The organism is Nocardia acidivorans NBRC 108247, assembly GCF_001625085.1.
In the GTDB taxonomy this organism is placed as follows: Bacteria; Actinomycetota; Actinomycetes; order Mycobacteriales; family Mycobacteriaceae; genus Nocardia; species Nocardia acidivorans.
On record NZ_BDAW01000063.1, the window covers coordinates 1 to 55,914 of the forward strand.

At 67.4% G+C, this 55,914-nt stretch carries 54 protein-coding genes and 1 pseudogene; 35 read left to right on the plus strand and 20 right to left on the minus strand.

Translation table 11 applies throughout. From position 1 onward, the window contains the following. Positions 1-247: 247 nt before the first annotated feature. Positions 248-1,453, minus strand: a complete 1,206-nt coding sequence (locus NA10_RS27555; protein ID WP_067573071.1) for a PucR family transcriptional regulator — start codon at positions 1,451-1,453, stop codon at positions 248-250. 284 nt (positions 1,454-1,737) lie between these two features. Here NA10_RS27555 and NA10_RS27560 point away from each other — a divergent pair, with 284 nt between their 5' ends. Then, positions 1,738-2,382, plus strand: coding sequence for a hypothetical protein (locus NA10_RS27560; protein WP_067573073.1), 645 nt, complete (start codon positions 1,738-1,740; stop codon positions 2,380-2,382). Between the two features lie 65 nt (positions 2,383-2,447). Next, complete coding sequence (locus NA10_RS27565) at positions 2,448-3,101, plus strand: hypothetical protein (protein ID WP_157556773.1); 654 nt, start codon at positions 2,448-2,450, stop codon at positions 3,099-3,101. A 276-nt stretch (positions 3,102-3,377) separates the two neighbouring features. On the opposite strand, the gene NA10_RS27570 is transcribed toward NA10_RS27565, so the two are convergent. The 8 genes from NA10_RS27570 to NA10_RS27605 form a co-directional block, all read right to left on the minus strand. Next, positions 3,378-4,007 carry a TetR/AcrR family transcriptional regulator gene (locus NA10_RS27570; RefSeq protein WP_067573077.1) on the minus strand — a complete coding sequence of 210 codons (630 nt, stop codon included), beginning with the start codon at positions 4,005-4,007 and terminating at the stop codon, positions 3,378-3,380. A gap of 29 nt (positions 4,008-4,036) precedes the next feature. Then, entirely contained in the window at positions 4,037-5,062 is a 1,026-nt protein-coding gene (locus NA10_RS27575) for an agmatine deiminase family protein (protein ID WP_067573079.1), read from the minus strand. Next, positions 5,059-5,982, minus strand: coding sequence for a nitrilase-related carbon-nitrogen hydrolase (locus NA10_RS27580; protein ID WP_245677943.1), 924 nt, complete (start codon positions 5,980-5,982; stop codon positions 5,059-5,061). The genes NA10_RS27575 and NA10_RS27580 overlap by 4 nt, the downstream gene beginning before the upstream one ends. 373 nt (positions 5,983-6,355) lie before the next feature. Then, positions 6,356-7,534: a L,D-transpeptidase gene (locus NA10_RS27585; protein WP_067573083.1), complete on the minus strand. Its 1,179-nt coding sequence runs from the start codon at positions 7,532-7,534 to the stop codon at positions 6,356-6,358. Positions 7,535-7,689: 155 nt separating this feature from the next. Next, entirely contained in the window at positions 7,690-8,616 is a 927-nt protein-coding gene (locus tag NA10_RS27590) for a metallophosphoesterase family protein (protein ID WP_067573085.1), read from the minus strand. Then, positions 8,613-9,098 carry a cupredoxin domain-containing protein gene (locus NA10_RS27595; RefSeq protein WP_084515306.1) on the minus strand — a complete coding sequence of 162 codons (486 nt, stop codon included), beginning with the start codon at positions 9,096-9,098 and terminating at the stop codon, positions 8,613-8,615. The genes NA10_RS27590 and NA10_RS27595 overlap by 4 nt, the downstream gene beginning before the upstream one ends. A 72-nt stretch (positions 9,099-9,170) precedes the next feature. Next, entirely contained in the window at positions 9,171-9,854 is a 684-nt protein-coding gene (locus NA10_RS27600; RefSeq protein ID WP_067573087.1) for a QcrA and Rieske domain-containing protein, read from the minus strand. Next, positions 9,851-10,408 (minus strand): RNA polymerase sigma factor, encoded by a 558-nt coding sequence (locus NA10_RS27605; protein ID WP_067573089.1) that lies wholly within the window; start codon positions 10,406-10,408, stop codon positions 9,851-9,853. The genes NA10_RS27600 and NA10_RS27605 overlap by 4 nt, the downstream gene beginning before the upstream one ends. 425 nt (positions 10,409-10,833) lie before the next feature. On the opposite strand from NA10_RS27605, the gene NA10_RS27610 reads away from it, so the two are divergent. Continuing rightward, positions 10,834-11,769: an LppP/LprE family lipoprotein gene (locus NA10_RS27610; protein ID WP_067573091.1), complete on the plus strand. Its 936-nt coding sequence runs from the start codon at positions 10,834-10,836 to the stop codon at positions 11,767-11,769. 241 nt (positions 11,770-12,010) lie between these two features. On the opposite strand, the gene NA10_RS27615 is transcribed toward NA10_RS27610, so the two are convergent. Together NA10_RS27615 and NA10_RS27620 are read right to left on the minus strand one after the other, a co-directional pair. Further along, positions 12,011-13,177, minus strand: coding sequence for a TDT family transporter (locus NA10_RS27615; protein WP_084515307.1), 1,167 nt, complete (start codon positions 13,175-13,177; stop codon positions 12,011-12,013). A gap of 100 nt (positions 13,178-13,277) precedes the next feature. Then, the gene (locus NA10_RS27620; RefSeq protein ID WP_245677938.1) at positions 13,278-14,726 is read right to left on the minus strand and encodes an ABC1 kinase family protein; all 1,449 of its coding nucleotides are present in this window, start codon (positions 14,724-14,726) and stop codon (positions 13,278-13,280) included. A 115-nt stretch (positions 14,727-14,841) separates the two neighbouring features. Between NA10_RS27620 and NA10_RS27625 the strand changes: the two genes are divergently transcribed. After that, positions 14,842-15,618, plus strand: coding sequence for a GntR family transcriptional regulator (locus NA10_RS27625; RefSeq protein ID WP_067573093.1), 777 nt, complete (start codon positions 14,842-14,844; stop codon positions 15,616-15,618). Between the two features lie 42 nt (positions 15,619-15,660). On the opposite strand, the gene NA10_RS39265 is transcribed toward NA10_RS27625, so the two are convergent. Together NA10_RS39265 and NA10_RS38935 are read right to left on the minus strand one after the other, a co-directional pair. Continuing rightward, on the minus strand, positions 15,661-15,783 hold the full coding sequence (locus NA10_RS39265) for a hypothetical protein (protein WP_281180263.1): 123 nt from the start codon (positions 15,781-15,783) through the stop codon (positions 15,661-15,663). A 2-nt stretch (positions 15,784-15,785) separates the two neighbouring features. Next, complete coding sequence (locus NA10_RS38935; RefSeq protein ID WP_245677939.1) at positions 15,786-16,082, minus strand: SDR family oxidoreductase; 297 nt, start codon at positions 16,080-16,082, stop codon at positions 15,786-15,788. 152 nt (positions 16,083-16,234) lie between these two features. Between NA10_RS38935 and NA10_RS27635 the strand changes: the two genes are divergently transcribed. Then, on the plus strand, positions 16,235-16,621 hold the full coding sequence (locus NA10_RS27635; RefSeq protein WP_067573098.1) for an SDR family NAD(P)-dependent oxidoreductase: 387 nt from the start codon (positions 16,235-16,237) through the stop codon (positions 16,619-16,621). On the opposite strand, the gene NA10_RS27640 is transcribed toward NA10_RS27635, so the two are convergent. Together NA10_RS27640 and NA10_RS27645 are read right to left on the minus strand one after the other, a co-directional pair. Then, positions 16,618-17,214, minus strand: coding sequence for an SRPBCC family protein (locus NA10_RS27640; protein ID WP_067573100.1), 597 nt, complete (start codon positions 17,212-17,214; stop codon positions 16,618-16,620). The two genes, NA10_RS27635 and NA10_RS27640, sit on opposite strands and share 4 nt — an antisense overlap. Positions 17,215-17,218: 4 nt before the next feature. Then, positions 17,219-17,689 (minus strand): phage holin family protein, encoded by a 471-nt coding sequence (locus NA10_RS27645; RefSeq protein ID WP_067573102.1) that lies wholly within the window; start codon positions 17,687-17,689, stop codon positions 17,219-17,221. A gap of 221 nt (positions 17,690-17,910) precedes the next feature. Here NA10_RS27645 and NA10_RS27650 point away from each other — a divergent pair, with 221 nt between their 5' ends. Together NA10_RS27650 and NA10_RS27655 are read left to right on the plus strand one after the other, a co-directional pair. After that, positions 17,911-18,378, plus strand: a complete 468-nt coding sequence (locus NA10_RS27650) for an SDR family NAD(P)-dependent oxidoreductase (protein ID WP_067573104.1) — start codon at positions 17,911-17,913, stop codon at positions 18,376-18,378. 10 nt (positions 18,379-18,388) lie between these two features. Beyond that, positions 18,389-18,658, plus strand: coding sequence for a hypothetical protein (locus NA10_RS27655; protein WP_157556774.1), 270 nt, complete (start codon positions 18,389-18,391; stop codon positions 18,656-18,658). A 44-nt stretch (positions 18,659-18,702) separates the two neighbouring features. Here NA10_RS27655 and NA10_RS27660 read toward each other — a convergent pair whose 3' ends face one another. Then, positions 18,703-19,740 carry a lysylphosphatidylglycerol synthase transmembrane domain-containing protein gene (locus tag NA10_RS27660; protein ID WP_067573107.1) on the minus strand — a complete coding sequence of 346 codons (1,038 nt, stop codon included), beginning with the start codon at positions 19,738-19,740 and terminating at the stop codon, positions 18,703-18,705. Positions 19,741-20,198: 458 nt separating this feature from the next. Between NA10_RS27660 and NA10_RS27665 the strand changes: the two genes are divergently transcribed. From NA10_RS27665 to NA10_RS27685, 5 genes are all read left to right on the plus strand, one after another. Continuing rightward, complete coding sequence (locus NA10_RS27665) at positions 20,199-21,182, plus strand: acyl-ACP desaturase (RefSeq protein ID WP_373862434.1); 984 nt, start codon at positions 20,199-20,201, stop codon at positions 21,180-21,182. 397 nt (positions 21,183-21,579) lie between these two features. Continuing rightward, positions 21,580-21,888, plus strand: a complete 309-nt coding sequence (locus tag NA10_RS27670) for a hypothetical protein (RefSeq protein WP_067573109.1) — start codon at positions 21,580-21,582, stop codon at positions 21,886-21,888. A 205-nt stretch (positions 21,889-22,093) separates the two neighbouring features. Further along, complete coding sequence (locus tag NA10_RS27675) at positions 22,094-23,776, plus strand: alpha/beta hydrolase (protein ID WP_157556776.1); 1,683 nt, start codon at positions 22,094-22,096, stop codon at positions 23,774-23,776. Between the two features lie 162 nt (positions 23,777-23,938). Next, positions 23,939-24,571, plus strand: coding sequence for a hypothetical protein (locus NA10_RS27680; RefSeq protein ID WP_067573113.1), 633 nt, complete (start codon positions 23,939-23,941; stop codon positions 24,569-24,571). Positions 24,572-24,700: 129 nt separating this feature from the next. After that, positions 24,701-25,162 carry a DUF2231 domain-containing protein gene (locus tag NA10_RS27685; protein WP_067573168.1) on the plus strand — a complete coding sequence of 154 codons (462 nt, stop codon included), beginning with the start codon at positions 24,701-24,703 and terminating at the stop codon, positions 25,160-25,162. Between the two features lie 67 nt (positions 25,163-25,229). Here NA10_RS27685 and lexA read toward each other — a convergent pair whose 3' ends face one another. Then, on the minus strand, positions 25,230-25,931 hold the full coding sequence (gene lexA / locus NA10_RS27690; RefSeq protein WP_067573170.1) for a transcriptional repressor LexA: 702 nt from the start codon (positions 25,929-25,931) through the stop codon (positions 25,230-25,232). A gap of 301 nt (positions 25,932-26,232) precedes the next feature. On the opposite strand from lexA, the gene NA10_RS27695 reads away from it, so the two are divergent. The 3 genes from NA10_RS27695 to nrdR all read left to right on the plus strand — a co-directional run bounded on the left by NA10_RS27695 (position 26,233) and on the right by nrdR (position 28,806). After that, positions 26,233-26,640 (plus strand): hypothetical protein, encoded by a 408-nt coding sequence (locus NA10_RS27695; protein WP_157556777.1) that lies wholly within the window; start codon positions 26,233-26,235, stop codon positions 26,638-26,640. 376 nt (positions 26,641-27,016) lie between these two features. Further along, positions 27,017-28,231 (plus strand): hypothetical protein, encoded by a 1,215-nt coding sequence (locus NA10_RS27700; RefSeq protein ID WP_067573119.1) that lies wholly within the window; start codon positions 27,017-27,019, stop codon positions 28,229-28,231. 95 nt (positions 28,232-28,326) lie between these two features. Continuing rightward, positions 28,327-28,806: a transcriptional regulator NrdR gene (gene nrdR, locus NA10_RS27705; protein WP_067573120.1), complete on the plus strand. Its 480-nt coding sequence runs from the start codon at positions 28,327-28,329 to the stop codon at positions 28,804-28,806. A gap of 109 nt (positions 28,807-28,915) precedes the next feature. Here the strand turns inward: nrdR and hrpA are convergent, their stop codons facing one another. Next, entirely contained in the window at positions 28,916-33,292 is a 4,377-nt protein-coding gene (gene hrpA / locus NA10_RS27710; RefSeq protein WP_067573122.1) for an ATP-dependent RNA helicase HrpA, read from the minus strand. Positions 33,293-33,429: 137 nt separating this feature from the next. Here hrpA and NA10_RS27715 point away from each other — a divergent pair, with 137 nt between their 5' ends. Further along, positions 33,430-34,071: a Pr6Pr family membrane protein gene (locus tag NA10_RS27715; protein WP_067573124.1), complete on the plus strand. Its 642-nt coding sequence runs from the start codon at positions 33,430-33,432 to the stop codon at positions 34,069-34,071. Between the two features lies 1 nt (position 34,072). On the opposite strand, the gene NA10_RS27720 is transcribed toward NA10_RS27715, so the two are convergent. Together NA10_RS27720 and NA10_RS27725 are read right to left on the minus strand one after the other, a co-directional pair. Continuing rightward, positions 34,073-34,528 carry a GNAT family N-acetyltransferase gene (locus tag NA10_RS27720; protein ID WP_067573126.1) on the minus strand — a complete coding sequence of 152 codons (456 nt, stop codon included), beginning with the start codon at positions 34,526-34,528 and terminating at the stop codon, positions 34,073-34,075. 57 nt (positions 34,529-34,585) lie between these two features. Beyond that, complete coding sequence (locus tag NA10_RS27725; protein ID WP_067573128.1) at positions 34,586-35,275, minus strand: MerR family transcriptional regulator; 690 nt, start codon at positions 35,273-35,275, stop codon at positions 34,586-34,588. A 257-nt stretch (positions 35,276-35,532) separates the two neighbouring features. Here NA10_RS27725 and NA10_RS27730 point away from each other — a divergent pair, with 257 nt between their 5' ends. The 19 genes and pseudogenes from NA10_RS27730 to NA10_RS27820 all read left to right on the plus strand — a co-directional run. Next, positions 35,533-35,976, plus strand: a complete 444-nt coding sequence (locus NA10_RS27730; protein ID WP_067573130.1) for a hypothetical protein — start codon at positions 35,533-35,535, stop codon at positions 35,974-35,976. Between the two features lie 47 nt (positions 35,977-36,023). Next, entirely contained in the window at positions 36,024-36,920 is an 897-nt protein-coding gene (locus NA10_RS27735) for an ROK family protein (protein WP_067573131.1), read from the plus strand. A 206-nt stretch (positions 36,921-37,126) separates the two neighbouring features. Then, positions 37,127-38,251, plus strand: coding sequence for a GAF domain-containing protein (locus NA10_RS27740; RefSeq protein WP_067573133.1), 1,125 nt, complete (start codon positions 37,127-37,129; stop codon positions 38,249-38,251). 66 nt (positions 38,252-38,317) lie between these two features. Then, positions 38,318-39,331 (plus strand): conjugal transfer protein, encoded by a 1,014-nt coding sequence (locus NA10_RS27745; RefSeq protein WP_245677941.1) that lies wholly within the window; start codon positions 38,318-38,320, stop codon positions 39,329-39,331. 19 nt (positions 39,332-39,350) lie between these two features. After that, complete coding sequence (locus NA10_RS27750) at positions 39,351-39,617, plus strand: hypothetical protein (RefSeq protein ID WP_067573135.1); 267 nt, start codon at positions 39,351-39,353, stop codon at positions 39,615-39,617. Beyond that, a complete protein-coding gene (locus NA10_RS27755; RefSeq protein ID WP_067573137.1) occupies positions 39,614-40,120 on the plus strand; it encodes a hypothetical protein in 507 nt (168 codons plus the stop codon). The genes NA10_RS27750 and NA10_RS27755 overlap by 4 nt, the downstream gene beginning before the upstream one ends. Next, the gene (locus tag NA10_RS27760) at positions 40,120-42,627 is read left to right on the plus strand and encodes an ATP-binding protein (RefSeq protein WP_067573139.1); all 2,508 of its coding nucleotides are present in this window, start codon (positions 40,120-40,122) and stop codon (positions 42,625-42,627) included. Before NA10_RS27755 ends, NA10_RS27760 begins: the two co-directional genes overlap by 1 nt. A gap of 157 nt (positions 42,628-42,784) precedes the next feature. Beyond that, on the plus strand, positions 42,785-45,052 hold the full coding sequence (locus NA10_RS27765) for a hypothetical protein (protein WP_157556778.1): 2,268 nt from the start codon (positions 42,785-42,787) through the stop codon (positions 45,050-45,052). 41 nt (positions 45,053-45,093) lie between these two features. After that, positions 45,094-45,972, plus strand: coding sequence for a hypothetical protein (locus NA10_RS27770; protein WP_067573143.1), 879 nt, complete (start codon positions 45,094-45,096; stop codon positions 45,970-45,972). 386 nt (positions 45,973-46,358) lie between these two features. Beyond that, positions 46,359-47,501 (plus strand): C40 family peptidase, encoded by a 1,143-nt coding sequence (locus tag NA10_RS27775; protein WP_067573145.1) that lies wholly within the window; start codon positions 46,359-46,361, stop codon positions 47,499-47,501. Positions 47,502-47,675: 174 nt separating this feature from the next. Next, positions 47,676-48,950 (plus strand): FxsB family cyclophane-forming radical SAM/SPASM peptide maturase, encoded by a 1,275-nt coding sequence (locus tag NA10_RS27780; protein WP_084515310.1) that lies wholly within the window; start codon positions 47,676-47,678, stop codon positions 48,948-48,950. A gap of 129 nt (positions 48,951-49,079) precedes the next feature. Further along, positions 49,080-49,487, plus strand: coding sequence for a hypothetical protein (locus tag NA10_RS27785; protein ID WP_067573147.1), 408 nt, complete (start codon positions 49,080-49,082; stop codon positions 49,485-49,487). After that, a complete protein-coding gene (locus tag NA10_RS27790) occupies positions 49,484-51,202 on the plus strand; it encodes a hypothetical protein (RefSeq protein ID WP_067573149.1) in 1,719 nt (572 codons plus the stop codon). Before NA10_RS27785 ends, NA10_RS27790 begins: the two co-directional genes overlap by 4 nt. A gap of 28 nt (positions 51,203-51,230) precedes the next feature. Then, entirely contained in the window at positions 51,231-52,745 is a 1,515-nt protein-coding gene (locus tag NA10_RS27795) for a PPE domain-containing protein (protein ID WP_084515311.1), read from the plus strand. Next, positions 52,742-53,083 (plus strand): hypothetical protein, encoded by a 342-nt coding sequence (locus NA10_RS27800; RefSeq protein ID WP_067573153.1) that lies wholly within the window; start codon positions 52,742-52,744, stop codon positions 53,081-53,083. The genes NA10_RS27795 and NA10_RS27800 overlap by 4 nt, the downstream gene beginning before the upstream one ends. Beyond that, complete coding sequence (locus NA10_RS27805; RefSeq protein WP_067573155.1) at positions 53,080-53,766, plus strand: hypothetical protein; 687 nt, start codon at positions 53,080-53,082, stop codon at positions 53,764-53,766. The genes NA10_RS27800 and NA10_RS27805 overlap by 4 nt, the downstream gene beginning before the upstream one ends. A 42-nt stretch (positions 53,767-53,808) precedes the next feature. After that, positions 53,809-54,159: a hypothetical protein gene (locus NA10_RS27810; RefSeq protein ID WP_067573157.1), complete on the plus strand. Its 351-nt coding sequence runs from the start codon at positions 53,809-53,811 to the stop codon at positions 54,157-54,159. Positions 54,160-54,179: 20 nt separating this feature from the next. Further along, positions 54,180-54,500, plus strand: coding sequence for a hypothetical protein (locus NA10_RS27815; RefSeq protein WP_067573159.1), 321 nt, complete (start codon positions 54,180-54,182; stop codon positions 54,498-54,500). Between the two features lie 11 nt (positions 54,501-54,511). After that, a pseudogene (locus NA10_RS27820) lies at positions 54,512-55,914 on the plus strand (hypothetical protein); the annotation flags it as partial.

Below are 55,914 nucleotides of genomic sequence, written 5' to 3' on the forward strand. Positions count from 1 at the left end.
CCCTGGTCCCCACCACCGCCGTCCCCACCGGACTCGCCGACACCCTGCGTCACCTGCAACCGAACCGATCCGCGAAATCGTCTGCCTACCGGGCACTCCCGGCGCGCGCCTGCACCGCGGCCCTCCTGCGCCGAGGCATCCCGGTACCCGCCGCGATCACCACGAAACTTCCGCACTGAACCTGTCCCGAGCCGTAAGCGGCGGCCCGGGTTGACTACTCGGGCCGCCGACGGTGAATTCGGTTGTGTCAGTGGGTTGGTGCCGGGTCGCCGAGGATGCGGCGGGCTTCCAGGGCGAGGTGGATTTCGGTGGCGGCGCGGGGGTCGGTGAGGCGGCGGCCGGTGAGTTCGGCTACCCGGTTGATACGGAAGCGCACGGTGTTGCGGTGGCAGAAGAGGGCGGCCGCGACGGCGGAGACCTCGCCGTCCTCTTCGAACCAGGTGCGCATGGTCTCGAGCAGGACCTCGCGATCGTGGTCGGGCAGGGCCAGGATGGGGCCGAGGACCGAGCGGGCCAGGGCGCTCGACACCTCGGGGGAACCGGCCAGGAGCACCGGGATCAGCGCGTCGTCGTAGCCGATCACCTGATGGGAACCGGGCTGTGTTGCCGCACAGGCCAATTCGGCCTGCCGCAGCGCCGTCGAGGCGTCGGTGAGCGCACCGAACGCCGAGCTGATCCCGACCCGGCCGACACTGCGCTCGGTGAGCAGCGCGCGCAGTCGCGGTTCGGTGAAACGTGTTGTGAGAGCGATGATTCCGATATGGCTGTCGGCGCGCACCCGCCAGGCCGAGGAGACGCCCAGCATGGACAGGCCCTTATCCACCCCGGGGAGCGCCTCCGCGGCCGCGGTGCCGGTGGTGGAGGCGACCACCACGTAGGACCCCTGCGCGGGAAGGCCGAGCGTGCGCGCGAACTCCCATAGTCGGGCTCCGTCGACCTGCCCGGTGACCAGGGCGTCCAGGGCGGCATCGTAGGCGCGGGCGTCGCGGCGCAGTTGTTCGGCGACCGTCTCCTGATATCCGTCGGTGAGCGCCTGCGAATAGTCGTCGACCAGTTTCCACACGTGGGAGGCGATATCGAGGAGTTCGCGGCTGGCCACGGGATCGTCCCCGGCCATGGCGAGTAGTTCGTCCCAGACCACGCCGGAGCCGATGCGATAGGCGCGCAGTACCGCGGGGAGCGGGACTCCGGTCTCGGCGCGGCGATGGCCGGTGCTGCGCGGGGCGGCGATGCCCACTTCGCGGCGTCCGGCCAGATGGCCCAGGATCGCTTCGAGATTGGCGCGGTTGGCGCGGCGCAGGTCTTCCCGCGTCACCGCGTGCAGGCTGCCGTAAACCGGTTCGGCCCGTTCGATTTCCGCTGCTACCCGGTCGACCACATCGTCGATGCGCTCCAGCAGTGCGGTGCTGGCGCGTGCCACGAACCCTCCGGGCAGGGTGTTCGAGGTGTTCATGGCAAGTGATCGTACCGTCCAGAATTGTTGCCGTGCACAATACGGACATAGTCCGGCGATCGAATTGGCCTGATTTGCCGCCTATTCGAGCGCCCTCGGGCAGGACTGACCGAATTGAGCTGTGCGCGAGCACAGTTCCTCCTCGGCCGAGACAATCTCGATGCGACGCCTCCCGTGTGGTAGGACCATCGGACCGGTGCCCGCCGCCCCGCATGTCGATGTTGCGCGTGTTCCCAAGGGATAGCGCACAATTGAAGTCTTCGCTGTGGGATCAGAGGATTGTTATGAACGCGTACAAAGGGCTGATAACCGCTCTATTGGCCCTGGGGGTGGCGGCAGGGTGTTCGACCCATCCGGCGAACCATGTGGCACAGGTGGTTTCGCCGCCGGCGAAACAGCAACAGGTGACCGTACCGGTCGGTCCGGGCCCGGGGCACTACACCGTGCAGCCCCAGCCCGCGCCGGGTACCTGCCACTTCGGCAAATCCGCTGATGGGCAACCGCTTCCGGACCCGACGTGCACCCCGGGGGCGACCAACCCGAATGTGACCGCCGCCAATCTGGCCGACACCATCTGCAAATCCGGCTATACCTCTTCGATTCGGCCGGACTCGAACATCACCTCTCGCGAGAAAGAGGCGAATATCAAGTCCTACGCCTTCACCGGTGATCCGCGTGATGCCGAGTACGACCATCTGATCTCGCTCGAGCTGGGCGGGGACCCGAATGATCCCCGCAATCTCTGGGTCGAACCCCCGTCACCGGATCACAAGCCCGGAGCGGGCACCGCCAATCCCAAGGATCGGGTGGAGAACCAGTTGCACAGCCTGATCTGCTCCGGCAAGGTCGCGCTCACCGACGCGCAGGGCGCCATCGCCGCGGACTGGACCACGGCGCTGGCCGTCGTCGGTCATCCGAACGGCAACTGAGCGCACCGCCACGCCGCCTGCTGAAACCGGGTCCGCGCACCTGATCGTGGGCTTACCATCGACCAATGTCAGCCCCGCGGGGCGACTCGATGATGATCGAAGGTCGGGTCGTCCACAAAGTCTCCAATGCCCTGCAGATCACCTTCCAGGCTGGGCCGGGGGATCCGCTGGCCGTCGGCGTACAGGGGGCGGGCGACGGATTCGGCGGCAAGATGGCCGTACTCTTCGGCTTCAAGAACGGCGGCACCGGTAAGCATCGGATCACCTACGCCGACGGGTCGGTGGTGTGGGTGCACTCCAAAGACGGTGCGCCGACCGTGCTCAGCCGCGCGGACGGCACGTCCATCGGCACTATCGATCGCGCCGAAACCTCCACGGCCGTCGGCTCCACCGCCGGGACACTGCTGCATTTCGTGCCCGCCGACGACCCCAGGACGCCCGAGCTGTTCCGGCTGCGGATTCTCGATCGCATGGGTGAGGAGTTCGGCCGACTCGACGTGGTGCGCACCGCGGGCGGCTGGACGCTCGGGCAGATCGCCGATGATCTGTATGAGACCTATCTCTGGTGGGATCGCGCCGGGCAGCCGCTGTCCACGCCCATCCTCGGCACCCGGCTCCTGCTGCGGCGCGCCCCCGACGCCACCGAGCGCGATGTGCTGCTCGGGGCGTGCGTGGACATCACCCTCGGGTTGCGACCGTATATCGCGGCCATGAAGTGAGAACCCCTACGGCGCAGCTCAATCCGAGACCTTGATACTCAGCTTCCCCGGGTTCTCGCCGGTCAGCAGACCCTGGAACGCGGTGACCATGGGCGACGTCCCCATTGTGGAACACGGCCGTGACCGACGACCCCGATTGAAACGCGTGTCCCCGCTCACCGGATGCGCTTGACCCGCCTTCTCGAGCCCACCCTGTCATCCCGGCATGTGTGCGGCCGGGGTCCTCGGCGGGTCGGAGGAGACCCGGCCGCACAGCCGCCGGATGACAAGGATCGCTCAGCCGTGCGTGGCCGCGCTGCGCCGCCCCCGCCCCTGGGAAATCGGCTGGGGCAGTAGTGCTTCCAGTGCGGTGCGGAGTTGCGTGCGGGCCTGCTCGGTGCTGATCTCGCCGGAGAGCCAGCGGGAGGACAGGCCCTCGGTGAGGGCGGTCGCGATACCGCCCAGATGATCCGGATCGAGGGTGTCGGCGATTTCGCCGAGCGCCTGGGCCAGCCGGATGGCATCGGCGATCTCGGCGGTCCAGCGCAGTGAGGTGCGGGTGAGCGGTGCGCGCAGGGTTTGTTCGTAGACGGCGCAGGCGCGCAGTTCATTCCAGGCCAGGGAGTTCTCGCGCACCTCCGGCCGATCCTGGATCTCGTCCAGGACCTGCCGGATGAGGCGTTCGCGCGCGGAGTCACCCGGATCGGTGGCGGTGCGGTAGGAGCGGGCGCGGTCATTGATATAGGCGAGCGCCGCCGCGAGCAGACCGTCGCGATCCTTGAAGTGGTAGTAGAGCAGTCCGGGCGAGACTCCCGCCACCTCCGCCACATCGCTGACCCGCAGCCCGCGCACCCCGCGTTCGGCGATCGCGGTGGCGGCGGCCCGCAGGATCGCCTCGCGCCGCTTCGGCCCGCTACTGTCCTTCACCGCTCGCCGTCACCCCTTCTGATCTGCCGTCATGCTAGCCCAGCGGGTTGTTGCTGGGTGATGCAGTGGATGCCGCCGCCGCGCGCGAAGATCTCCCGCGCGTCCACGCTCACCACCGTGCGCCCGGGGTAGGCATCGGCGAGCACCGCGCGGGCCTGCGCATCGGCGGGATCGTCGAAGCCGCAGGCGATGACACCGCCATTGACGACCAGGTGGTTGATATAGCTGTAGTCCACCCAGCCCTCGTCGTCCCGAAGTACCCGCGGTGCGGGCACTTCCACAATCCGCCAGGCGGATCCCTCGCAGGTGCGGGTCTCGGCCAGCCCGGCGATGAGATCCGCCGTCACCGCCGCGTCCGGATGCGCACCGTCGCGCTGCGAATGCACAAGCAGCACACCGGGTTCGGGAATGGTCGCGACGATGTCCACATGCCCGCGCGTCCCGAAGCGCTCGCTGTCCCGGGTGAGTCCGCGCGGCAGCCAGATCACCTGTCGCACACCGAGGGTCCGGCGCAGCTCGGCTTCGACCGTGGCCTTGTCGATCCCGGGATTGCGGCCCGGATCCAGCTGTACCGTCTCGGTGACCAGCACCGTGCCCTGGCCGTCGACATGAATGCCGCCGCCCTCGTTCACCAGATCCGAGGAAATGAGCTGGGCCCCCGCGTGTTCGGCCACGAACCGGCCGATATGGCGGTCCCGCTCCCAGCTCGCCCACTCCTGCGCGCCCCAGCCGTTGAAGGTCCAGTCGACCGCGCCGAGCGTTCCGGCCTCGTCGAATACGAACGTCGGGCCGATATCGCGCATCCAGGCGTCATCGAGTGGCGCTTCGAGCAATTCGATCGAGGCGGACAGATATTTGCGAGCCGCCGCGCGGTCGGCGGGGTCGATCACCATGGTCACCGGCTCGAACTCCAGGACGGCATGCGCGACGTTCGACCACGCGGTGCGCGCCTCGTGCACCGACCGCTCATCCGCGAAGGCGGTCGCCCCGAGCGGCGGGAATGCCATCCAGATACGTTCCTGCGGAGCGGTTTCCGCGGGCATGCGCCAGGTCATGACGCGACCGATCCGTACGGCTGATCGAGCTTGACCGGTGCGGTGAGCCGGGTGTAGGTGTCCGGGCGGCGGGTGGTCAGGAACGGGAACAGGTCCAGCCAATCCGCGCGCTGGGCCAGATCCAGATCGGCGACCAGCACGGCGGCCTGATCGCGCGGGGCCTGGACGAGAATGCGGCCGTAGGGATCGGAGATGAAGGACGAGCCGTAGAAATTCACGCTGCCCTCATCGCCGAATCGATTGGGCACCACCATGAATGTGCCCGCGGTGATCCCATTGCCGACGATCACGTGCTGCCAGATGGGCTGGGTGTCGAATCCGGGCATGGAGGGTTCGGAGCCGATCGCGGTGGGGTACACCAGAATCTCGGCCCCGCCCAGCGAGTAGTCGCGCGCCAGCTCCGGGAACCACTGATCCCAGCAGGTCGGCAGGCCCAGCGCCGCGCCGTCGAGCGCCTCGGGCCGGTACACCGGATGCGATTCCTCGGCGGGACCCTGCCGGAAGTAGGTGTCCTCGTAGTAGCCCGCGCTGATCGGAATATGCAGTTTCCTTGTGCGGCCGAGCAATTCACCGTCCGGGGCGACCAGGATCGCGGTATTGAAGCCGAGCCCGTCCGCGCCCTCGGCGCGTTCGTACAGCGAGGCGTGCACCAGCACACCGTGTTCCGCGGCGGCGGCCGCGGCGAATTCGAAGGTGGGGCCGGTCAGCAGATCCTCGGCGGTGGCGCCAGGGTTGTCCGCGGCGGGCACGTCGGCGGGGTACCGCGAGAGGGTCAGTTCGGGCAGGAATACCGCACGTGCGCCCTGTGCCGCCGCGAGCCCGATGCCCGCGCGCAGCCGCTCCCGCAGCTGTGCTGGATCGGCCAGCCAGCGGTGCTGGACCAGGCCCACCCGCAGCGGGGTGCGCTCGGGTTCGGTCATCCGGGCGTACGAGGGCGGCGGGGTCGTGGCGGTGGCGAGGACGAAATCCGGCTCACTCATAGCTGTTCTTGGCTCCTGAATCGGGGACGGTCGTGCAGCCAGTCTGGAACTGAATTTTCAGTCAGTCAATCCCGCAGGCCGGATGCATCGCTGCTTGATCAGCCTGCTTGATTGCCCTGACCAGCTGAAATCGACGCCGACACTACGCAGAAAAAACTGAAATCTCAGTCAAATTAGAAGCATGTACAGCGGCAAATGGAATCCCCGAACAGCGTCGAGAGGCCGCGGACCGTCCAGGGCTACCGCTTCGCCGGTTTCGACTGTTCCCGTCATCCCGGCATGCTTGTGGCCGGGATCCACACCTGTCGCGCGACTACTTGGCGCTGCCCGCGACCCACTCGTCCCAGGGCACGCCCCAGTCACCGTTCTGCCAGACCTCCAGTGGCGCACCGCCGGTATTGCGCACCTCCACCACATCACCCGGCAACGCGTAGTCGAAGAACCAGCGCGCGTTCTCCGAGCTCAGGTTGAGACAGCCGTGTGAGACGTCCTGACTGCCCTGCGCCCAGATGGTGGAGTCCAGCGCGTGCAGGTAGATGCCGTCGGTGCTGATGCGCGTGGCCCAGCCGATGGCCTCCTTGTAGCCGAGCCGGGAATTGATCGGCAGCCCGTATGTGGAGGAGTCCATGATCACCGGATTGGCCTTGTCCATCACCGTGTAGACGCCCGGCTGGGTCCAGAAGGTAATCGTCCGTCCCGCAATGGTTTCGCTGCCGCCGCGTCCCATGGAGGTGGGCATGGAGCGAATCAGATTGCCGTTCTCGAAGACATCGACCATATGGGTGTTGTCATCGGCGATGGAGACGTGCGCGGGACCGATGACGAAGTCGACCTTGCTGTCCTCCTGCCCGAACAGCCCAGGCCCGACCTGCACGCCGTAGATGTTCGCGGCCACGCTGATCTTGGTGCCCGCCCGGTAGTAGTCGCGCGGGCGCCAGTGCGCATTGCGGTTGTCCATCCAGTACCAGACCCCGTCGACCGGCGGATCGGTCTTGACGATCAGCCGTTTCTGCGCGGCGGCGCGATCGGTGATGTCCTCGTCGAAGTGCGCCACGATCACCGTGCCGACCCCGTAGGTGCCGCCCTCGGCCAGCGCCTCGCCACCGGTGGTGTTCAGGTACACCTTGGTCTGATTGGCGGGCTGGATGGTGCTGAAGGTCGAGGTGACCGGTCCGGTGAGGCCGGTGACGGCCATCCCCTCGGCCTCGAGGGTGTAGGTGCGCCCGTAACCGAGTTGGACATTGGGTTTCCACGCCGTCTTGTCGGGTGTGAAGGTGCCCTCGATGGCCCGGCCCTCGTCATTGGTCAGCGAGACCGCGGTGAGCACACCACTTCTGGTGCTCACCTCCACGGGGGCCGAGGGGTCCACCTCGCTCGCCCCCTGCGCCGGGGTGAGCGTGATGGCCGGTGCCACCGGCGTATCCGGTACGGGTGTGCCATTGGGCGTCGAGGAGGAGGAGCACGCCGGAATCAATCCGATCAGCGCGGCCATGAGACATGCGCCCGCCGATGATCGAAAACGGTGGAGTGGCACAGGCTCTCCCTCCATCTTGTTACTGCCCAGCCTAGTAGATCATCTTGCGTTTGCATTCGTTCTCCGGCACTGCGGCGAGACGCGGAACCGCACACCGTCATCGACTTGTTATGTCACTTCAGCGTCTGGTCCTTGATCGCGAGCATCTGCTTTCCCCGTTCGAAGGTCACCTCGCGGATGCCGAGCGCGTCGTGCAGTTTGCCCGCGGGCAGCGTGACGGGCTTGGGCGCGGGGCCGTCGCCGGGCTTGGGCAGCGGGTACGCGGTGGTGGTGCCGCTGTAGAAGGTGATATTCCCTTCGGTCTTGGTGAACAGCTGGTGCACATGGCCGTTGAGGCAGGTGACCGAGCTGAATCTGCGCAGATAGCTCAGCGCCTGGGTGGCATCGTCTGTGCCCCAGCCCCATTGGGGATACATGGCGAACAGCGGGATATGGCTGAACACGATGATCGGTGTGTCACTGGAGAGTCCGGCCACATCCTTGCGCACGAACTCCAACTGGTCGGTGCCCAGATGGCCCAGCGATTGCAGATTCAAGGTATTGACCAGGCCGATCACATGCACCCCGGCGATATCGAAGCTGTACCAGCCGTCGCCGCGGGTGCCGCGCCCGAAGACGCTGCGATAGCGCTGCCCGCCGTCATCGCTCGAATCATGTTCGCCCGGAACGGTGAACACGTGCGGGGTGTGCAGACCGTCCATCATCTGATGCACCTGGTCGAACTGCTCGGGCGTGGCCAGATGGGTCAGATCGCCGGTGTGGATGACGAAATCGGGGGTGTAGCCCAGGGCGTTCACCTGTCCGATGGCCTCGGTGAAGGTATCGGTGACATTGGCGTTCGCGGTGCCGGTGAAGCCGATGTGGCTGTCGCTGATCTGCGCGAAACGCAGGGTGGGCCGGTCGGTCGCGGCGGCGGCGGTGCCCGCGATATGCGAGACCACCTCACCGCCGACCACCGCCAATCCGACCGCCGCGCCGAACCAGGCGCTGTGCCGCATGAGCTGGCGGCGGCTCATGGTCTGCGGATCCTGTTCGGTCATGGCGTCACCACCACGGTGCCGTGCATGAAGGGGTGGATGGAGCACACGTAGGTGAAGGTGCCAGCCTTGCTGAATGTGAATGTATACCTCGCTCCCGCACCGAGATTCGGCGAATGGAAGCCGCCGTCCCCGGCGGCGATATCGTGCGGCTCCTCATCGCGGTTGGTCCAGGTGACCGTGGTGCCCACCGGTACGGTCAGGCTGGCCGGGGCGAAGGCGAAATTGTCGATGGTGACGGCGTTCGGGCCGGCCGGTGCGCCCGCCGACGCCGTTGTCGGCATGGACGTGCCCTGCATGCCGGGCATGGCCGGTCCCGCACCACCCGGAACCAGGCCGGGAGTCTCTGTGCCGGAGGCGAAGACGGGAGTGGGGGCGGTGGCTTCGGGGGCCTTGCCGCCACCGCAGGCGCTCACCGCCAGCAGGGTGGTCGCGACAGCGGTGAGGCCGAGCGCCGCCCGCCGCCGACTGCGGATCTGTCTCATGATTGCGGTCCTGTCTGGAAGATGCGTGCACCCGCTGGCGCGGGTTCCTTCATCTACAGATAGGCGGCGGGGTTACACGGTCGGCGCGAAAACCTCTATGGCGCCGTCATTTTCGCGGACCCGCAGGATCGGCAGGGGGGCGGGGGAGATGGGCAGTTGATGGGAGAGCACGCTGCCGTCGGTGGCGAAGGAGGTGGAGTGGCAGGGGCAGCGCAGCCGATCCGCGGGTGCGTCCAGCCAGAGTTTGCAGCCCTGATGGGTGCAGACGCCGGAGACGCCGACCGCTATACCGTTGGCGCGCCGGATGAATCCGTTGACCGCGCCGATATCGAAGGCGACGGTGCCGCCCTCGGGCAGATCCGCGCTCGCGGCGACCGGCCGCCAGGATCCGGTATTGGGCGCCAGGGTCGATTGCGCCGCAGGGGAATTCGGCTCGGCATGATCGGTCAGCGACCGTTCCGCCACCACCGCGACGGCGGCCGCGGCCGCCGCGGTGGAGGTGCCGATGAGCACATCGCGGCGACGGGTGCCGTCCCGCGCGGGGGGATCCTGTTCCACCCCATCGATTTCCGCCGCCAATCGCTGGTGCAGCCCGGTCAGGAACTCCTCGCTGGGTGTATCGCCGCCGGTACGGGCCGCGCGCAGTTCGATGGCCGTGCGCATTTCCTCGGCCTCGGCCGCGTCGGGCCGGAATCCCCGGGGCCGCCGCCCGCCGAGCAGGTCCTCCACATACCGTCGCACCTCGCGCCCGCTCATCGGGCACCTCCCGCACTCTCCCGCGCCGCCTGCTGTAATGCCCGGTGCTGCAACACTTTCGCATTGGCCACGGTGACGCCGAGCTCCCGCGCGGCATCGCGCACCGACAGACCCTGCAGGAAGCGCAGCTCCAGTATCCGCCGATAGTTGTCGGGCAATCGTGCCAGTACCGCGCGCACCTTGCCCTCGGCCACGCCGTCGGAGGCGGTCTCGACCGGCTGATCGACGAAATCGTCATCGATGGTGGTGATCGCGCGGCCCATGCGCGTACGCCAGTACCTGGCCAGGACGGTGCGCGCGGTGGCGCGCAGGTAGGCCCGCACCTCGGGCACGGTGGCCGACATTCGCAGCGGCTCGAGCGCGGTGGTGAACACCTCGGCCGTCAAATCCTCGGCGTCGGCGTGGTTTCCGACCTTCCCCATCATCAACGCGTACACCCACCCCACATTGTCCCGATAGACGGCTTCCCATCCGGAGTACCCCTCACCGGACACCAGCCGCAGCCCCCGCCCGGTCTCGGTCCCCGCGCGCGAAGCCGCCGCCCGCCGCACCATGAATCGCTGCTCCCCGCATCCGCCGAAGACGCATTTTCACGTCTTCCAGTAGATAGCGCCCGGGGTTACAGCGCACCGGAATCGATCCGGAAAACGTTCGGCTCGCCCGCGAGCGAGCCGAACGGCGCGTTCACCAGCCGGAGCCGGAACCACCCGATCCGGTGTTGGCCAGGATGGTGCCGATGACCATCTGGGCGAGCCCGGCGATGGAGCCTAGAAATTCCACGGTGTCCTCCGATAACCACAATGCCGATTGTCCGGCGAAGGCGAACCTAACCCGGCAACCTTCTGGAAGATACCTGTTTCATAAAAATAGTTAGCGGTCCGCTCGCCAGATCTCCTCCGGCCGTGCCCATAATTTCGGGGTTGCAACGCCTTTCGCCTCGGACGCGACACACGGGTAGTGCCGAGTCGAGAGGACGCACATGAGACGCCTGACCGGGATCATCGCCGCGGTCGCCGCGGTCACCCTGGCGACGGCCTGCCAGGACGGCGGCACCACGCCCGCGCCGGGGGGATCGTCGGTATCGTCCTCGATCACCGCGGCCCCGCCCGGCTCCGCGCGGCCCTCGGCGACCCAGCCGACCCAGCAGTCCCCCGGAGCCACGCAACCCACCGGCAACGGTGACCCCGCGACCGCCGGAAACGGCAAATGCGTCGATCTGAACTCCCCGGTGGTCACCGCCGCGCTGGGCAGACTCGGCCCCAATGTCGGCGGTGACGGCTTCTACGCCGACAGCGGAACCGATGCCGCACTCGGCTCCTGCCCGGCCCTGCTGTGGGTGCTCGCCGGAACCCCGCGCGGCACCGCCAGTTCCCCCTGGCACGTCATGCTGTTCAACCACGCCGGGTACCTCGGCACCGCCACACAGCACTGGACCGCCTACACCTCGGTGGTCGGCTCCTCCGATCGCAGCGTACGCGTCCAATACCGCTGGCTCGCAGGCCAAGACGCCAGCTGCTGCCCCTCCGGCGGCCCGGTGGTGGTCACGCTCACCCTGGGCTCGGACAACCACACGGTCACCCCCGACCGCGACTTCCCCACCCGGGCAACCGATCCCAACTCCGGCAGCACCCCACCGGTCTGCCCCGTCACCCAATCGATCCTGCTGGCGGCCCTGAAGGGCACCGACATCGAGTCCCGCCTGGCCAAGCCGATCGAACTGGAGGACCAGATCGACTGCTCCGGCGACTGGGCCATGGCACACAGCGGTACTCACAACAACACCGTCAACCGAGCCCAGGTCCTGTTCCACTACGTGGGAGCGGACGGCGGCTGGAAGCCGGTCGATCTCGGCAGCGCCCTGCACTGCACCGACATGGGCGTCCCCGCCGACGTGGCCACCAAGATCTGCCGCTGAGCGGATCATCTCACCGCTCGATGCCCCGACGCCGTCACCGTGCCCGGCAATGGCACGAACCGGCCTTACAGGACGCGCTGGCGGCGGTCGGGCCGCGATTGATCCGGGTGCAGGGCGGCACCGCCTCGTAGTGGATCGATCTGACCTCGCACGCCTCGGACCCGGAGCATCACCCGATGATCCGCCGCACGCCCAACGACGATCGGAAGTAGCCGAGGCCGCTTCCGATCGCCGGTTCGAGTCAGTGCGCGGGGCGCAGGAGGTTGCCGTGTACCGCGCCGTGCAGGGTGCGGGCGGCGACGGCGGCCCAGGCGGCGACCAGCAGGGCGAAGAGGGCGACCGCGGCCACGGCGAACAGGGCGGCTCCGGTGTGGGCGTAGAGCACGGTGCTGCCGGTGACGCAGGTGCCCAGGGGGAAGGTGAAGCCCCACCAGGTCATATTGAAGGACATGGACTTTCGGGCGTGCACGGTCACCGCGATCGCGATGCCCAGCCACAGCATGGCGAAGCCCCAGGTGGGGACGCCGAACAGCAGGGCGAAGACGTCGAGTCCGGCTGCCTCCCGGGCGGGCAGGGCGGTATCGGCGACGGTGGCGAGTTGGCCTGCGGCGGTGACGGATTGGCCGAGGGGGCCCAGCACGATCCAGACGGTGGCCACCATGCCCGCGGCGGGCAGGCCGTGGTGCAGGAGCCGGGACCAGATCATGGTGATGGTGATGAAGGCGGCGATCAGGCTCAGGCCGAACATGGCCAGACAGGCGAAGAACAGGGTCATCCGGGGCTGGCCCGCAGGGGTGTGGGGGATGAGCATCGCACCGGTCGCGGCCGAGACCATCGGGGGCACCACGGGCATGAGCCAGCCGCCGAACGCGGCATCGGCGTCGAAATTGTGGCGGGTGATCATCCGAAAGGGGATGGCGCAGGCCGAGATCAGGCCCAGGACGGTGCCGGTGCTCCACAGCACCCAGTCGACGGCGACCGCGGCGGATATGCCGATCACCTCGCCGCCGAGCAGCAGGGTGCCGAGGCCGACGGTCATCAGGGCCATGGGGGGAGCGCCGTAGAACTGCATCATCACGGGGTTGGCGCCGTGCGAACGAGCCACCTCGGGATGCCGCCGCCAGTGCGCGGCCCAGGCGACGGAGAGTCCGATCAGCAGCAGTGCGGCCAGCGCCCACACGGCGGTGGCCAGCCCGCGCAGGCCGGGGAATTGCAGGGGGAGGGTGGCGGCGGCATTGGCGATGATGCCGGTGCCCATCACCACGGCGAACCAGTTGGGCGCGAGCCCGCGCAGGGCGTGGCCGGGTGCGGGCTGCGGCCGGACCACACCGGACGACGGCGCGGCCGCCCGCGACTCCACAGCAGGTGACTGGGCGTCGGCACCGGGGCGGAAGGTCAGTGTGGTCATGCATCCAGCATCGGCCGCCGCCGAAGTCCCCGGTACCGGCCATGAATCGATGGATCCATAGAACCGTTCTATGCCCGATCCCGAGTGACCCTATGGGGTCTCAGCTCACCACGGAGAAAGGCCGAACCGGCGCGGTGGCCCGCAACTGGCGCACCAGTCCGAGATCGGTGGGCTGGGACCGGTGATTGTCATAGCGCTCGAAGGCCGGGGCCAACTGCGGGAACCAGCGCGCGAACTCACCGCGCACCGGCCCGGCGGTGTCCAGCGCGCACAGCACGCCCATGGCGGTGAGCAGCGCCCGCGCGAACGGTGTCACATACGCGGGAATGGTCATCTGCCGATGCGCATTGCTCAGCCGCGGATCCATCACATACCGCACCCGCCGCCGCAGCCACTCGTTGGTGAAGCGAAACCCGTTCTGCGCCAGCGGTTCGGTGACCACCGCGATGCCCTCGGCAATGGCCTCGACATCGTAGGAGCGACCGGGCTCGACGAATCCGTGCCGCCGCAGCGCCGCGTCCAGATCGGCGACGGTGCCGTTGAGCGCGGTCTCCACCACCTCGACGACCAATTCGGTGAATCCGTCCTGCGGCCAGTCCACACAGGCCCCGAAATCCACCACCCCGAGCCGCCCGTCCGGCAGCACCCGGAAATTGCCGGGATGCGGATCGCAGTAGAGCAGTCCGGTGCGCGCCCATGACGAGAGCAGGAACCGCAGAATCAGCATCCCGACCCGGCTGCGCTCCTGGGGCGCACCGGATTCGATGATCCGCGTCACCGGCGTCCCGTGCAGCCAGGCGCTGACGATGACATCTCCGTGCTGCGTAACCACCTCGGGCACAACGAAATCCGGATCATCGGCGAAGGCGGCGGCGAAGACCCGCTGATGTTCGGCCTCGGCGGCGTAGTCGAGCTCCTCGGCGACGCTGGTGCAGATGGCCTCGGTCACCGCGGGCACATCGGCCCCGGGCACGAACACCGTCGCCAGGACGGAGAGCCGCCGCAGCTGCTCGAGATCCCCGAGCACCGCCTGATGCGCGCCCGGATACATGATCTTCACCGCAACCTGCCGGCCGTCCCGCCATACCGCGTGATGCACCTGTCCGATGGAGGCGCCCGCGGCGTGCCGATCGTCGAATTCCCGGAAAAGCCGTCGCCAACTCGCGCCCATCTCCGCGGCCATGGCGGTGTGCACACTGCCGGGCAGCATGGTCGGGGTGGAATCCTGCAACTGGGCCAGGGCTTTTCGATACGGTTCGGCCAGCTCCGGCGGCAGCGCCAGTTCGTACAGCGCGAGCAGCTGCCCGAGTTTGGCGGCGCAGCCCTTGAGTTCGCCGAGCACCTCGAAAATGTGCCGGGCCGTGCGCAATTGGATGTCCTGATCGACCTCGGCCGCGGATTTCCCGCGCGCCCGTTTGGCGACCCCGGCCGCCTGCCGCCCGGCGAATGCGATGGGCAGTGACGCGATTTTGGCATTGCGAACCGCGGTCCGAACCGGCGGCGTGCCGCCGGTACCCCTGGAACGACTGCTGATTCGCCGCTCGGTCATGTGCTCACCTCATCGTGTGCGCGGCACGCGACGATGCGGGTGCGCGCACGTGCAGTTTGGCATACGAGAGCATAAACTGTCTGGGACGTATCCGAAAGTTGTCGAAAGGTGACAGATGGGTGCCCGGACGGTCGTCGCCGATGTCGCCGACGAACTCGCGCGCCGCGTTGCCACGGGGGTGTACGCACCGGGTGATCTGATGCCTTCGGTGCGCCAGGTCGCCGAGGAATTCGAGATGAACCGGGCCACCGCACAACTGGTGCTGGGGCGGCTCGAGTCCTATGGACTGGTCGACGCGCACCGCGGTCGCGGCTTCACCGTGCGCGATGTCCGCCGGACCGGCGGCCTGGACGTCTACCGACGACTCTTCCGGCTGTCCATGCCCGAACCGGGCCCGGCCTCGGATATGTTCCGCGATATCGTCGCCGCGGAACGGGTCATCGTGCTCGAGGCGCTGCTGGACTACACCGAACTCGAGGCCGGGGCCGACACCCGCGCCCTGCACGCGGCCGTGGATGAGCTCGAATCCCTCGCGCGCACCGACGAACCCGATTACGCCCGCCTGCTCGAGATCGAAATCGGCCTGGTCCGAGACCTTCTCACCGATCTGGATCACAGTATGCGGCGCGCGGTGCTGAATTCGGTGGGCGAGATGCTCTTCGAGGTGCCCAAGGCGGTGCGGGCCTTCTTCGCGGTCTCGCCCGATCTGCACGTGCTGGTGTGGCGCGCGCTGCTGGCGGTGTGGGAGTCCGGGACCGGCCCGTCCGAGGCGCAGCTGTCGCTGTTCGAGGATCTGTTCGGGATGTACCACGAGAAGGTGGTTGCCCGCTTCGACGAATTGGTCGGCCTGGATGCGGAGAGCCCCGGAAGCGCTGCGCGAGAGGCGGTTTGAACGGGGCCGTCTGAGCCACCGCCCCGTGCGGGCCGCCCCCGTTCAGCCCGCGACAATCGCCGCGGCGGCGACCAGCGCGGCGATCACCGTGACCGCCATGGCCGCCACGATCAGCAGATTGCGGCGGGTGGGCGGCTCGGCCGGGGTGGGGGGTCGCTGTGCCATATTCATCTCCTCGGTGGGATGGGCGGTGGCGGATCATCGTATTCCGGTGGTTCCCAGTAGGTTTGCAAACCGGCATTGTTCACCACCACATCGGGCACCCCGTGCACCCGCCGCACGTAGTCGGCCAGGGCCGCCGGCGAGACCGGATCGGCGACATCCAGGGCATACGGGAATGCCCGTCCACCCGACGAATAGATCAGCACCGCAGTATCTTTCGCGGCGGCGAAGGTGATGTCGGCGACGATCACGGTGACCCCGGCGCGCGGCCAGGGCCTTGGCGGTGCCGCGACCGATACCACTGCCCGCGCCGGTCACCAAGGCGATCTCCGGGTGGAAGGGTTTCATCCGCTGATGCGCTGATGCGCTGGAGTGTACATTGTCTGGGACAGTAATCGCAGGGAACGCAGCCACGGAATCAGGAGATCTCATATCGGACTTCGAGCATCGGGTCGTGGTCGTCACCGGTGCGGGCACCGGTATCGGCCGCGCCGTGGCGCAGCGCTTCGCGCGAAACAAGGCCATGGTCATCGCCGCCGATATCGACAAGGCGCGCACGGTGCGGACCGCCGAGTCCATCGAGGCATTCGGCGGTGACGCAACGACTTACGCGGTCGACGTGGCCGACGTGGCATGGGCGGCCGCGCGCAATCCCGCCGTGGTGCCCACGCCCATTGAGGCGCGGGCGCTGTATCTGGCGATCCGGGTGTCACCCGGCGGTGCGCGCCTGGCGGCGCGAGTCATCAAGCCGGACAGGCTGACCGGGCTGCGCGCCCGCCTCAGCCGCCCGGTCGTGCTGTCCCGCATCGACGACACTCTGGCGCGCAAGCTGGAGCCTTAGAGGCGGGTGTCGAGCCCTTTCAGGGCGTAGGAGGCGAAGGGTCGTACGAAGGGGGCTGCCCAGCGTAGCGGCAGGAACGCGCCGATACGCGGCCGGAAGGCGATGGTCCAGGCCAGCGCGGTGCCGTCGGCGGTCTCGGTGAGTTGATGGTCCTGCGCGAACGATTCGACCAGGACCGGCAGCGAGATCCTGGTGCCGGTGGTGGTCATGCGCCGATGCGGAGCCAGGGTCACCACTCGCTCCTGTACCGCGAAGAAGGTGCCGTCGAAGGTGCGCAGCGCACCCTCGCGTCGCGTCTGGTCTTGATAGCGAATCCCATTGACCAGGGGTAGCCAGGAGAAGGTCCCGGTGAGCTGCAACGCATCCCAGACCTTTGCGGGCGGCGCCGCGAATTCGCGGGTGGCGGTGACGGTGAAGGCGCCCTTGTCGGCGAGGTAGTCGTCGATGCGATCCGAGGACAGCGGTTCGGTCCGGAAACCCTTCCCGGCCAGCACATCCCGGGACCAGCCACGCGCGAGCAGGGCGATGACGCCCGCACCGAGCGCACCGAGGACGACGATGACCACGACGGCGACAATGACGGCGGTGAGCATGGTGCTATTCCTTCTCGATGCGACGGGAGGGCCGGAACTCGGTGCCGTCGTGCCGGTTTCGGTGCGCGAAGGAGCGGGCGGCGCTGCCCGCCCGGACCGCGACCGCGGCGGTGACGCGCACGCTGCGCAGGCGATGGAGCTGCCACAACCCGAAGAGCGCGGCGACCGCGGCGGGGATCAGCAGGAGGCCGGAGGTACTGAGCAACGCCGCCCACCGCGGCATCCACCGCGTCAGCAGTTCGGTGAGGAAGCGGAGGAAGTAGACGGTGCCGTAGGCCGCCGCGATGAGTGCGAAACCCAATGCGGCCAAGCCGATTACGCCGCGAATGAACTCGGCGCGCAGCAGCTTCCCGGCGCGGTGCAGCCGGGGTCCGGCCCAGGCCGCGAACTCCGCGAACAGCAGTCGGGGGAATTGTTCGAACTGTCCGGGTTGCGGCTCGATCGCTGTGCCGTAGTCGGTTTGGTCGCCGGTCATCTGCGGCCCCCTCGAATCGATCTCCTCATCGGCGGCCGCCTGCCGCCGGAACTGTCGCAGCCTAACACGTTCGAGTAGATTGTCTCAGACGGTAAAATTCCGGAGGAGGGTGAACGGAATGGCCAAAGTGCTCTCCGCCCGGACCCGTACGGCGCGGCTCCCACCACTACCGCGACCCTGGAGCGTCGACGACATTCCCCGACCAGACGGGTAAGACCGCGGTGGTCACCGGTGCGAACAGCGGACCGGGTCTGCGCACCGCCGAAGCCCTGGCCGCCAAGGGCGTGCACGTGCCGATGGCCTGCCGCAATGAACTCGAGGCCGCCGCCGCGCTGGAGCAGGTGAGCGCGGGCGCGACCGGTCCCAAACCCGAAGTGCTGCCGTTGGATCTGGCCGATCTGGCCTCGATCCACCGCGCCGCCGATCACCTCGACCCCCGCCACAATGCGATCGACCTCCTGGTGAACAATGCGGGAGTCATGGCGCTGCCCAAGAATATTCGCACCGCCCAGGGCTTCGACGTGCAATTCGGCACCAACCATCTGGGTCACTACGCGCGCACCGGATTGTTGCTGCCGGGGCTCGTCGCAACGGTGCACGCGCCCCGAGATCATTCGACCGAGGGGCGCGGTCCGGTTCCGCATGCGAGAATTCGGCTGCTGTTTACCGCTTGCCCCGATTGTGCGTGAGGAGATGCCTGTGAATTCGAGGTTGTGGATGGGTGTGCCCGTCGCGGTGCTGGCGGTCGCGCCGGCATTCGCCCTGATCGGAGCCGCACCGGCCCAGGCGAGTCCGCACGGCCCGGGTGTGTCGATCGACTACACCTGCACCGGACAGGACTATGCGGGCGCGCAGCTGCCCACGGTGTCGGTCAGCGCGCGCGGAGGTATGCGTGCGGCCAAGGGGCAGGCGCAGACGTCGTGGCGCGGTGTCGCCAAGTTCTCGACCATCGAGTGCACGCTGGTCTGATCCGCCGCTAACCGGGCCGCGGGGAGCCCGGGAAGGCCGCGCCGTCAGATGGCGCGGCGGTGATTGAGATAGGCGAAGGACCCCAGACCCAGCGGAATCTGGAACCAGAAGGTCAGCAGCCGAAAGCCCAGCGCCGCGCCGACGGCCACACCGCCGGTGAGTCCCGCGAGGGCGGTGAGCCCGGCGGCCAGGGTGATCTCCTTGGAGGCGACACCGCTGGGAGAGGGCATGAGCGGGGCCAGTGCGACCGTCACCAACTGCACCACGAAGGTGTCGGCCAGGCTCAGCCCCGCGCCCACCGCGTGCAGGACCGCCCAGAGCGCGACCACCATCAGCAGCGGCTGCGCCAGCGCGCAGAGCCAGAGCAGCGCGGCGCGGCCGGGCCGAAGTGCGGTGGCGGCCACGGATTTCCAGGCGAACTCGGCATCGGCGCGCCCGGTGCGGGCGTGGTGCACCAGGCCGCGCCAGCCGCCGCGCCCGGCGAGCCGGCGGCGCAGAAGCAGGGTGGCGGCCGCGAGCAGCGCACCGGCGATCAGCACCGCGATCGCCACCAATCCGGCCGCGTGCCAGCTGTTCTCGGTGGTCCGATGCCACCACGCGGACACGCGCGGGCCCAGATCGTGCCAGGGCGGTTGTCCGTTGGTGCGGTGGATCAGGCTCGGCGTGGCCAGGATGGCGATGACCACCAGCGGTATGCGCACCACCAGCGCGGCGAACCCGAAGAGGGTCATGGAGGCGACCGCGGCGCTGTGGCTCAGGCCCTCGCGGCGCAGGAAGCGCAGCCGGATCAGCAGTGAGGCGGCCGGGATCAGGCCGATGGCCGGTACCGCGAGTTGCAGTGCGAAGAGCCGGGCCGACGAGGGTTCGGCGGGAATCGAGCCGCGCAGCATCCAGACCGAAGTGGGCCAGAGTCCCAGGGTGGCCAGGAGCGCGAGGGCCAGCCAGCCCGGATCGGCGGCGAGCAGTGCGCGCATGCCCGCGGCTACCGTCTCGTGTTGCCAGAGTGCGGCGGCGATGACCACCGCGGTGCAGATGACGGTCGGGAGCGCCTTTCTCGCGGTTGCGGGAACGGCCGGGGCCATCGGCTCTCCTTGTGGTGTCGCGGATGTCGTGCTGCGGAGTGAATCGCGGACCTGATGACCGACATTAACGCGCTCGGGGAGGGTGCGATCCGCATTCCGGCACAACGGTGGGCACTGCCGGACAACGGTACTCGATGCGGATCGCCCCCGATAGGCCGGCGAAGGCCGCCTGCGCGGTCGAGACAATGCGCTCGTAATTGCGCCGGGCGTCGGCGCGTACGGGGTGGGTTACGCGACGAATCTTCGCGGGTCGCACCCGGATCGGTCGGTCGGGGACGGTCGGTGATGAATGGTCAAGCACGCGTATGGATTTCGGCGAATGGCCGAGATCAGCCCATTTCACTGCCGGAATCCTGCTCGCCGCCCATGGCGCGCTTCGCGGAACGGTCGTCTTGTTGCGAGCCACGGTTATCGGCCCGTGATCCGGGTAGGCTCGCGGACAAGGGATTCGGCCGCCAATGGACTATGACGGGACCACCACCGTGGGCAAATCCATGACATCGCTGGAGCTATTGCGCGAACTCGAGCCGGTTGCCGAGGACAATCTGAACCGGCATCTCTCCCTGGCCAAAGAGTGGCATCCGCACGACTATGTGCCCTGGAGCGAGGGCCGCAATTTCGCCGCCATGGGCGGAATCGACTGGGAGCCCGAACAATCCAGGCTGAGCCCGGTCGCCCGCGCCGCCATGGTCACCAATCTGCTCACCGAGGACAATCTGCCTTCCTATCACCGGCTCATCTCGGACGCGTTCTCCCGGGACCGCGCCTGGGGTACCTGGGTGGACCGCTGGACCGCCGAGGAGAACCGGCACGGCATAGCGATTCGCGACTATCTGGTGGTCACCCGCGGCGTGGACCCCGTGGCCCTGGAGAACGCCCGGATGATCTGCGTCTCGCAGGGCGTGGACGATCCCACCGGCACCGGCGATCACAGCGTGCTGCCCGGCGTGGCGTACGTGACCTTCCAGGAACTGGCCACCCGTGTCTCGCACCGCAATACCGGCAGGGTCTGCGAGGACCCCATTGCCGATCGCATGCTCGCGCGCATCGCCACCGACGAGAACCTGCACATGGTCTTCTACCGCAATATCTGCGCCGCCGCCCTGGACCTGGCCCCCGACGACACCCTTCAGGCCATCACCGACGTCATCCTCAACTTCCGCATGCCCGGCGCGGGCATGCCCGACTTTCGCCGCAACAGCGTCCTGATCGCCAAACACGGCATCTACGACCTCCGCCAGCACCTCGATGACGTCCTGCTCCCCATCCTGCGCAAATGGAACATCTTCGAGCGCACCGATTTCACCGCCCGCGGCGACCAACTCCGGGAAACCCTGGCCACCCACCTCGACCACCTGGCCAAGGACGTACTCCGCTTCGAAGAACAACGCGACCGCGCCCTGGCCCGCGAAGCCGCCCGCCGAGACCGCGAATCCGCCTGACACCAACCGTCTTCCGGCCGGAGACCCCGTCAAACGGGCTACCCCCGTGATACGGGGGTTACGCCGCGTGATACGGGGGTTACGCCGCGTGATAAGGGCTCCGCCGCGTGGCATGGGCTCCGCCGCGTGACTGAGCTGTGCCCCGCGACTTGGGCTACGCCCCGCCATACCGGCGGTGCCCTCGACACCGGGGCTGGGCACCCCGGCGTTCAGGCAGCGTCCCTCGTCCTCCCGGCGTGCTTTGGCCGGGATCCACACGGTAAGTGCGAAGCCGCACCGCATCCGAATCCGCGGAGCCGCGCCTGTGGATAGCGAATCGTTTATCCACATTCTCGATTCGCGCCACCTCCACGGCCGCTTCGCGATCTATCGTTGGACTTCGACAGAGGGGGAACTCATGGGGGATATGTTGCGCGCCGACCTGGAAGCCTTGCGCGTCATGGCGGCTGCGGTACGCGTCGAGGCGGAGACGATCGCCGGTATCGATCCGGTGGATCTGATCGCGAAAGTCGCCCGCTCCATGCCCAATTCGGCAATCGGCTCGGCCGCCGCCGGAGCGGGTGAGCCGATTGTGGCGGCCCTTCGCGATCTCGCCGATCGGCTGACCTCGCTATCGGGCGTGGTCGAGCACGGGGTGAAGTCCTACGAAGAGGTAGACGCGGCGCTGGGCAACCAACTCGACAGGTACACGCGCGGGCTGCCCTAACTCGGTGCAACAGCCGCCTGGCAGGTGGCCGCGGGCAGCTGGGCCGCCCGGGACCGCCGTGCTGCTCGAAACCGTCATGGTGCCGCAAGCTGCCGTAGTGCCAGGAGTCGTCGCGGTGCCGGGAGATCCTGTGGTGCCGGGAGATCTTGTGGTGCCGGGAGATCCTGTGGTGCCGGGAGATCTTGTGGTGCCGGGAGGAGGAGGGGTGGGTCGGGCCACCATGTCGCAGGTGCGCGGCTGGCATCCGGAGGTCGCCGGTGTTGCCAGTGACGCCGTCGTGGAGGCGAATCGGCGGTTCACCGATGGCATGCGCGCGGTGGCACGGCGGATGGATGCGGTGGTGCTCGGCTGGCGGGGGGCGGCGGCCACGGCGGGGGAGTTGCGGGCATTGGCGGCGCAGTGGAGTGCGAACCATATCGGCGCGGCGATGGTCGATATCGCCGACGCGCTCGCCGATGCCTCATCGCTCGCGCAGCTGTGCGCGCTCGTCCGGGAGATCGAGCGCGATGCGACCGCCAACGGCTGCGTCATCGCCGAGGACGGCACCGTGGCCGCCCCGCGGGCCGATACCGGTAGTGGCGTACTGGATCTCGTCCTCCAAGGGTGTTTCGACGCGAAGGCAGCGGTCCTGCAGGCACGCCTGCTGCCGCTGCTGGACTACGCGGGTGAGACCGATCAGCGCGTCGGCGCGCGCCTGGCCGCCGCGGTCGAAGCATTGATCAGCCTACGCACGGACCCGTACGGCGCGCGCCGCGACGACCGGGTGACAGCGATTCTCGACGGCGATGCCTTCCTGCCGGAAGAACCGAAAGCCCTCGCGGCCCTGTGGGATTCGCTGACACCCGCGGATCAGGACGCCCTCTTCGCCTACGACCCCGCGATCGGCGATCGGGACGGTCTGCCCGCGGTGGCGCGGGACTTCTACAACCGCGCCGACCTCGACCGGCTACGCGCCACCGCGACCACCGATCTGAACACGCTGAACGCACAACATCCGGATTGGGTGCGGGAGCGGAACTTTCCCGATACCGCGCACGACTGGCGCACCCTCGGCCGCTGGGACGACGAGCGCACCCGGACCCGCACCCGGCTCGCCGATTACGCGGCGACGACCGCCGCCCTCGCCCCGCCCGAATCCGGCCTTCCCCCACGGTTTCTGCTCACCGTCGACAATCGCGGCCACGGCGCGATAGCGCTCAACAATCCGGACACCGCCGCCAATATCGCCACCTTCGTCCCCGGCACCGGCTCACCGCTGGCGGGCATCGGTGCGGGAGTAGGCCGTGCCCGCGCCCTGCTGGATGCGGCGACGAAAGCCGATCGCACCGCCCGCACCTCGGTCATCGCCTGGTACGGCTATGACACCCCGCCCGCCCTCGGCAGCGCCCTGCGCGATCGCTACGCCGATGACGGCGCGCCCGCGCTGAATGAATTCCAGTCCGGATTGCGCGCCACCCACGACGCCCTGCCCGCCCGCAACACCGTCATCGGGCACAGCTACGGCAGCACGCTTATCGGTGTGGCCGCTGGTCACGGCAATTCCCTCGCCGCGGACAATGTGATCTTTGTCGGCTCACCGGGTGTGGAGGTCGACCGCGCCACCGAATTGCGCTTGGACGGAATCGATCCCGCACACAATCGCGAACACGTCTTCGCCACCGCCGATCCGGCCGACCCCATCCCGAAATTCGGACATTTCATCCATGGTGTCGATCCGGCCGATCCCGATTTCGGCGCAACGGTTTTCGGCTCCGCGGGCGCGACCCTGAATCTGCCGTTGCTCCGTGAACTCCCGATCGATCCCTGGGCGCACGGCAACTATTGGGATACCTCGAATCCGGCACTGCGCACCCAGGGCGAGATTATCGCCGGACGCTATCGGCCCTGATCGCCACCGGCCGGGAAACCGTCCACCAACAGTGCACAGAGCGATTGCGGAGTCATAGCGGGAGTGCGAGCAGGGTATGAAATGGCCAAGTGACCAACTTGGTCTGAAACGGTTGGGTTCATGCTAGGGTTCCCGGCAGTACAGGCGGGAAATCGGAGACAAATGCGCACCGAGAACATCAACAGGAAGTTCAAACTGCATGACGAGCGCAGGATCGCCGCGCAACTTCCCGAGCAGTTGCAAGGTCTTGATGTCGTCGGTTTTGTCAGAGTCGATGAGTTTCCGGTGGAGTTGCTGAACTCGTTCGGAGAGTTCGCCAGTGCCACCGTCGACCCCTACACCCGTATCTATCGAAATGCCCAGCCCAATCGGATAGACGCCTGGTTGCTGGAGTTGCTGCGACACGGCCGCATTGGTGACCGTTTCTATCTGCGCACCGGTATGGAGTACTTCCCGTGGGCGGATTGCCGGGTCCTGGACCATCGCTGGCTGGACTCGCTGCGCCGGGTGATCGGCCCGAATCAGGGCTTCATCTCCCAGGACAAGACCTCGGCCGCCATGACCATCGGCGCACAATACGAAATGCTCGGCTTTCTGCGCCCGATCCCGCCGCCCGGCGTATTCGAGACAGCTAACGCCAATGAACAGACCGTCCTGCTCTCGCCGGTCGCCGCACCCCCGGCCGATAACGAGACCACCCGGCTGATCTCCCGTGTCGAAGCCGAAACCCAGCGCATCACCCGCGAGCCCGGCCCGATCGTCGACAACCTCCCCGGACCGGGCGAACTGCTCTGATCCGGCGCGCCTGATCCGGCGCGCGGCGCGAGTCGGGTCGCGTGCGGTGATTCCGCGGTCGAACCGTGGACGGTCGCACCCCGTTGTTCTGGTACCAATAGACGATTGTCGAACAAGGGTGCCGAATTCATGTGGTCAGTCAGCGGGTTGCCCGTCCACGTCCTGCTCGTCCACGGCATTGTCGTGCTGGTGCCCTTGACTGCGACGCTGGTGATCGTCTGCGCGCTGTGGCCCGCGGCCCGGCGCAGATTCATCTGGCCGACCGCGGCGCTCGCGGTCCTGGTGACGGCATTGACGCCGGTGACCATCGAGGCGGGGGAATGGCTTCAACAGCGACTCGGCTCCACACCCGCGATCGACAAACATGTGCACCTGGGCGGACAGATGCTGTATTTCGTTGTCCCCCTGCTGATTACGGCCGCACTCGTGGTGCTGGTACACGTACGGGAGGGGCAGGGTAAACCGCTCGGGCGAGCCGTGGTCGCGGTCGTGGCGGTGCTGGCGGTGGCGGCCGGAGGCGCGGCCACCGTGCAGACCTATCGCGTCGGCGACTCCGGCGCGCATGCGGTCTGGAACGGCGTGATGAATTGATTCCGAGAATGTCGTGACCCGGCGCCCGGTCTGCGGGCGGGCGCCGGGTCACGACAATCCGGCACGGTCAGACCTTACGGATAACCGTGACGACCTTGCCGAGGATCTGGGCGTCATTGCCCGGAATCGGCTCGAACAGTGGGTTGTGCGGCATCAGCCACACCTGGGAACCGGTGCGCTTGAACGTTTTGACGGTGGCCTCGCCATCGATCATGGCGGCCACGATATCGCCGTTCTCGGCCACATTCTGCTGGCGGACCACCACGAAGTCGCCATCGCAGATGGCGGCCTCGATCATGGACTGACCGACGACCTTCAGCAGGAACAGCGAACCCTCACCGACCAGTTCGCGCGGCAGCGGGAAGACATCCTCCACCGCCTGCTCGGCCAGGATCGGACCACCGGCGGCGATTCGACCCAGGACCGGGACATAGGTGGGGATCGGGTGCTCGCCGGTGCTGTCCGGTTCCGTGCTCACCGAACGCAATTGCGCCACACCGGAACCCGCGCGCATCGCGGTCTCGTCCAAACCGCGCACGTCCACCGCGCGGGGTCTGTTCGGATCGCGGCGTAGATAGCCCTTGCGTTCCAGGGCGCGTAGCTGATGCGCCACCGAGGAGGTGGAGGTGAGGCCGACGGCGTCACCGATCTCCCGAATACTCGGGGGATAACCGCGGTCGCTCACCGAACTCCGGATGACCTCCAGCACCTTGCGCTGGCGGACGGTGAGATCCGTCCCCGTGCCGGATGTTTCGGTACCGTCTCCGATCTGGTCGGCTGGACCGTTGTCACCCTCCACAGCGCCGTGTTCGCTCACCGCCGCAGTCCTCCGTTCACCGCTGTGTCTCACCGGAATTGGCCTCCGAGGCGATTCGCACCGCCCTCCGGAGATCTCGTGCCTCGACTGTAGACCGAGAGTCCCGACTGATCAAACATCTGTTCGACGCATGTCGTGGAAATACGTGACCTTGTCGGTGGATCGTGGTAAAAATTCGAACATCAGTTCTTCGAACACATGAGCGAGTCAACCGTCCAGGGTCACCCGGTACATCAGCCAGGAGGTTTCTTCGATGCGCACTGTGATCAGCGAATTCGACACCATCGGAAGCGATTTCGGCTTCGACAGCCTCCCCCGGGAGGTGCGTGCCGAAACCGCCCCGGCCGATGTCGCCGACACCGCGTGGCGGCCCGCCGTGGATCGTCGTCCGTGCCGGGCGCGCGTGCAGCCGGTGAGCCGTGATCGCGCGCGCGTCGGCCGCCCACATGTGGTGACACGCCGGACGATCGGACGCTCGCGGGGCGCGCATCCGCTCAATCGCGTGCAGCGCGCGCAAATCGGCTTCGCGGCACTGGCGATCACCGCGCTCATGACCGCCCTGGCGGTCGCCGGACTGGTCGCCCTCGCGCAATTACGCGCCGGTGAGTTCGGTGCGCAGACGACCTCGGTCGTCGATGTGGTGCCCGCGCCCGCGCGGTGATCCGATAGGCCCGGTGCCATCGGGCGGGCCCGCACCACGGGGGAAGGCGGTGCGGTCGCCACGGGGTTGCGGGCGCGGTCACCACGCAATAGCGGAGTACGTGCCGCAGACGGCCCGGTAACCGGCAGGTCGAGGCCGGATTGTCGAATAGGGGTGGACGGCCATCGCGAGTGGCCGTAAATGCAGATTGAAAACTGAAACGCGTTGCTACGGTGCCCCAAATGTGACAGCCGCAACACTGCGCCGATCTCCAGGGACCGGCGGGATCGCATAAGGGGACACCATGGCGCAGGGCACCGCCCGCACGCGGGTAGGCGTACACGAACCACAGCGACCGCACCGTCGCGGCCGGGGCAGGGCCGCACGATATCGGGGGATGGCGGGTCCGGTTCGATTGGTCGTCGTGCTCGGCGCACTGCTCCTCGGACTCGTCTCGACTCCGGTGGCGCAGGCCGAATCCGGTTATGCCGCATACCTTGATCTGCCGTCGGTCAATGGCGACGGCTCCGGCGGCGGTGGCCTCAATCCCGCGTTACCACTGGATCCGGACGAGTTGCTGACCGCGCTCGAACAGGCGCGGGCGGCGGGCATCGCACCGCGGCGGTATGCGACTCTGCTGCACCAGTATTGGCTGACGGTCGCCACCCGCAATGCCGATATCGACTTGGCCGCATGGGATCCCCTGCGCGGGGTGCCGGAGAACTCCCGCACCTTCATCCAGGTGTACGTGAACTACCTGCGGCTCGATAATCAGCATCCGGACTACTACTGGGTCGGGCTGGCCGGGCTGGCGGGCGGCTCCTTCGCCTCCGGTTTCTTCGACATGGGTGATGTGGCCACCATTGTGAGCGTGCCCGGCGTACACCAGGTGGGCAGCGCGGTCGCGGATCTGCTGCGCGGCACGCCCGCCGAACTTGTGGATCTGCTGCCCGCCGATATCCGGACCCTCGGCACCGAGGGCGAACGACTCACCGCCGACGACCTGGCCTGGTATCAGACCCGGCTGATGATCATGCAGAAGCACATCTTCATCGACCAGGTGCCCATGCATGAGGCGTATGCCGCCGCGGGCCTGGCCGGCGTCGAGGAGATGTACCGGGCCGGAGTGCTCGATGAGAACGCCGTCACCGCCTGGCGCGAGATCGACGGCGGCACACCCGCCGGACTCGCCGATGCCGCCCTGCGCATGACCGATCGCGAACAGAACCAGATCATCGCCGACCAGTGGGATGTCACCGCCGCCGGTCGCGGCCCCATGGGCCGGGTCATGACCTATGTCAGCACCGTGGCGGGCAAGGCCGCGGTACCGGGTGTACTGGCTCCGGGTGTGTTCGCGCCCACCACCATCACCGCGGGGAATATGGCATTGCGTGCGCCACTGCCCGATTTCAATTGGGCCGATCGCGACACGCGGTGGAATTACATCACCCATGACCTGCTGCCCCGCTACCTGGAACTCTGCGCGAACGAGCCGCTCGCGAGACCTGTTCTGGCAGAACCGTTCACGGCGAAATTGGCCGCCGGCCGACTGCTGCGCCGGCTCCCGGATCTGCTCGGTGATCTCACCGCGCAGTGGCAGCTCACCACCTGATTCGGGCCGCTCACCCGGGCGGACGCACAGTGACCTCGTCCGTCCGGGTATCCTCGAGATTGCTGAGGAGCCCAGGCCCCGACGAAGGATCCCGGATGCATTGCCCGTACTGTCGCCACCCCGACTCGAGGGTGGTCGACTCACGTGAGGCCGAAGAAGGCAGCGCCATCAGAAGGCGACGTGCCTGTCCGGAGTGTGGGCGACGGTTCTCCACGGTCGAAACCGCGATCCTGTCGGTGGTCAAACGCAGCGGCGTCAGCGAGCCGTTCAGCCGCGAAAAGGTCATTCGCGGTGTGCGCCGCGCCTGCCAGGGCCGCGAAGTGGACGACGACGCCCTCAACCTCCTCGCCCAACAGGTCGAGGACGCGGTGCGCGCCAAAGGCGCCCCCGAGGTACCCAGCCACGAAGTCGGCCTGGCCATCCTCGGCCCCCTCCGCGACCTCGACGAGGTCGCCTACCTACGCTTCGCCTCGGTCTACCGATCCTTCAGCTCCGCCGAGGATTTCGAACAGGAGATCGCCTCCCTCCGCAAACACCGCGCCGAAAACGCCGTCGGCGCAGCGGCTCCCAAGTAGCACGTACACCCGGTCACTCGGACCTCACCCTGTCATCCCGGCATGTTGGTGGCCGGAATCCACTGGCCGAGGATGGATTCCGGCCAAAACGCTCCGGGATGACGAGCTGTCAGCGTTTGGCCGGTGGTCTGCGGGCGGCGTCGATGGCCTTCTCGATGCGCTTGGTCGACACCGCGTAGGGGGTGCCGAGTTGCTGGGCGAAGAGGCTGACGCGGAGTTCCTCGATCATCCACCAGATTTCGAGCACATCGCGGCCGTTGCGGCGGCCCTCGGGCAGGAGTTCGAGGAGGCGGTCGTAGGCCGCGTGCACGCGATCGAGTTCGATCATGCCCTGGCGGTCGCGATTGGCCGCGGCCGGCAGCGCCTCGAGACGTAGGCGGGCGGCCTCCAGGTAGCGGGGGAGCTCGCGCAATCGGGTGCTGCCCCACTCGGAGACGAAGCCGCGGAAGACCAGGTCGTCGAGCTGGTGCGTGACATCCTGTGCCGCTTCACGATCCCGGGTGTCGGCCAGGGCGGCGCGCACGCGATGCGCTTCGGCCAGGACCGGGACCACCAGGCGCACCGTCTGGGCGACAGTGGTGGTGAAGTTCGGGCGGATCTTCTCGATGAGCGCCTTGAACTGTTCCGGGCTGCGCACCGGCCCACCGGCTTTGGCGATGAGCTCATCGGCGGCGCAGGCGCGGCAGTCCTCGATGAGACCGTCGAGCGAACCGTACGGATTCTGGCTCAGCGCAAGGCGATCGGTGGGCGGCAGCGCCGCGGTCACCGAACGGGCCGAGGTGGGAAGGGCATTGAGCACCAGGGTGCGGGTGCCGGTGCGCATGGCCGCGGCCTGTTCACCGGGGGAGCTGAGCACGCGCACGGCGACGCCCTCACCCTCGGGAACCAGTGCGGGATAACCGGTAATGGTCTGCCCGCCGACCTGCCGGCGCACCGTGGGCTCCAGGGTGCCGAGTGATTCGGAGGTCCACACGGCCGCCGGGGCGCGCTCGGCGGCGGCGGTCGCGCGCGCCACCGACTTCGACACCTGCGGTGCCAGACGGGTTTTCAGTGCGGCCAGACTCTTGTCGCGGTCGACGATCGCGCCCGCCCCATCGGTTGCCGCGAAGGTCATCCGCAGGTGATCGGGCAGCGCCGTCACATCGATATCGGCAGGTGCGATGGTCACCGAACCCAGGCGCGACAGTTCCCGCGCCAACCCGGTGCGCAGCGGCTCCGCGCGCGGAGTCAGCGCCGCCAGTGCGGCATTCGCGAAATCGGGTGCGGGCACCACCATGCGCCGCAACTGCTTGGGCAGGGTCTTGATGAGCGCGGTGGCGAGTTCCTCGCGCATACCCGGCACCAGCCAGTCGAAGCCGACCGCGCGCACATGCGCCAGCTGCGGCACCGGAATGTGCACGGTCACACCGTCATCGGCGGTGCCCGGCTCGAATTGATAGGTGAGCGGCAGGATCAGCTCACCCTGCCGCCAACTGTCCGGGAAGGCGGTCGGATCCAGCAGCGCCGCATCCTCGTTGACCACGGTCGAGGCGGTGAAGTCCAGCAGTGCCGGATCCTGCTTCTGCGTCTTGCGCCACCAGCTGTCGAAATGCCGTACCGACACCACATCGGCCGGAATCCGCCCGTCGTAGAAGTCGAACAGCACCTGATCGTCGACCAGGATGTCGCGCCGCCGCACCCGATGCTCCAAATCGGCCACATCGTCGAGCAATTCGCGATTCCGCTCGAAGAACGCATGGTGCGTCTGCCACTCACCCTGGACCAGGGCATGCCTGATGAACAGCTCCCGCGAGAGCTCCGGATCAATTCGCCCGAAGTCGACGCGCCGCTGGGTGACCAGTGGAATCCCGTACAGCGTCACCCGCTCGTACGCCAGTGCCGCACCCCGCTTGGACGACCAATGCGGTTCGGAATAGGTGCGCTTCACCAAATCCCCGGCCAACCGCTCGGCCCATTCGGGCTCGATCCGAGCCGCCGTGCGCCCCCACAGTCGCGAGGTCTCGACCAGCTCCGCCGCCATCACCCAGCGTGGCGCCTTCTTGGCCAATGAGGATCCGGGGAAGATCATGAACTTGGCATTGCGGGCCCCGAGGAACTCCCGGCTCTCCGCCTCCCGCACACCGATATGCGACAGCATCCCCGCCAGCAGCGCCTGATGAATCGAGGTCACATCCCACGGCATGGCCTCATCCGCCGCGGCGGCTTGTGCGGCGAGCCGCACCGACAGACCCGAGCCGCCCGCGTCACGCCCGCGGGCCTGTCCGGCTCTACCGGCATCTCCGCCCGCCGAGTTCCGGCGCGAGTTGGCGGACTTGCTCGGAGCCCCTCCATCGGGGGCAGCGGCGGACCCCGCCGCACCCGCCTGACCGGATCCTGCTGTGCCGTCGGCGTCGTGCCCCGCCCGCCGACTCGAGGTGCGCCCCCGTTCCGGACCATTGCCGCCGGAGTTTTCCGCGTCGTCGCCGGTCCGCGATGTATCGGGGCCGTTCGGTCGCACGCCGCCACGCCGGTTCCGGCCGCGTCTGCCCTCACCTCGCGAGTCGCCGGATCCTTCGAAATCCGTCTCCGACGGCGGTGTATCGCTCGCGGATTGGAAGCCGTCGGCGGACCAGCCGAGGCCGCGGGTAATGGTGCGGAGTTGGCCGTGCAGGTCCTGCCATTCGCGAATACGCAGATAGTGCAGGAATTCATCGCGGCACATGCGGCGGAACTGGTTGGAGGACAGGTTTTTACGCTGTTCGCCGAGGTAGTCCCAGAGCTTGAGGTAGGCCAGGAAATCCGAACCCTCGACGGTGAAACGGGCGTGCTTGGTGTCGGCGGCCTGCTGGAATTCGACCGGGCGCTCGCGCACATCTTGAATCGAGAGCGCGGCGACGATGATCAGCACTTCGGCCAGGCACCCGGTGCTATTGGCCTCGACGAGCATGCGCGCCATACGCGGATCCACCGGCAGCTGCGCCATTTCGCGGCCGATCGGGGTGAGAACCAGTCCGGCGTCCGGGATTTCGGCGCGGTCGGCCTCCTCGGTGCGCCGAGCCAGCGCCCCGAGCTCCTCGAGCAGCGCGATGCCATCGCGAATCGCGCGATTGTCCGGGGCCTCCACGAACGGGAAGCTCTCGATATCGCCGAGTCCCAGCGCGGTCATCTGCAGAATCACCGCGGCCAGATTGGTGCGCAGAATCTCCGGTTCGGTGAACTGCGGCCGTGATTCGAAATCGTCCTCGGAGTACAGCCGGATGGCGATACCGTCCGCCACACGACCGCAGCGACCCGAGCGCTGCCGCGCCGAAGCCTGCGAAATCGGTTCGATCGGCAGCCGCTGCACCTTGGTGCGCATCGAATACCGCGAAATACGCGCGGTACCGGGATCGACCACATACCGAATACCGGGCACGGTCAGCGAGGTCTCGGCCACATTGGTGGCCAGCACGACTCGACGACCGGCGTGGTTGCTGAACACCCTGTGCTGTTCGGCCGCCGACAACCGCGCGTAGAGCGGCAGGATCTCGGTGCGCGGCAACTTCATATCGCGCAGGGTGTCCGCGGTATCGCGGATCTCGCGCTCACCCGACAGGAAGACCAGGATGTCCCCGTCCCCCTCGGCGAGCAGCTCGCGCACCGCGTCCCCGATCGCATCGGTGGGGTCGCGATCGACGATCCGGGTGTCCTCGTCATCGGGATCATCGGAGGTGAGCGGAACCTCCAGCGACAGCGGCTGATACCGGATCTCCACCGGATACGACCGCCCCGACACCTCGACAATCGGTGCGGGCGCGCCGTTCTCATCACTGAAGTGCCGGGCGAACAGCTCCGGATCGATGGTGGCCGAGGTGATGATCAGCTTCAGATCCGGCCGCTTGGGCAGCAGCTGTTTCAGATACCCCATCAGGAAGTCGATATTGAGGCTGCGCTCATGCGCCTCATCGATGATGATGGTGTCGTAGCGGCGAAGTAGCCGGTCCCGCTGGATCTCCGCGAGCAGAATGCCGTCGGTCATCAGCTTGACCAGTGTGCGATCCGAGGCCTGATCGGTGAAGCGAACGGTATAGCCGACCACATCGCCGAGTTCGCCGCCGAGTTCCTCGGCAATGCGCTCGGCCACGGTGCGCGCGGCCAGCCGCCGCGGCTGGGTGTGCCCGATGGTCCCGCGAATACCGCGCCCCAGCTCCAGGCAGATCTTGGGCAGCTGGGTGGTCTTACCGGAACCGGTCTCACCGGCCACGATCACGACCTGATGGGCCGCGATGGCGGCGGCGATATCGTCGCGGCGCGCGGAGACCGGCAGCTGCTCCGGATATCGGATGGCGGGTACGGCGGCGCGACGGGCATCGACGCGGCGCTGGGCGGCGTCGATATCGGCTTCGACTTCGGTGAGGTCGCCGCCGCGGACCTTGTCGAGACGCCGACGCAACCGGTGTTCGTCGCGGATCGAGAGGTCGGCCAGGCGGGAACGAAGCTCGCGAGAGGTGGCGGCGGTCCTGGTCATTGCACCGTCAAGCGTAGCGAAGTCATTGCCCGGGCCGCTCGTCGCGGTGGTGCGAATCGCTCGAATGTGATTGCCGCATGTGTGCTGTATCGGCGTATCGTCCGCATTTCGCCGCTTCCCCGTGCGACCATCGGCCCATGGTTGTTACCGCCGGGACGCCGATGTGGATCCGTGTACCGCGCATTGCCTTCGGCTTGTTCGGTCTCGCCGCGCTGCTGGACATACCGCTGCGCAATATCGGAGTCGATGGCTACTCGTATGCCAACTTCTTCAGCTACTTCACCATCCAGTCCAACATTCTGGGCGTGCTGGTGCTGTTCATCGGCGGTCTGCGGGACTCGGCCACGCGGGCCTGGCAGCTGTTCCGTGGCGCGGGCACCCTCTACCTGACCATCACCGGCATTATCTACGCCGTCCTGCTCGCCGAGGTGGACGTACAGATGGACGGCCAGTGGACCAATGCGGCCCTGCACAAGGTCATGCCGCTGGCTATCCTGCTGGACTGGCTGATCATCCCCGCCGGAATCAAACTGGCTCCGAAGCTGATCGGCTGGTGGCTGCTCTATCCCATCGCGTACGGCGTCTACACCCTCATTCGCGGCCCGATCGTGGACTGGTACCCCTACCCGTTCATCGATCCGCGGAGCCAGGGCTATCTCGCCATGTCCGGCAAACTGGTGCTGATCGTGATTTTCTTCGTGATCCTGGCCGCGGCGGTGGTGGCGCTGAACGGTTTCCTGGCCCGCTTCTGGCGCGAAAGCCGCACGCACGTCAGCTGATTCAGAGTTCACGAGTCATGAACACACTGTGCGGGTCGTCCGTGTACTCGGCGAACGGCCCGCAGCGCTCGAAACCGTGCCGCTCATACAGTCGCACCGCCGGGGTGTAGAACTCCCCGGCCCCGGTCTCCAGACTCACCCGCGAATACCCCCGCGCCCCAGCCTCTTTCATAATGTGCCGTAGCAGCGCCGAGGCCACCCCGCGCCCCCGGAACGCCTCGGTCATCCGCATCGACTTGATCTCCCCGAACCCCGGATCATGCTCCTCGAGCGCCCCGCACCCGGCGAGTTCCTCCCCGTCCCACACCGACCACGCCGTCATATTCGGCTTCCGGAGCGCTTCCACATCCAGCGCGTGCATACTGTCCGCCGGCGAGTTCGCCGCCATCTCGGCCACATGGGCCTCGAGCAACCCGATCACCTCGGCCCCGGACAGATCGTCCACCACAATGCGCATACCCCCAGGTTACCGATACCGATCGGTCTGGAAGATGCGCGGTGCGCCGCTCGGGGTCTACTGCGCCGGTTCGCCGGACTGCGGATCCGTATGCCGGGACAGCACCTGATCGATCAGCTCGGCCGCCGCGCGATTGGTCATCAGCCGCGCGATGGCGATATTGGTCTCGAAGTCATTGCGATCGGCCGGCGTGCGATCCGATTGTGCGAAGGGCTTGCCCGCCAGATGGAAGAACAGTTCGGCGGCATAGCGGTCCACCGCCTGATCGACATCGGCCCGGAAACGTTCGACCAGGCTGAAGGCGGCCGAAGCCGGGAGACCGGCGTCGATCAATCGGGTCGCGAGATCGCAGCACCGCGGATTGGCCAGCCGATAGGCCTCGAGCGGATCGGTGGCGGCCAGCGCCTTGTGCATGTACTCGGGCAGCTCCGGAGAGGGGGTCGCGGGTGCGGCCGCCGCAGTGGCGGATTCGTCGGGTGGATCCGGTACGCCGAGGATTTCGGCCAATCCGTCACCGCGATCCCAGGCTTCGAGAAGTTCGCGAATGCCGTTCAGCTTCATTCCCCGGCTCAGCAGCCTGCTGATGGTCTGCAACCGGCTCAGGTGGTTGACGTCGTAATAGCCGATACGCCCGCGCACGTCGGGGGAGGGTAGAAGGCCGCGTTCGTGATACACACGGACGCTGCGCACGGTTGTATCGGCAACCCGTGCCAGTTCATCGATGGTGTATTCCACTGTGCCGATCATCCTCAGGAATCCAGATCCGGGCTGGTTTGCAGTACCGAATGTATCGAGCCGCTACACAACGATGCAACATAACCGGACCTAAGTCAATGTGCCGTTATATAACGGCGTAAACCTTGCGGGGCAGACACATGTCGGTTAACGTGCCTCTACCGGCTACTACAGCCGCTTCCAGGGACTGCTGGATCAGCCCTGACGACCGCCCGATAAGTGGGACGCGACCGAATCGCGTTGTGCCCCCATGTTTTCCGGAGACGGCTATGAGCATCACCCGCACCAGCGCCCTGAGCGGGGTTTCCCTCGCGACGACCAAGGTCGCCGCGACTCCGATTCGCTCCAATCGCCCGCCCTGCGCGGAGATCCCGAATGCCTGGGACCTCGACGTCGGCACGCCCGAATCCTGGCGGATGGCCGTGGAGATCTGCCAGAGCTGCCCACTGCTGGCCCAATGCGAGTCGCTGGCAAAGACATTCATCGCCCGCGGCGACGCGCCCCGTGCCATGATCTGGGCCGGTGTCGGCTACGACAACGCCGGCAAGGTGGTCGAGAATCTCGACCGGCATCGCATCGCGCCCGTCGATCGCAATCGGCCCATGCGGATCATCCGCAATGGTCAGGGCACGAACCGGGCCGAGCCCGCCTTGCCCGCGCCGCGTCGGCACCTCGTGCTCGGTCAACCGCTGCGGCCCACCGGCACCGCCTAGCTCCGCCCCGCTGATCGATTGGAAACCCCTGTGATGGTGGATAACTCATGACCGTGCTGGCCCTGGAAGTGGGCGCCGCCGGGTTCGCGGCCGGGCAGGTGGCCGATGACGTCGGCGCCGAGGAGATCCGGCGGGTGCCCCTGCCCTCGGGCGCGCCCTGGGACAGCTGCCGGGAGCTGCTGCTCGAGGTGGCGGCGGGCTCCCAGGTCACCGCCCTGGGCATTGCCTGCTCGGGGCCGGTGGATATGGCCGCGGGGGTGGTCGCCTCCACCGAAATACCGCAGTGGCGAACGGGTTTCGCGATCGTCGACGCCGCACGCAAGGTCTTTCCCAAGGCGAATGTGAGCATCGCGCTGGACGGGGTCTGCCTTGCCCTGGCCGAGCGCAGCTTCGGTGCGGCCCAGGACGTGATGGACTCGCTCGCCATCTCGGCTGCGGAGCAGATCAGCGGAGGTATGACCGTCGGCGGCTTCGCGGTGGTGGGGCGCACCGGGAATGCGGGCAGTATCGCGCATACCCTCGTGCCCGGTTTCGACGAGCGGTGTGAATGCGGCGGGCACGGTTGTGTGCAGGCGGTCGCGAGTGGTGCGGCGATCCGCGCGTGGGCGCGGGGGCAGGGCTGGTCCGGGGACTCGCTCGCGGCGCTGCTCACCGCCGCGCAGGAGGGCGACGGTATTGCGGTCGCCGCACTGGGGCGCGCGGGAACCGCGCTGGGCAAGGCAATTTCGTCGACGGCGGCCCTGCTCGACCTGGACCTGGTGGTCATCGGCGGCGCGATGGCGGCGGCGGGTCCGGCGCTGTGGAAACCGCTGGCTGGGGCGGTCTCGGACCACGCCAGGTTGGGCTATCTCGCCGGATTGCGGGTGGTGCCTTCGGCTCTGGGGGAGTTGGGCGTGCTGGCGGGTGCGGGCGTTCTTGCCATGTTCGGGGAGAAATCGTCGTGACGATCGCGCCGGTCGGCGGGCAGTGCTGTGTGCACGCTACCGGGCGGTTAACCTCGAGCCCGGTTGATTTCGAATAGGTGAATTCCATTGAACGTACCGCTAGATAACGGTACATTGTTTGGGTGGGAAACTCTCCTGGATCTCCGAATCCTGAGTCGAAGCCGGGACCGCCGAGCGAAATGCGAAGCGGCCCAGCCATCCCCTGGATGTCGGCGGAGACGCTGACATCCGACGCGCTCACAGTAGCCTCGGTGGGGAGCTCGGCGCGCGACTTCGCCGCGTGGCAGCGCGTCCTACAGCGGCAGCTGGCCAAGACGCCCGCGCTCTACCAGGGCCTGACGCCCGCCGGTATCACCGACGCCGTTCATGCCGTGCGTGAACGGGCCACCGAGTTCAAGCTGACCGTGCCGAGTCGGTCCGGCCCGCACGCACTCTGGGCGCGACCGGTGCTGGGTCCCGCCGGGGATGTGCACGGGGTACAGCTCTGGATGGGACCGGCCGCGGAATTCGCGCTGGTCCCGCCCGCGGCGGCCGGGGCCATCTGGGATCTCGAATCCCAGACGCTCGCCATGCCCAGCGGCATTACCGAACTGACCGGATTCGCGGCCGAGGATTACGTCCCCAGGATGTCCATCGCCGAATTGTTCCAGCGGGTCTCGGGATTCGACCGCCACGCCGAGGTGCTGGACCTGCTGTACGAGGCGAAGGCGGGCACCAGGCTGCAATTCGATGCCACCGTCACCAGCGCCGCGGGCCGGGCGGGCCGATGTCGCTTCACCATTCGCGGCCGCGACGACGGGCGGGCACGGGGAGCGTGGTGGCTGATCGAGGATGTCACCCCCGAGCAGCCCGTCACCTACCGGCCCACATTGGAGAACATCGGGCTGCGCGAAGCACATCGGCGCGCGGGCACCCACCTGGCCGTAATGCATCTCGAACACATCGGCATCGCGCACTGGCTGACCGATCCGGCCGCGTGGATCCGATGGGACTATCTCTTCCGCCCCGGTGATGTCTTTCATCCCGCGGATCGGGAGCAACTGCTCGCCCTCGGCGAACAGGTCCGGGCCGGGTACACCGCCGGCGCGACGGTGCGCACGCTGGACTACCGCGGCGGTTATACCTCCAGTTCGCTGCTGCTCTACCCCTATCCCGGATACTCGAGCCGACCGCTGGCAATTGTGCAATTCGTTTGTGCCGGAGATTGTTCCCCACAGCCCGAACCGCTGTGCGATAGCGCCGGAATACCGCTGGCCGGGGCGCCCATCGGCTATGACGAACAATTGCGCTTTCGGCTCACCGGGCGAAAGGGCAGAAAGGCGCACGCCTGAATTCATTCCCAGAATTGGGAGTACCGCCGAGTAACGTTGCGCCACTTGATCTCTACCATTTCGATGGTGAGCGTAACGAGTGGTAGACGGGCAGATTCCGGTGCGGTGCTGCTCCGCCGCATGGCCGCCCGGCGCCGCCGGGACAATATGGTCGTCGTAATACTCGCGACGCTGGCGGTTTTCGGCGGCGGGCACGCGATACTTGACGCGTTCTCCGATCCGCCACCGGGTCCCTCGGAGAATTCGACGGTATCGCTGATCGGCAGATCGCAACTGGCGGAGTCCTTCGCGCGCGACTTCATTGTCACCTATCTGAGTGCGTCTGCCGGACAACAGGATCGAATCCACGAATTCGTCGGCAGCGCACAGCAGGCCACCCTGCCCACGGCCGGCCGTCCGGTGAGCGATCCGAGTGTGGTGTACGTCAGCCGCGAACTCACCAGCGGGGGAGTGGACGTGTGGGGCGTCACCGTCTCGGTCCGCATCACCCGCAGAATCGGTGCGGCGGCGGATGATTCGCGCCAGTGCTACCAGGTGTCGGTGGCGATGGTCGAGGGCCGGATGCGGGCGCTGTCGCTGCCCGCCGCGGTCGAACCACCGGGCCACGGCCCCGATCTGGCACTGAACTATGGCGCGACCTGCGCCGCGGATACCCCGCTGGCCCAGGTGGCCGCCGGATTCCTGCAGGCGTTGCTGACCGGGACCGGTGATATCGCCCGCTACACCGTTCCGGCCTCCGGTATCGCCGCACTGCGTCCGGCCCCGTTCACCTCGGCGGACACCGCCGTGGTCAATGCCGACGACGCGACCTGCGGAGCGAGCGGATCCACCGCGCGGGTACTGGTTTCGGTGAACCCGAAGCTCGACGGCGCGGGCACCCCGACCCTGGCCTATCCGCTGACCATGCTTCGCGAGGCCGGGCAGTGGCAGGTCAAATCCGTGGATTCGGTGCCCGCGCTGCATCTTCCACTCACCGCGGGGGCGGCGCAGTCGCCCGGCGGCACGGGCGCGCCCACCACCACGACCACGGCCAAGGGGCCGGCGAGTGCGGCGCAGGTGCCGCAGGCAACCCAGAACTGACCGGGAAAGGACTCCCCGCATGGGCACACAGCTCGGCAGCATCCTCTACGGAGTACTGCTCGTCTTCCGCTGGCTCGGTTTGATCATTCTGACCATCGCCAGTATGGGAATCCTCATCTCCGAGGCCACCAAGAACAAGCTCTCGCCCGGCAAGGTCTTCGCGGTCACCGGGTCGGCGATCGTGGCGGCGGTGCTGTTCTGGATTCTGCCGACCATCATCAACTACGCCCGCGTCGACTCGGGCAGTGTGGTGCAGGACTTCCCGATCGGGAAGTACGGCCGATGACTTCGGTGATCAAGGTCTTCACCCCGATCAAGCGGGTGCCGACGGTGATCGGTAAGGCCCAGAACGGCCAGAAGCTGCCGTTCGGCCCCTATACGCTGCCGCAGATCGCAGCCGCCGCAGGGCTATTGGCGATCACCGCGGTGTGTTCGATGAGCTTTCCGATCAATCCGGCGGGCACCTTCGTGGCCGGACTGGTCGTGACCGTGGTGAGCGTGTTCGCACTCGGCCTGATCCCCTACACCGGTGTCCGTTTGACCTCGCGGGTGCTTTGGGTAGGGCGACTGCTCGTGCACCGAAAGCCGGTGTCCGCCTCCGGAATGCCGATCGACGCGGAGTCGGCGCGGCACACCCTGTTCATCGAGGAGTCCGTGGTGGTGATTTTCCCGGAGAGTCCGAGCGCGCAACCGCGGGCTACCGCCCACGTCCCGAATCTCGGTGCGGGCGGGAGCCTGCTCGCGGCGATCGACGACGGCCGAGCGCTACTACCGGGTGGGCGCGGCTGATGGCGTTCGACCGCGACCTCCAGCCGACCGTGGCGATACGCGGGAACCTCCAGTTCACGCACGCCGGTCTGGTCACCGCGACCTACTTCATCAACCCGCTCGGCTACGGATTGCGCAAGGCCAGTGACAAATTCGATGTCAAGGCCGCGCATCACGCGCTGATCAACAGCCTGCCGAACGGGTCGTTGCTGCTGGGGATCCAGGCCGGGCTCAATACCCTGGATGTGCTCGGCAAGATGGTGGAGGGCGTCGACCTTGACGAATGCGAATCGTATGCGGTCGAAGTCGTCGCCTCGTACGAGCGGGTACGTGCGATTCAGCCTCAGACGCGAATCTTCCTGCTGTCCATGCCCGTCGGCTCAGCCAACCCGGGAATGTCCGGGCTGGCGCGGATGTGGCGCGGTGCCACACCGGCGGATCTGTCCGGGGTAACCCGGGCCGATATCGAAGGCTACGAGGAGAAGGCGTCCGAGATCCTGTCCCGCATCGGCGGAGATTTCGACCCGGTGCCGGTTCCGGCGGCGCTGTTCCAATGGTTGTGGGAGCACTATCTTTCCCGGGGCGCGGCCGGAGATCCGGTGGCGCCCACCCGGGTCGGCGCGCTCGACGACGTGACCGCGGCGGTCTTCCGCTCGGCGGCTCTGGACGAGGGCGCGCAGTCCGACAGCGGCCGCCGTCTGCGGCCCTCGTTCGTACCGGTGATCAAGGTGGTGCAACCCGATTTCGAGTTCCGGCCCTCCTATCAGGCGATGCTGACCCCGCATTCATTTCCGTACGCGGGCATGACTTTTCCCGGCGGCAGCGAATTCCTCAATGTGATCGAGGGTCTCGGCGATGTCACCGTCGACTGGGGCATCCGGGTGTCGACCCGGTCCGCGGATCAGGTGCTCAAGAACAACGAGACCAACCTGCGCCGGCTGGGCGAGCAGATGGATCAGCGCGATCAGGAGGTGTCGTTCGCGCAGAACACATTGATGTCCAAGGCTCAGATGCTGGGGGAGTACAACACCCACTTCGAGGTCAACGGCGCGGAGTCGGAGGTGTCGTTCACGACGGTCATCGCGGTCGGCGGGAGCTCCCGCGAGGCGACCATGGATGCGGTGAACCTGCTCAAACGCCGCTACCGCAGGTTTCAAGTCGAACTCACCGCACCGCTGGGCGCACAGGTGGACCTGTGGTCGATGCTGGTGCCGGGCAGTCCGCAGCGGCGGGCATTCGACGATTTCGCGCATATCGTGCCCTCGGATATGTGGGCCGGATTCGTGCCGTTCACCAGCAGTCAAATCGGGGACGACAGCGGTCCGGTGATCGGGGTGAACCTGATGTCGGGGCACCTCGAGCCGATCCACTTCGGCATCATGGAGGCCGCGCTGCACGATCTGTCGGCTTCGTTCGCCGTTACCGGTGAACTCGGTTCGGGCAAGTCCTACCTTCTGAAACTCATCGCGGCACTGGTCAATGACATGGGCGGGCAGTTTCTGGCCATCGACCGCAGCCAGGTGGGGGAGTGGGCGCATTTCGCCTCCGCCATCGACGACGCGGTGGTCATCGATCTGGCCAATCCCACCGTCTCCCTCGACCCGTTGCGCCTGTTCGATCCACGGGTCGCGGGCGAGCGCACCCTGGATTCGATTCTGCCGCTGCTTGATCTCTCGCCGACCTCGGGCGCGGGCGCAGTGGCCAGTTCCCTGCTCACCCCGCGCGGAATCGCCGAGCATCGGATCGGATCGCTGGTGGATCTGTTCCATGTGGTGCTGCGGCTGCGCGATACACCCGGAATCGGTGATGAGTACGCGGATCTGGCTTCCCGGCTGGGGACGATCGCCGATCGGGTGCCGGTGCTGTTCAACCCGAATCTGGCGACGCTGCGACTGGACGCGGCCGCCACCGTGATTCGCAGTCATCAGGTGGCGCTGCCCTCGGCCGAGGAACTCACCACACCGCACCTGTACAACCGGCTCCCGCTCACCAAACGACTCGGCACCGCGCTCTACGAACTCGTCGGAGTCGCTGCGCGAGAGGCGTTCCTGCGTGACAACGGCCGTTTCGGATTGCTGATCGGCGATGAGGCGCATCACTTCACCCAGACCCAGGTCGGCGCGGCGGTCACCTCGGATTTCAGTCGCGACGGCCGAAAGCATCTGGCCGCCATCGGCCTCGCCTCGCACGATCCGGCCACCGATTTCCAGGGCGCGGCACACAATCTCATCCCGAACCGCTTCGTTTTTCGCCAGCGCGATGAAACGTTGGCGCGCAACAGCCTGGAGTGGCTGGGCGTTGATCTCGAGGAAGCACCGTATCTGCTGCAGATTCTGCGCGAGGACACCTCACCACCGGTCGGTCCGGGGCGCCAGGTGCCGCAGGAGCGGCGCGGTGAGATGTTCATGCGAGACGCGCTGAACCGCATCGGGCGCGGCAAGATTCTGGGCCCGGCACGACCCGAGCGGGCCGCTGCCATCACCAGCACGCCGGGGGCCACCAAGGCCGCTGCCGGGCAGGGTGGATGAGCTCGTGAATGACGATGTCGCGCAGCATGATCGCAGCTCCCGTGGTTGGCCGCTCGACGCCGGGCGGGTTTGGGAGGTGCGGCACTGGCACCTCGGTGCGGTGGTACACCGGATGGGGGAGTGGGTACGGGCGTCCCGGCGGCGCCATCGTACGGTGGTGATCATCGGAATCATCCTGGGGCTCACCATCATTCCGGGCTGTGTGGGTGCGGTGGCGATGGCACAGAGCGATTCCCCAGGTGCCTCGGGCGGCAATGGCGCACTGAGCTGGATGAATGTGCGTGACTCGGCGGGGGTCAGCCTGTCGAAATACACATTCGCCTTCAACAACGACGCCGTCGGCATTCTGCACCCTTTCAACACCGCGATGGCCACGGCGATAAGCCTCGAGTTCGCGGGCTGGATGGTTATCGTGGTCACGGGCATCTGGCTGATCGGATTCGTGCTCAGCTTCCGGTGGATGGATCTGTTCGCTACCCCGCTGCGGGCGATCGCCGCGGGCTTCACCGAGCAGATCAGTATTCCGATCGTGCTCATCACCGCGGCGTCGATCGGCGCGTTCTGCGTCGCCTGGTTCGTGCTGCGCGGATTTCATGCCAAAGCGGTCACGCAGGTGGTGACCATGCTGGGGGTCGCGGTGCTGGGTCCGATGTTCCTGGCCAACCCGCTCGCGGATGTACTGTCGTCGGACGGCTGGCTGAGCCAGGGCCGCGATCTGGGCATTACGGTCGCGGCCGGACTGAACGGTGACCGTAATCCGCGGCCCAACGCGATCGTGGCGTCGATGCAGGAACAGTTGGCCGACAATTTCGCGCGAAAACCGCTCCAGGTCTGGAACTTCGGTCATGTGATCGATGATCGGCCGGCCTGCGGGGCCGCCTGGACGAACTCCGTGGCCACCGGCGACGATAATCGGATCAAAAACGCGATGCGCTCCTGCGGTGACGGGGCAGCGTACGACGCGGCAAAGGAACCGACCGCCGGGCAATTCGGCGCGGGACTACTGGTCCTGATCTCGGGAACGCTGATGCTGGCCTTCGGTGCGGTGCTCGCGGTCAAGATCGTCCGGGCCGCACTGGATTCGGTCTATTACAGCTTCCTGGCCATATTCGGTTTCGCCGCAGGCGGATTCGTCTACGGGCCGACCCAGACATTCCTGGTGCGCAGTGTCGTGCACGCCTTCTTCGCCGCCGTGCGCATGGCCGTCATGGTGATCTTCCTCGGTGTGTATGTGCTGTTCCTGGGCGATATCTTCCGGCAGGCGCAGGGTCAGGTGATGGCCGTCTTCGTCATGGGCGCGATTCTGGAGATCGTCGCGATCAGTCAGTTGAAACATCTCGACGCCAGCCTGTCACGCGGAAATGACTGGGTGGCCAACCGATTCGCGCTGACCCTGCACGGCGCCCCGGTGAAATCCGCCGGTGGCGGCACCGCCCTGGGGATGGGAACGGTCGGCGCGCAGCGCCATGGATTCGGCGTGATCAAGACACTTGGCGCTGTCTCCCTGGTCGCGGGTTCGCCCTACACCGCTGCGCTGCTGCGGAGACGAGATGGCACTCTCCCTGACCAAGCGATCGTGCGTGTGCTGCAGAACTTCGGCTTGGCGCCCGGGGGCGGGTCGAGAGGGTGGGCGATCCAGGCAGCGCTCAACCGGCCGCAGTATGCCAATGCCGCTCTCGAGGCCGCCGAGGCCGCAGGTGGTATTGATACCGTCCTCGGTGCGGCGGCCGGGATACACGCCGCCACCGCATCCGGTGCCAGCGTGGGCGACCTGCGCGGCGCGCTCTTCGGAGCGCGCTTCGACGATGTGCCACTCGTAGAGAGAGCCATCGCCTCCTGGGGCGCTTCCGGGACCAGTCGCGACGATCATCTGAACAGAACCATCAATGCCATGCATCGGGTTCGGGCGACATCCCGTCGACTGGAACAAACGGGGCACACGCCAGAAGGCGCCGCGGAACTTGCCACGGATATGGCGATACTCCAGATCGCGGCCGCTGCCTTCCGTGGAGGCGGACTGGACCCCGTGGTTCTGGACGGGGGCCGGGCCACCGGCAGAGAAAGGAGATTCGTCGAAAGCTATATGGCCGACGGCACGGCGACTCGTCTCTCGTCACTCGGGAAGCTCGCCAGCGGGGAACAGCTAGCTGCCCCGGTTCCGGGCGTAGGCGGGAACCCCGGCAGCCCCGGCGATCCGCATTACGACGAGCTGAGGGGCATCACGCCCGTACAAGCGCAACGCATGTGGTCTTGGATCGGACGCGAGTTCACGGAGAACGTCGCGAATTCAGTCGAGGAATTGGGGACCGATCCACAAGACCGCGCCCGCATGCGACTGGCCAACAGGCACATAGCGGCCGCGCAGGCCGCTGCCAAAGCGACGCCCTACCACAGGGCCACCCCGTGGACGCAACTGAATTCCTGATCGAGAGGTGAGCGGTATTCGTTCTTGGAGAAAGGGTTTCGATGAAACTGCTGCCGATCCTGGTGATCCCGGCCATGGCCATGGCGTTCCTTGCCACCCTGCTGGTTCTGGTATTCGGCGGGGTCGACACGGCGGCCGCGTCGGATTTCGATTACCAGTGCGAGGTGGCGATTCCGAACCCATCCTCGACCTCGACGGCGGCGACGCGCCAGAGCGCACGCACGGTTCCGGTGTCGACGCCGGTGACCGTGAATCCCTACGCGGAGTTGACCTTCGCCCCCGATGACGCCTCGGTCTCCGGTCGACAGCGCGCCTGTGCCGCCGCTATGCGGACCGCGATCTATCAGCAGGGACCGCCGCTGAGCGAGCCCGCCACCGGAGCGGGTGCGAGGTGCGCGGGCGAAACGATTGCCGCGCTGGTGAATCGGGGCTCGGGTGGCGGCGCGGCAGCCGAGACGACCGGCCGGTCCGCCTCGGAAACCGGCACCGCGGCAGTGGAGCCCGCCGCGGTGACGGCGGCCGTACTGCATCGGGCGTCGGCAGCGGTGTCGACGGGATATTGCCCACCGCTCACCGATGCGGAGGGCGACATGCTGACCGCGGCCCGCTCCGGCCAGAATGTCGATCGATGTCCGCTCCCGGGCGGCGGCCTGGCGGTGCTGGATCTACCGGATAACGCTGCGGCCCAAAGTCTTTGTGGACAGTTGGTGGCCACCGGTGCGGAATCAGCGGGCGATCTGGTGTTCTGGGGCTATCGAGGTACGGTGCCGACCCGGGTGGGTATGGTCGCCGCCCGGCAGCGTTCCGCCGGGTCGGTGCTCGTGGTGAGCTGGGATCCGACGTCCGGCAAGCTCGTACAGCTCGCCATGCCGAGCGGATGGGATGTGCGAGTGAAACGGGTGCTCGGAGACGCGGCGTGACTGAGGCCGCAGAGGTGACGCCCGAGTCGGAAGCCGTTGCGGCGGAACGAGAAGCTCCGCCCGGACCGGCCACCCCGTGGAACCGCCGCCCGCCCGGGGCGGCCTGGCCGTCGATTCGCGCGGCCGGTCCGCCCAATCCTGGCGTGGCCCAGCCACCGGCTTCCCCCGCGGTGAACTCGGGCGGTTCGCCCCGGCAGGGAGCCCCCGACGCGGCCGCGGGTGCGACACCGCCGCGTACCGCGCCCGGGGCGGCGACACCGGCACCCGGCGGGACGACCGGAACGGGACAGGATCCCGCTGGAGCCCGCCCGAATGCTGCGGGTATACCGCCCGATCCGGTTGGCGCGCGATCGGGTGCCGCGACAGCACGGCCGGAATCGTCTCGGGTGCACTCGGATTCGGGTGATCGTCGACATGACGACCGGCACGGATCCGATCCCGGCACCGGTGCCCTCACCGCGGCCGCACCCGCCCTCGCCATGCTCCCGATGATGCTCGCCTCCCTGCTCGGTGGAGCAGGTAGCGGTGCCAAGTCGGGTGGTGGCGCACAGCAAAATAACTCGGGCACAGCCGATTCCGGACAGGCCGGAGCAGGCGATGCGACCGTGGGGGAAGGCTCCGCGCACACGCTGTCACCGCAGGCACAGGCCGCACTGCGGGCGCTCGAGCAGTTGCGGGACGCATACGGCAAGTCACGCAACACCTCTCGCACCGGATCCGGAACGAAGCCGGTGAACACGGGGGTTCGAACGGGCGCCATGACCGGCGCGGACGCGGGCGGCGGCGGTGACGCCGCTGCGGCGCTGTCCGCCGTGCAGCTCTATCAGCGCACCGCCGCGATCGCTTTCAATAATCTCGACAACCAACTCGCGGGTTATCTCTCCGATCTGGCCGGTAGCCACGGGATCGATCAGGCGGCGCTGAACTCGTTGATCAAGGAGTTGGACCTCGCGCTGATCAAACTCGGGACGGCGGCGTACACCCCGGCGGGGGCGCAGAAGGTGCATGACATCCTCACCATCGCATTGCGCGAGGGTCTCCGGCTGGCCGGTGCGGGTCAGGTCAGCGCGTCCGATACCGCCGCCGCGATCGACAGTCTGACCGGGCAGTATCTCTACACCATCGCCGGTCGGGACTACCCGTGGAGCATGCCTGCGACGTCCGGAGACTCGGCGGCGGTGCGGCAGGTCCTCGCGGTGGCGACGGCCCAGGTCGGCAAACCGTATGTGTGGGGGGCCGAGGGACCGAACTCGTTCGACTGCTCCGGTCTCATGCAGTATGCGGCCCGCTCTGCGGGGGTGGACATCCCGCGCGTCTCGCAGGATCAGTATCGTCAGTTGCCCAAGGTGAATCCCGCCGATATCCGGCCTGGCGACCTGATCTTCCCGGCGGGGCAGTACAACGGCGGCAGCCCGACGCACGTCATGATGTATCTGGGCAATGGGCAGTGTGTCGAAGCGCCGCGTCCCGGGGCCACCGTTCGCATTACCGCTCTCCCCTCCCGCTATGCCGCCAGCCGATGGAGTTGACGAGGTAGTGACGGATTCCCACCGGTGGGAGGTCGCATTCCCCGTGCGGCCGTCGGCTGGCGTTATCGTTTTCTTCACCAGGCATTTGCGTCGAATTGCCCGGCCTCCATTACGATTCCGGCGCTGCTGACGACGACTCAATCCACACTGCGCGTTCGTTTTATTTCGCGCGGCATGAGAGGACCGATATCGGTGGAGCAGATCATCAGCGAATTGCCCTGGCGTGATTGGGGTCTCGACTTCGCCGTACTGCGCCGCGGTGGCTGGCGGCCCCAACCCTTCAACGAGTTCATCGTCAAGGTCCACGGTCACTGCAACCTCGCCTGCGACTACTGCTATGTCTATGAAATGGCGGATCAGAGCTGGCGGGCTAAGCCGAAGGGCATGTCGCGCAGCATATTTCGAGAGTCCTGCGAAATGATCAAGGATCATGCCGTCGGGTACGCGCTGCCTGCGGTCAACCTCGTGCTGCACGGTGGTGAACCGCTTCTGGTGGGTACAGCCGAGCTGGAGTATTTCGCGCGCACCGCCCGCGAACTACTCGACCCCGTGGTGCGGCTCCGGCTCGGGTTGCAGACCAACGGCGTGCTCATCGACGAGGACGTGCTCCGAATCTGCGAACGCTGGAATATCAAGATCGGCGTCAGCCTGGATGGCGGTGCGCCCGAGCATGATCGGCATCGTGTCGACCCGGCCGGACGCGGTAGTCACGCCCGGGTGGTCGCAGGGTTGGAGCAACTGCTGAATCCCCGGCACCGGGACCGGTTCTCGGGGCTGCTGTGCACCGTCGATGTGAACAACGATCCGATCCGGACGTATGAGTCGATGTTGTTGTTCGAGCCTCCTCTGGTGGATTTCACGCTACCCCACGGGAATTGGACAACCCCGCCGCCAGAGCGCGGCCTGGATCAGACTCGTACCCCCTACGGCGACTGGCTGATCGCGGTCTTCGACAGGTGGTATGACGCGCCCGAGCGGGAGACCGGAGTCCGGCTCTTCGGCGATATCGTCGATCTGCTGCTCGGCGGACGGGCCACCTCGGAGCTGCTGGGCCTGGGACCGATTCGGCTCGCCGTGGTGGAGACCGACGGCTCGCTCGAGCAGGCCGACGATCTGAAATCCGCCTTCGACGGCGCGGCTCGAATCCCGGAGCGCGGTGAGGGCAACCCACTCGATATGGCGATGTGGGAGCCCTCGGTGATGGCGCGCCAGATCGGATCCACGGCACTGAGCGCGACCTGCCTCGAGTGTCGCGTCCAAAACGTTTGTGGCGGTGGGAATTACGCGCATCGCTTTCGGGCGGGTGAGGGATTCCGCAACCCGTCGGTGTACTGCGCCGATCTGCAGAAGCTCATTACCCATATCGAATCCCGGGTCCGCACCGAACTCGACACCGCCCGCACGGCCGTACCCGTCTCCACCGACCTCGGAACAAGCGCAGGAGTTTGACCATGTTCCCATGGTTGGGAATCGCGGAGAATTTAGTTCGCATGAGTTCCGAGACATGTTCGGCTGCTGATCATCTCGCGAATGCGGTGATGCTTTCGGATGCCGGCCCCGATTCGGTGAGGTGAGCAGATGGGTCTGAGCAGCTGGTTCAAGGAGGTCGCGGGGAGCGCTGCCGTCGGCGCGGTGGGGACCGTTGCCGCCAAGGTGCTGAAGAACACCACATGGGGCCGCGTCGGCATGGGGCTGATCGGCGCGGCCGTCGGCGGGATTTCGGCATACAAGACCAATGGCGGCGACATCGGGAACGCGCTCATCACGGGTGTGGCCGACGGCGCGTTCGCCGCGGTGCTCGGGAAACTGCCCGCCCTCCGGGGCGTACCGAGAGTCGGTCGAGTGACCGGGCCTCTCATCAAGCGGACCATACCGCTGGCCGCCGCCCATTACGCCACAGTCGACGCCCCCCCCTCGCCCGCCGATAAGGCGAAAGGCTCAGGGCCTACCGAGATTCCGGTGGAACCCCTCCCACTCCCGGCATGAGCGATCCCACCGATGCCACCGGATCGAGCGGTGCGCAAATGCAGCGGATCTGGATTCCCAGCAACAGGCTGATGCGGCTGGATCCGGTGAAGTTCAACCCTCCGAAGAAGTATCTGCTTTCCAAAGCGGTGAAGGATTTATACGAGGCGTTGCCGGAGACCTATAAGAAGATCTTCGACAGCTTCGGCACCGGGAAGACGACCCCGCCCCCACTGAAGAGCGATCCGTCTCAGCTGGCGGCACTGGGGTCGGAGTCGTTGGACGCGATCGCCAAGCAGAAGGGTTCGGGTACAACCAGTTATCTCGAGGCCGTGACGCGGCTCAAGGCATCTTTCCAGAACCTCAAACTCGCGGACGCCAATATCGCGCCGCTGGCGAACAAGACGGCCAGCGTCTCACAGGCCGCCCAGCAGGCGATCAACGATATGATCGACGCGATTCACGAGAGTGCGAAACAGCTGCCCACCACCACCACCGACGATTGGGTGCAGACCTATCTCGCGGACGCGGCCGATCGGGCGACCGCCACCCTCAATCGGGCGAAGGCCCAATACGAATTGCTGGGCAAGGGAGTCGACGACGCCACCGGTAAGCTCCCGCCCGATGTGGAAGCCCGGCTCAAGGCACTGGAAGGCAAATCCGGCGCGGGCGATCCGCCCCCGGTCGACTCCAGCCAGCGGAGGTTGGGTGGCCTGGACAACGGATCGGGGTATCAGCCGTCGAACCGCCGCCTCGGATCGTGGAATCCCGAGTTGATTCCGGGAGGCAGCGGCCAGCCCCGGGGCAGTACGGCGCCGGATCCGACCCTGCCGTCCAAGACCGAGGGGACCACACCGCCCGATACGTCCAAAGATGATCTGATCCGGAATATCCGGAATATCGGTCAGCAGCCCGATGCCACCCCGCAACAGCCCCAATACCCGAATATGGCAACGCCTTCCACGATGGGTGGAATGAGCGGCGGCATGGATCCGATGAGCATGATGTTGCCGTCGCTGCTGAGTGCGATGCAGCCCAATATGAACGATCGGCTCCAAGCCGATCCGAACCGGTACGACCGTTACGGCCAGGATCCCTACGACCAGTATCCGCAGAATGCCGTGCCGGTGCAGGCGTCTCCCGCCGCGGTCACGCCGCAGGCTCCGACCACCACGCCGCCCGCTGCCACCACGACCGCACCCGCGCCCACCGACAAGCCCGCTCCGGCGCAGCCCGCCGCTCCGGCGACGCTCACCCCGGATGCCGATGGGGGAGTGGACTATCCGTTCCCCGACGGCAAGACCCAGCGGGTATCGGTCATCGTGGCCAAGGCGCTGGACAAGGCGTTCGGGAACAAGAAGGGCACCGATGCGCAGGCGGCGTACGCGGACACCACCGCCAAGTGGTCCGATAGCAAGCAGATTGGCGATCGGGTGGATCCGAGCCAGCTGATGACCGGTGATGTCGGCATCTGGGAGAGCCCGGATCTGGTGGCGATCGTGCGCGCCATGGGATCCGAGGCCGAGGCGACGCTCGATCTCATCGTGAACGGGGAACTGCGCCGATATCCGGATCAGATCTCGGAGACGACAGGCGATCTCGGCAAATTCGTGGGCTGGGCGCACCCGCGCGGTATCGAGATCACCGGGACCAGCGCCAAGCACACCGACGGTGCCGCGCCCGGAACCGTCGATCCCGCAGCATCTTTGCCAGTGGTCGCGGCTCCGGCGAGTTGATCGCAGGGCGGCCGGAAGGAACTCCGATATGGCAATGAACGTCGATCCGGGGGAGCTGATCGAGGCGGCCGCCACCCTGTGGCGACTGGTGGAACAGGCCCACGCGGGGCTGCCGACCGGCTGGGTGACGCCCGCGGGCGCGGACCTGCCCTCCACGGTGGCTTCGGCATTCCACACCGCGCACGCGGAATCGGCGTTCAACTCGCTGATCGGCATTGCCAACAGGGCCGGGCCGCACGCGTACCAGATCGGTTCCTCCGCGGTCGAATACACGCTCGCCGATGACGCGGGGGGCCGGATGATCAGCGGCTCCGGCGCGGAGACACTCACCAATCCCGTGCCCAAGGTGCCACCGTTCGGACTGCGCCAGGCGCCGCTGCCGCCGACGGTCGCGGGTGCGCCCGCGGTGGATCCGCTCACCTTCGCACAGCAGTTGCGTTCCGGTCCCGGACCGGGTCCGGCGCGGGCGTTCGCGAGCTCGATTCGGCAATATCTGGACGGCCCGCATCGCGAAGCCGTCGCCGGGTTCGAGAGCCTGGTGCCGATCATGAACAAATGGACGCCGGTGGGCACAACGGTGGCCGAACACCTGAACATGTTCGGGAATCAGCTCGACGAAATCGGCAGCAGCATGGGCACACTCGCGGCGAATGTCGACGATTACGCCAACGCTTTCCAGGCCGCCAAGGATCGGCATCCGACGCCACAGGAGATCCTGGCCACCCGTAAGCGCCTACTCTCCGCCATGCGCTCGAAGGATTCGGCCGCACTGGCACAGGCCCTTGCCGAATTCAATGAGCAGAACGGACTTTCGGCGCAGACGCACGCCGACTACACCGGCGAGATCGGCAGAACCCTGCCCACCTCCGGTGGCATGGGCGAGCCGGGGAACGGCACACCGGGCGATACGACCGGCGGCTCCGGGGGCAAGGGCACCGGCGGCGGGCAGGGCGATCAGAGCAGCAGCATGCTGATGTCGATGCTGCCCTCGCTGCTGAGCAGTCTCACCAACTCGGCGAGTTCACTGTCGCAACATAATTCGACGACGGGGGACAACCCCGACGCCGCGCTCGACTATCCGGGAGATCAGCTGCCCGAACTCCCGTCCTTCACCGGTGGCGGTGGCAGCCCCGGGGGCGGCGACCCGGGATCGCCGGGCGTTCCCAATGTCCCGGTTTACAACGTCGCTCAAATGCCCGGTGTCAGCGCGCCCGCGACGCTGGGTAACTCGGGCCTGCCCCGCGCCCCCGTCATCGAGGCGCTGCCGGGCCAGTCCGCGGGCAATCCGGCCGCACGAGCGGGCGGCTCACCCTATATGCCCTATATGCCGATGGGTGCGGGGTTGGGCGGCGCCGGTGGGGGCGGCGGCGGTAACGACCGCTCCCGCGTGGTCGCCTGGCATCCGGACCGCCTCATGTACGTCGACGACACACCGCACACCGATGCGGTGATCGGCGAGAAGCCGACCATCGCCCCGACCGTGACACCCCCGACGCCGGCCCACGCCAATCAGGCGCCGACCAATTCCGGAGGCCCCGTATGACCGATATCCATCCCGATGTCCAAGCCGCCCTGGACGCCGCGCGCGATCTGCGCCATCGCATCGCCGACCTGCGCGAGCGGATCAACGGCATCCGTGCGCGCCGCCCCTCACCCAGCGGAGCGGTGGTCCCGGAGGTCGATGCCATGGGCCGCCTCACCGACCTCTACTTCGCGCCCGGCACCACCGCGCGCTTCGGCAATGCCGAACTGGTCGCCGAGATCATGGCCGCGATCGGCGAGAGCACCGCCGATGCCGGACGCCAATACCGGGTCATCATGGATGTCGAACCGTGGCCGGAAACGGTGACCGCGGAACCCGCCGCAAGCGGAACACCATGACCGGGGCGGAAATCGAAGCGGGCACCGAAACCGAAAGCGCGGTCACCGTCGCCGATACCGTGCAGTGGCTTCATGATGAGGGTCTGGCCCGGCTGGCCGTCATCGGCGCGACCGCCCCGAGCCCCATTGTGGCCTTCACCGTGGAGGTCGCCACCGGCACGGTGACCGCCTTCCCGGTCGCGGTCACCGGACCGGGCACCGACGTGCTGACCCTGCCCGCAGACGATCTGCCGCCCCCGAGCGGTACCGCGAAACGCCTTGTGGTGGTGGGACTTACCGCCACCGAATCGGTGCTGGTGCTGGATCTGGCCGCCCTGCCCACGCTGGGCATCCACGCCGCACGCCCGGAGACGACGGCGCGGGCGTGGGTGGCGCAACTGCTGCTCGATCCGGAGATCACCATCACCACCAACAGTGCCGATCTGGCGGTCCCGGCCGGGAACCGGTGCCGGTTCACCTTCATCCCGGGCGGCGGCACCCTGTTGATGGTGGACGATAAGCGCCCGCCCCTGACCACCGTCACCCTCAATCCGGCCGGTGACGGAACCGAACAACTCGATGTGGCCGACGACGGCTCCGCGGAGCTGTATCTGGGCAACCGGTTCTGGCAGCTGCGGCACGTTCTGGGCATCGGCGACCTCACCTGGGCCGCGCTCACCGCCCAACTCGAACCGGCGGACTGACAACCGAATTCGCGCCACCGACCGATGACGACAGGAGCACCCATGGACGACGATTTCGACCCCTACGACGCGGCGCCACCGCAGGCCCCGGACTGGCGGAACATGACCCACGAGGTCTTCAATCCCGATCACAGCGCGGGCGCGGCCTGCAACCGGGACGGCGAGATCATCGGCCTGCACATCACCGACGAGGCCCGCGACAACGGCGACACCTGGCTGGCCGCGGAGATCCTGCGTCTGGCCCGGCTGGCGCATCTCAAATCGCGCGTCGCCCTGCGCGCGGAGATGGAATACAACGGCACCCTCCCGCACACCATCGACTCCTTCGACCTGCCGACCGAAGCCTCCTATCGCGCCGCCGAAGCCGCCGAATTCGGCACGGCCAGGCGCTGATTCGTGAACGGGACCCCATCGTGACCCATAAGCTCGATATCGACGAACCTGACGAGATCATCGCCGCCGCGGGGCGCGTCACCACCGCGGCCGCCGCGGTGACCGGACGCGCCACGACCGCGATCGCCGGGCTCGTCCCGGTGGGCGCGGCACGCTGCGACCTCGACCACGCGCTGCTCGGCGTCCTGCACTGGGTCACGACGAGCTGTGCCGACGCCACGATGTCGGACAGCACCGGCTCCTCCGCCGCACACCATTTCATCGTGCGGACGGCCCAGGCGCTCGCCACGGCCGACGACCACGGTCGCGTCGCCGTGCACCGGTCCGCCGACCGGATCTGAACTCCCCCCCGATGCGGCCGCACTATGAGAACCCCTACTGGGATGCCATTGTCGGAGACAACTGGCCCGGTATCGAGGACGGAGCTTGGCGCACACTGGAATCCGTCGCGCGCACCGGTGCGGCCGAGATGGATGTCACCGGGTTCGGACAGGCGCGCCGCGCTTTCGACGATCACATTCGGGTCAGTGCCGCGCTGCAACCGGTGCAGGACGCGCTGCGCGCCGAACAGCACCGGTTGTGGGCACTGGCCGATGCCCTGAATCTGGCCGCGGATCTCTTCGGGGAAATGGCGGAGCTGGTGCGCCGAACCTGTTCGCGCATACTCGATATCGTCGATTCGGCGGTAACGGGCATCCGGGGCGAGACCGCCCCGGCGGAGGAGACCGAGGCCGAACGCGACGATCGGCTGGCCCGCATCGGCCGCATCATTCGCAATGCCCGCGACGAGGTCGCCGCGGTGATGGCCCGCGCCACGCAACAGGCGGGGCCGCAGGGTTTTCCGGAGCTGTCGGCGATCGCGGATCTGCTCGGCATACCCGGAATCGGGGATCCCGGGCCGGGATGGCAGCCGCCGGGAGTTCCCGGCGGTCCCGGGCGGCCCGGCAAAGGCTCCGGACCCGGCTCGAAGCATCCGCCCGGACCGAACCGAGACCGACCCGGATCGGCTGTGCCGGGGCCGGATTCGGATAAACCTCCGGTTCCGCCGGTGCTCCCTGTCGGGGATGGCGCCCCGCCGGGCGGTTCTCCCGGAGACCTACCGAATGGAGATGTGCCCGCCGACCGGCCGGTGAGCGTTCCGCCCGATGGGGCGGCGATAACGGACCCGGCACGGCAGGACCGGCCGCCCGGATCGTCCGACTACGGCGTCGGCGGCGGTCCGAAGGGGAACGAGGCGTCCTGGTATCGGCCGCCCGCGCCACAGCCGGGCATGCCGGGTACGGTGCCCGGCTTCATCGGCGGTACGCCGGGTGTGATGCCGCCGCAACACTATTCGTTCGATGAGTCGGTGACGGACTCGGGCGGTGGCCCGCACGAACCCGGAGCGACGGCGACGACCGGCACTACCGCTCGCGCCGACTCCGCCGCCACCGAGCGTTCGGTATCGGATTCGGACTCCTCTGCGAAATCGACCGGCGGGGAATCGGATTCGCGGGCGGGCATGAACCCCTCCGACTCTGTTCCCGACCTAGCCGGTGCGAGCGCCGGTGCGTCCGGTGCTCCCACCGCGACGGGCGGCCCGATGCCGTTTCTGCCGCTCGGTCCCGCCGCGGCGACGGTGCCGCCCGCCGCGGTGCGGAGTCCCGGGGCACAGTCGATTTCGGCCCAGACCGGTACGGGCTCCGGAGCTGGCAGCGGTACCGGCGCGGGCGCGGCGACCGGAGGTGCGGCGGCGAACAGCGCGGCTCGGGCACC

Coding starts and splice junctions, on each gene's coding strand:
- NA10_RS27555 (WP_067573071.1), bottom strand. CDS start 1,453: ATGAACACCTCGAACACCCTGCCCGGAGGGTTCGTGGCACGCGCCAGC.
- NA10_RS27560 (WP_067573073.1), top strand. CDS start 1,738: ATGAACGCGTACAAAGGGCTGATAACCGCTCTATTGGCCCTGGGGGTG.
- NA10_RS27565 (WP_157556773.1), top strand. CDS start 2,448: ATGTCAGCCCCGCGGGGCGACTCGATGATGATCGAAGGTCGGGTCGTC.
- NA10_RS27575 (WP_067573079.1), bottom strand. CDS start 5,062: ATGACCTGGCGCATGCCCGCGGAAACCGCTCCGCAGGAACGTATCTGG.
- NA10_RS27580 (WP_245677943.1), bottom strand. CDS start 5,982: ATGACCGAACCCGAGCGCACCCCGCTGCGGGTGGGCCTGGTCCAGCAC.
- NA10_RS27585 (WP_067573083.1), bottom strand. CDS start 7,534: ATGGCCGCGCTGATCGGATTGATTCCGGCGTGCTCCTCCTCCTCGACG.
- NA10_RS27590 (WP_067573085.1), bottom strand. CDS start 8,616: ATGACCGAACAGGATCCGCAGACCATGAGCCGCCGCCAGCTCATGCGG.
- NA10_RS27595 (WP_084515306.1), bottom strand. CDS start 9,098: ATGAGACAGATCCGCAGTCGGCGGCGGGCGGCGCTCGGCCTCACCGCT.
- NA10_RS27600 (WP_067573087.1), bottom strand. CDS start 9,854: ATGAGCGGGCGCGAGGTGCGACGGTATGTGGAGGACCTGCTCGGCGGG.
- NA10_RS27605 (WP_067573089.1), bottom strand. CDS start 10,408: ATGGTGCGGCGGGCGGCGGCTTCGCGCGCGGGGACCGAGACCGGGCGG.
- NA10_RS27610 (WP_067573091.1), top strand. CDS start 10,834: ATGAGACGCCTGACCGGGATCATCGCCGCGGTCGCCGCGGTCACCCTG.
- NA10_RS27615 (WP_084515307.1), bottom strand. CDS start 13,177: ATGACCACACTGACCTTCCGCCCCGGTGCCGACGCCCAGTCACCTGCT.
- NA10_RS27620 (WP_245677938.1), bottom strand. CDS start 14,726: ATGACCGAGCGGCGAATCAGCAGTCGTTCCAGGGGTACCGGCGGCACG.
- NA10_RS27625 (WP_067573093.1), top strand. CDS start 14,842: ATGGGTGCCCGGACGGTCGTCGCCGATGTCGCCGACGAACTCGCGCGC.
- NA10_RS39265 (WP_281180263.1), bottom strand. CDS start 15,783: ATGGCACAGCGACCCCCCACCCCGGCCGAGCCGCCCACCCGCCGCAAT.
- NA10_RS27640 (WP_067573100.1), bottom strand. CDS start 17,214: ATGCTCACCGCCGTCATTGTCGCCGTCGTGGTCATCGTCGTCCTCGGT.
- NA10_RS27645 (WP_067573102.1), bottom strand. CDS start 17,689: ATGACCGGCGACCAAACCGACTACGGCACAGCGATCGAGCCGCAACCC.
- NA10_RS27660 (WP_067573107.1), bottom strand. CDS start 19,740: ATGGCCCCGGCCGTTCCCGCAACCGCGAGAAAGGCGCTCCCGACCGTC.
- NA10_RS27665 (WP_373862434.1), top strand. CDS start 20,199: ATGGACTATGACGGGACCACCACCGTGGGCAAATCCATGACATCGCTG.
- NA10_RS27670 (WP_067573109.1), top strand. CDS start 21,580: ATGGGGGATATGTTGCGCGCCGACCTGGAAGCCTTGCGCGTCATGGCG.
- NA10_RS27680 (WP_067573113.1), top strand. CDS start 23,939: ATGCGCACCGAGAACATCAACAGGAAGTTCAAACTGCATGACGAGCGC.
- NA10_RS27685 (WP_067573168.1), top strand. CDS start 24,701: ATGTGGTCAGTCAGCGGGTTGCCCGTCCACGTCCTGCTCGTCCACGGC.
- NA10_RS27695 (WP_157556777.1), top strand. CDS start 26,233: ATGCGCACTGTGATCAGCGAATTCGACACCATCGGAAGCGATTTCGGC.
- NA10_RS27700 (WP_067573119.1), top strand. CDS start 27,017: ATGGCGGGTCCGGTTCGATTGGTCGTCGTGCTCGGCGCACTGCTCCTC.
- nrdR (WP_067573120.1), top strand. CDS start 28,327: ATGCATTGCCCGTACTGTCGCCACCCCGACTCGAGGGTGGTCGACTCA.
- hrpA (WP_067573122.1), bottom strand. CDS start 33,292: ATGACCAGGACCGCCGCCACCTCTCGCGAGCTTCGTTCCCGCCTGGCC.
- NA10_RS27715 (WP_067573124.1), top strand. CDS start 33,430: ATGGTTGTTACCGCCGGGACGCCGATGTGGATCCGTGTACCGCGCATT.
- NA10_RS27720 (WP_067573126.1), bottom strand. CDS start 34,528: ATGCGCATTGTGGTGGACGATCTGTCCGGGGCCGAGGTGATCGGGTTG.
- NA10_RS27725 (WP_067573128.1), bottom strand. CDS start 35,275: ATGATCGGCACAGTGGAATACACCATCGATGAACTGGCACGGGTTGCC.
- NA10_RS27730 (WP_067573130.1), top strand. CDS start 35,533: ATGAGCATCACCCGCACCAGCGCCCTGAGCGGGGTTTCCCTCGCGACG.
- NA10_RS27735 (WP_067573131.1), top strand. CDS start 36,024: ATGACCGTGCTGGCCCTGGAAGTGGGCGCCGCCGGGTTCGCGGCCGGG.
- NA10_RS27740 (WP_067573133.1), top strand. CDS start 37,127: ATGTCGGCGGAGACGCTGACATCCGACGCGCTCACAGTAGCCTCGGTG.
- NA10_RS27750 (WP_067573135.1), top strand. CDS start 39,351: ATGGGCACACAGCTCGGCAGCATCCTCTACGGAGTACTGCTCGTCTTC.
- NA10_RS27755 (WP_067573137.1), top strand. CDS start 39,614: ATGACTTCGGTGATCAAGGTCTTCACCCCGATCAAGCGGGTGCCGACG.
- NA10_RS27760 (WP_067573139.1), top strand. CDS start 40,120: ATGGCGTTCGACCGCGACCTCCAGCCGACCGTGGCGATACGCGGGAAC.
- NA10_RS27770 (WP_067573143.1), top strand. CDS start 45,094: ATGAAACTGCTGCCGATCCTGGTGATCCCGGCCATGGCCATGGCGTTC.
- NA10_RS27780 (WP_084515310.1), top strand. CDS start 47,676: ATGAGAGGACCGATATCGGTGGAGCAGATCATCAGCGAATTGCCCTGG.
- NA10_RS27785 (WP_067573147.1), top strand. CDS start 49,080: ATGGGTCTGAGCAGCTGGTTCAAGGAGGTCGCGGGGAGCGCTGCCGTC.
- NA10_RS27790 (WP_067573149.1), top strand. CDS start 49,484: ATGAGCGATCCCACCGATGCCACCGGATCGAGCGGTGCGCAAATGCAG.
- NA10_RS27795 (WP_084515311.1), top strand. CDS start 51,231: ATGGCAATGAACGTCGATCCGGGGGAGCTGATCGAGGCGGCCGCCACC.
- NA10_RS27800 (WP_067573153.1), top strand. CDS start 52,742: ATGACCGATATCCATCCCGATGTCCAAGCCGCCCTGGACGCCGCGCGC.
- NA10_RS27805 (WP_067573155.1), top strand. CDS start 53,080: ATGACCGGGGCGGAAATCGAAGCGGGCACCGAAACCGAAAGCGCGGTC.
- NA10_RS27810 (WP_067573157.1), top strand. CDS start 53,809: ATGGACGACGATTTCGACCCCTACGACGCGGCGCCACCGCAGGCCCCG.